Origin of the sequence: Maribacter sp. 1_2014MBL_MicDiv (assembly GCF_001865655.1) — a bacterium.
GTDB classification, from domain to species: domain Bacteria; phylum Bacteroidota; class Bacteroidia; order Flavobacteriales; family Flavobacteriaceae; genus Maribacter; species Maribacter dokdonensis.
The window spans coordinates 2,537,548-2,595,218 of record NZ_CP011318.1 but is presented as its reverse complement, the minus strand read 5'-3'; the positions used below and the strand labels follow the sequence as shown (position 1 = coordinate 2,595,218).

Below are 57,671 nucleotides of genomic sequence, written 5' to 3'. Positions count from 1 at the left end.
CCAGTCTTGAATCCATTTTACACGCTCTGGTTTTCGAATATACATATACTCAACACCAATAGCATCGCAATAGATACTTTGTAAATGTCTAACAATTTCTTTGAGGGCACTTGGACCTATACCAATTATATCACCTGCATTAAAAACGGTTTCAAGATCAGACGATGAAAGTCCGAAATTTTCTATTTCCAATGAAGGTTCATAATGTCTTCGCTCACGAACCGGGTTTGTTTTCGTAAATAAGTGACCTCTGCTTCTATAACCGTCAATAAGTCTGATTACCTGAAACTCTTTTTGCAAGGATTCTGGCATTTCACTCTTATTACCGTTTACTACAACAGTAGTTCTGTTCTCATCAATTTCAAGTTCATCTAATGAACTTTCCATCCCAAAGTCGAATCCTTGAAAAAAGGCTCTCCAACTTGGTTCTACACTATCCGGATTTACTAAATACTTATCGTATAACTCTGAAAAAAAAGAGGTATGAGCGGTATTCAAAAAGGAATATTTATCCATGAATTACTTTCTGTATCTTTAGAATAAATTTCTAACAAAAATACAACATTTACAATATCTAACGATAGAATGCCAAGTATTATTGAAAAAAATGAAACTTTAAAACAAAATCGCCCTATGAGCTTAAAAAAAATGATATTCATTGGTTTTATCACATTAAATATCACCTTTTCACTGGCCCAAACCACTAGGAACAATTCTGATTTCTGGAATAACGTAAGATTTGGTGGAAGTATTGGATTAGGATTTACAAATAACGGATTCAATGGCTCTATTTCCCCAAGTGCCATTTATCAATTCAATGAGCAATTTGCTTCTGGTGCCAGTTTAAGTTTCAACTATGCCAAATTTGATGAAGACAAATTTCTAGCATACGGCGGGAGTGTTCTTACTCTCTATAACCCTATTCCCCAACTTCAAATGTCCGCAGATTTTGAACAACTTAGGATCAACAGAACAATTGCAACCTCAACTATAGATATTGAAGATAACTACTGGCTACCTGCATTTTTCATAGGTGCGGGTTACAGCACCCGAAACGTTACAATGGGATTGCGATATGATTTATTGTATGACGACAACAAAAGCATATACGGAAATGCACTAATGCCATTTGTACGCGTGTACTTCTAAAAATTACTATCTTACCAATACCAAACCAACCAACATGAATACATTGAAAAAGAGGTATCTTTCATTAGATGTCTTTAGAGGCATGGATGTCGCTTTAATGATCATTGTGAATTCCCCCGGAAATGGCGATACCAGTTTTGGCATTTTAAAACATGCGGTTTGGAACGGATTTACGTTAACGGATCTAGTATTTCCTACTTTCTTATTCGTAGTAGGAAACGCTATGAGCTTTAGCATGAAAAAATACCAAAATGTGGCAAGTTCTGAATTCTTAAAAAAGGTTTTTAAACGTTTTAGCATTATTTTCCTATTAGGGTTTTTAATGTATTGGTTCCCATTTTTTGAGAATGGGAGTTTAAAACCAATAGCAGAAACCAGAATTTTTGGTGTACTGCAGCGCATTGCCCTCTGCTACCTATTTGCATCGATCTTATTACATTATTTCAAGACTAAAACTGTTTTGATCTTTAGCGCCATTGCTCTTATTGGTTATCATATTATCCTAATGGCATTCGGAGATTTATCATTAACCGGGAATGCCGTATTAAAACTTGACAAATTCATTATTGGAGCAGACCATATGTACCACGGAAATGGCGGTGTTGCTTTTGACCCAGAAGGATTATTAAGCACATTGCCTGCCATTGTAAATGTTATAGCCGGATTCTTTACTGGTAAATTCATTCAAAAGAACGGTCAGAATTTTGAGACCATTGCCAAATTGATTATGGTTAGCGGACTTCTCATAATAGCAGGATTTGCATGGGACCTCACATTCCCTTTCAATAAAAAACTATGGTCCAGTTCTTTTGTTTTGCTAACCATTGGAATAGATATTTTTATAATCTCCATTCTTATTTACCTATTAGATATGTCCAAACCTGGAAAATGGACTTATTTCTTTGAAGTATTTGGCAGAAATACACTGTTCATCTACCTATTATCTGAACTTTTTATCATCAGTTTGGCAGAAATATCAATGAAGGGCACAACCGCCTACAACTGGATTGCAGATAACATCTTTATACATATAGCAGGTGATTACTTTGGCTCGTTATTCTTTGCTTTATGGATAATGTTCACTTGCTGGCTAGTAGGTTATATCATGGATAAAAAAGGCATTTATATAAAGGTGTAATCTTGATATCATCTTATTGATACCTGTTACGGTACCACACTTTTTTATATTCCCGTTTTAAAATCAAAAAAGTAATTTGATCAGCTACATCTACAGTATCCGTAATTTGAATATGTTCAAACTCCTTTTCAGGAATATCTATGATATACATAAGATTGAGGTATTCTGCAAAATGCTACATCATTAAGTAATAGACCTTTTCACGAATAAGGGCAATGAAGCTAACGCCATCTATAGTTTTCGTGATTTTCAATGGATTATTGGCAAGAATGAAATCTTTCTCCACTTGTTTAACCAATTTTTCAAAAAGGAAGTCACCTAATGCTATTTGCACCAACTGCTTACTAGTATCAACATTGATTTTCATGCAAAGCTTATTTTCAAGAATTAGCCAAACCTTCTATACCATTATTGTTTATAAACGACCCCTTCTTTCATCACAAAAACTACATCTGTAAGGGTTTCCACATTATTTAAAGGATTTTCATTTACAGCAACAATATCAGCAATATACCCTTCTTTAATTTGTCCTAAATCAGCCTCGCCTAAAAGCATAGCATTGGTTATTGTAGCTGAACGTAATGTCTCAATAACGGGCATACCCGCCTTGTTCATATAAACAAATTCCTTAGCATTATCACCGTGGGGAGACACCCCTGAATCTGTACCAAAGGCTATACTTACCCCTTTCTTATAAGCTTTTGCAAAAGTTTCATTGAGTTTAGGTCCTATTTCCAAGGCTTTCTTAGCCACTACCGGCGGCAAATAGTTAGGTATTTTGGCTAACCTAGCAGCCTCTTGACCGGCAGAAATGGTAGGCACCATAAAAGTATTATGCTTGATCATAAGATCCATAGTTTCCTCAGACATTAATGTACCATGTTCAATAGTTTTAATTCCGCCTAAAATAGCTCTTTGCATACCTTCATCACCATGTGCATGTGCAGCGGTAAGCATACCATAATCTTTTGCAGTATCTGTAATCGCTTTTATTTCTTCAATAGTAAATTGTGGATTTTGACCACTTTTAGCTACACTTAAAACACCCCCGGTTGCGGTAATCTTAATAACATCTGCACCATCTTTATATCGTTGACGAACTGCTTTTCTGCCATCTTCCGGAGAATTGACCACCCCTTCTTTTGGTCCTGGATCACCCATTAATTCTTGACTTCTTCCGTTGGTAGGATCCGCATGTCCACCTGTAGAAGCAAGAGATTTTCCGGCGGTGAAAATTCTTGGACCAACTATTGTTCCTTTATTAATTGCTTTCTTGAGGGCAATGTTCACACCAGAACCACCTAAATCCCTAACTGTTGTAAAACCGGCCATTAAAGTCCGTTTAGCATACACCGTAGATTGAAATGCCACATCAGCTTCGTTCAAGGTAAATGCTTCTAAATATCTAGATGGGCTAGATTCGCTTTCTATATGCACATGCATATCTATAAAACCCGGTAATATGGTCTTGGATTTTAAATCTACCACCATATCCGTATCATTACCCGATACATAACCATTTTTAATCTCCTTGATCCTATTGCTCGATACTATAATTGTCTTTTCAGATAAAATTTTACCAGATTCAACGTCAACAATTTTACCGCATTGTAAGTAAGTGTCCTGTGCATTAGCCAGACCTATAACAAACAGGAACAATACAAATAGAGAATTTTTCATAAGAGGTGGTATTTAAATTAAATAAGGGGAAATATAACCATATTTCCCCTTATTTATATTGATAGTATCGAAAAATCAATCCCTAATTTTCTGCTCCCAGATCCAAGCGTAATTCATTGCCTCTTCTAAAGTATATTCAGCTTTCCAACCTAACACTTTATTTGCCTTGGTAGTATCTGCATATGCTGTTGTAATATCTCCAGGTCTTCTATCTACAATTTTATAATTTAACTTTTTACCTGAAACCTTTTCAAAACTTTTAATAGCCTCTAAAACCGAGCTACCTTTACCCGTACCTACATTAAATACTTCGTAGTTAGATGCATTGTCACCATTAAGCAAGCGCTCTAAAGCTACCACATGTGCCTTGGCTAAGTCCACTACGTAAATATAATCTCTAATACATGTGCCATCAGGTGTAGGGTAATCGTCTCCAAAAACAGATAACTCTTTTCTAAGTCCAATACCTGTTTGAGTAATGAAGGGCACCAAATTTTGTGGAACCCCTTTTGGCAATTCTCCAATTTTCGCACTTGGATGCGCTCCCATAGGATTAAAATATCGTAAGGCAATAGTATTAAGACCAGGAGTAACTTTACAGGTATCTGCAATAATTTCCTCACCCATTTGTTTGGTATTGCCATATGGAGATTCTGCCACCTTGACCGGTGCATCTTCGGTAATTGGCATTTTATCTGCCTGTCCGTATACCGTACAAGAAGAACTAAAAATAAAACTTGCCTTATTCTTTTTACAAAGCTCCTTTAATATGTATACTAAAGTACCAATGTTGTTTTCATAATACAATAATGGTTTCTCAACACTCTCTCCCACCGCCTTAGATGCGGCAAAGTGTATAACTCCAGTAACATCTTGGTATTTTTGAAAAAAGTCCTCGACTTTTTGTTTTTCCTTAAGGTCCAGTTTTTCATAAAGTGGCTTTTTACCGGTAATGGCCTCAATACCCTCTAGCACACTTTCATCAGAGTTAGAACAATCATCAATAATGACCACTTCAAACCCTTTATTCTGTAATTCTACTACAGTATGTGAGCCAATAAAACCTAAACCTCCTGTTACTAATACTTTCATCTATTATATTATTTGAACGTTGCCAAATTAAAAAAACTTTGCACTACCCATTAACAAACCCGATAACCAACTGCGTAATATGGTTAATCTGTTCTTCATCCAATTCCGTATGCATCGGTAAGGAAATTACTTCTATCACCAATTGATTGGTCACAGGAAAATCTGCCTCATTGTATCTATCATCCAAATATGCCTTTTGTTTATGCAACGGGATAGGATAATATACACCAAAAGGAACTTCATTCTTTGCTAAAAATTGTCCCAGCTCATCTCTTTTGCCATTTGTTATTCTCAACGTATATTGATGAAACACATGACAATCGCACACATCGCAAATTCCCTCACAATTATTCACGGTCACCGGGGTTATGATATGCTCTTGACCCTCAAATGCTTTGGAATATGCTCTTGCCGCATTTCTTCTTGCTTCGCAATAGCCATCTAATTTTGGCAATTTTGCCCTAAGTACCGCAGCCTGTATAGAATCTAGTCTAGAATTTACCCCAACCACATCATGATGGTAACGCTCATACATACCATGGTTAACAATACCACGAAGTGTATGTGCCAATTCATCATCATTAGTAAAAATAGCGCCGCCATCACCATAGCAGCCCAAATTTTTAGAAGGAAAAAAAGAAGTGGCACCAACATGCCCAATACTTCCGGCCATCTGCTTAGCACCATCTTTAGCATAATACCTGGCACCTATTGCCTGTGCATTATCTTCGATAACAAATAAATCATGCTTTTTTGCCAAATCTAGAATTGCATCCATATTAGCACATTGCCCAAAAAGATGTACCGGCACTAAAGCCTTTGTCTTAGGGGTAATGGCCTTTTCGATCGCTTCAATGTTAATATTAAAAGTATCTGGATATACATCTACCAAAACCGGCGTAAGTTGTAACAATGCAATTACCTCAACCGTAGCGGCAAAGGTAAAGTCGGCAGTAATCACCTCATCCCCAGGTTTTAGACCCAACCCCATCATTGCAATTTGCAAAGCGTCTGTACCATTTGCACAGGGAATGACATGCTTTACCTGTAAATACTCCTCCAGTTCCTTTTGAAATGCATGAACTTCTGGACCATTAATAAATGCTGATGTCTCTAATATCTGAGAAATTGAGTTATTTACCTGTTCTTTAATTTCTTGGTATTGACCTCCTAGGTCTACCATTTGTATCTTTTTCATCTGTTGTAATTACATGAAGTGCAACAAAAATACGAAACGGGCAACACTAATTTTATGGAAAGAAACGTAATTTAGCCCAAAAGCATCAGTTTGTATATTCTTTATAACTTCATAGCGGTAATTGCTTCTGTAATTTTAAAAGGCTTGGCATTGGTAAACACTAAGCTTTCCCTTTTTGTAAATGGCAGAAAAAATTCGCTTTCCATAATTGAAAAGTCCATTTCTAAAGAAGATAAAGTAATTTGGATCCATGCCGCCTCTTTAGGTGAATTTGAGCAAGGGTTACCAGTGTTGGAGCAATTAAAATTATCATATCCACATTACAAAACCCTACTTACTTTTTTCTCTCCATCAGGGTACGAAGTAAAGAAAAACAGCAAAGTTACCGATGTAATATGTTATCTACCATTAGACACTAAAAACAATGTAAAATCATTTATAAAAATGGCACACCCAGATATTGCCATTTTCATTAAATATGAAATTTGGCCTAATTATTTAGCCGCCCTTAAAAATTTGAATACCCCCACTTTTTTAATTTCTGCCTTATTCAAAAAGAAACAATCCTATTTCAAGTGGTACGGTCATTTTATGCGTAAAGCTTTAAAAAATTTCACTCATATTTTTGTTCAGAATTCCATGTCTTCAGACTTATTAAAATCTATTGGTTTAAAAAATGTGACCGTTGCAGGAGATACTCGTTTTGATAGGGTACTTGAAATAACAAAGCGCAATAACGACCTGGAATTTATGAAATTATTCAAAGATGAACAGTTCTGTTTTGTAACAGGTAGCACTTGGCCTGAGGATGAAAAACTACTAATTGATTATATCAACCAAAGTAAATATGCTATTAAATATGTGATCGCGCCGCACACTATGAAAGCTGATCATATAAAAAATATAGTTTCATCTATTGATAAATCTGTTATATGCTATTCTGATTTAAATGAAAAGGTAGTATTAAATGATTACGATGTTATAATTATCGATACCATTGGGTTATTGACCAAAATATACAGTTATGCAGACATTGCATATGTTGGCGGTGGTTTCGCTACAGGATTACACAACACATTAGAACCTGCTGTTTTTGAGATACCCGTAATTATTGGGAAAAAATACGAAGGTTTTGCAGAAGCGGAAGAACTAGTAACATTAGGTGGTATTATTTCTGTAAATAGCTTTTTAGAATTAAAAAAGCAAGTAGACGAATTCTTCAACGACAACGATAAACGGGAATTAACCGGACAAATCAATTCTAAATACATTAAAGAAAAAGCTGGGGCCACACCATGTATACTGAATGAATTAAATTCAGTTTTAGGGACAAAAAATTGAAGTATTCACACCAACCAAACTTATAAACTACCGAATATTTAGCTCAAAATTAGACTACCATAGACTCAATTTGGGTGCATTCCCCTGATTATATGATACGTTAATCGATTTTACATCACTATATTACAGCACTTTACACTTCTAATACTTATATTGAGAACAGAACAATATAAGTATGATTATGGAACAAGAACTAACTTCTGGAGTAAAAATGCTCAACGGATTTCTCAAATTAATGATTACATGTTTAATTCTAATTCTTCTAGCAGTACCACTTGCAGGTATAGCAGATTGGTTAGGACTGATCAAATAATTACAAGTAACATTTACATCAAAGCTTTTAAAAGTTGACTTCAAGAACATTACTGATAGTTCAACATCGATGAAACACCAATTTTACGGATAAAATGCATCTATCAAGAAGTATCAACCACAAATAAGTAAGGTTTTACGTTGTTTTTGTAAGTTTTTACAACAATTACTAGATAAAAGTTGCTCATTTCAACTAACTTTAGTAGAGTAACTTTAAAGTAGGTAATGTTATGAACAATTTATCATTTAAAACAGGGGTAGAAACTTATCTATCCGTACTTATTATAGCAATGAATGCTTTTTTGGCTGTTGTTGCGGTAGGTGCAATATTAACCCTTTTAGGGATTGTCTAATCTTTTAAATTAAAGCTTATTGCAAAAAATTACATTATAAAAGCCCCTTTGAAAGGGGCTTTTTTATATTTATCCGTCATTAGAGAAAAGCTTCTTCCAACTACATTTACTTTATAATACTTTTCATAAAATCCTCTTTATAGGCTCTACCAATAGGCACCCTCACATTCCTTTCCAATACCACATGATTTCCAATCACTTTTTTAATCTTGCTCATATTTACGATGTAAGATTTATGCACTCTTAAAAACTTAAGGCTATTTAGGTGCTCTTGCCAGTATTTTAAGGTTTCTTGCGACAGATATTTGTGTTTTACCAAATGAATCTCCGTATAGTCCGCATCGGACCTAATATGACTTATATCCATCACTTCAATCTTAACATGTTCATATCCAGATTTTACAAAAATCACATCAGGTAAAACATTATCATTTTGAACTGTACCAACCATTAAAAGATTTTCTTTGGTTGGCACTTTATGGACCGCTTGCACAAATCGCTTAAATGAAAACGGTTTTAAAAGGTAGTCCACCACCCCATACTCATAACTTTCCAAGGCATAATCTGAAAATGCCGTGGTCAATATTACGCTAGGTTTTTGCTTTAAAACATTCAAAAATTCAATTCCTGAAATCTTAGGCAAATGAATATCTAGAAAAATTAGGTCTACATGCTCCGTTTTTAGATACTCCATTGCCAAAATTGCATCGGCAAACGTAGCCTTTAACTGCAAGTTGCCTATGTCTGAAATATACTTCTTAAGCACTCTTTGCGCTGGCGGTTGATCTTCTATTATAACACACTGCATCATAAGCTTGCCTGTATCAATTGTAATTTTAAATGTACATAATAAATATGCTGTTCCTTTTGAATATGCAATTTATGCACTTTTGGGTATAGTAATTCGAGTCTTTTCTTCACATTTTGCAAACCTATACCATTTGAAATACTTTGGGTATTAGATAGTTTTAAGAATGAATTTCTACATTCAAAATTTAAAACTCCCTTCTCATCCAATGATACATTTACATCAATAAAAATACCATGAGACTGACTTGCCGTACTATGTTTAAAGGCATTCTCTATAAAAACAGATAGAATTAAAGGGGCTATTAGATAGCCGCTCTTTATATTTTCGGTTTTAAAGTTAACATTACCCCGTTCCTCTATCTGCATTTCATTTAATTGCGTAAAGTTCTTTAAATGTTCCATTTCTTTGGGTAAGGCTACATACTTTTCCTTACAATCATAAAGCATATATCTTAGCACTGCAGACAATTCAAGAATAATAGAAGGCGTTTTTGAGGATTCTTCTATGGCATATGAGTAAAGGTTATTTAAATTGTTGAATAAAAAATGTGGATTGATCTGTGACTTTAAAAACAACAACTCACTTTCCTTAACGGAAGTACGTAACTCTTCTACCTCCAATTGTTTTTTAGAGGCATCCCAAGCAAATTTGAACCCTACTAAAATTAATATTACCGGCATTACATCTAACAGGCTATAGACCACTCCCGGAAAATATACTGCACGTGTATTGGGATAAAAAATTTGCTCTAGAACCAACTCTTCAAAAGATATAATAGCACTAATTAGAATAATCAGAAAAAGAAAAAACTGCAAATATCTTTTCCTATAATAATATTTGGGCAACAATAGGTAATTGACCACAAAGGCACCTAAGGAGTAGTTTAAAAAAGCCAACACTTTAAAACCTTCAATTTCAGGTTCATTTCTATCAAACGTAAAAAAAAGAAAGACCACAATATGCAGTAGCACCTGAAAGATAATTTCTTTGGTTGTGCTATTATTAAATTTAGAATTCATGGTCATTATTTAAAAATACTACATAATTGGATTACGCTTTTTATTAAGGCTGTCATCGACATTATTTTACTGGTAAACGCCACGTCAAAAAGAAATGTCGTTTGCACTACAACAAATGTCGTTTGCAGAATTTAAGAATAAAACAAAATTAGTTATGCGCACTTTTACAGTTCAACTTATCAACCTTTAACATGTACAAACCAATTTACTACTCATTTATAATATTAGTTTCAATGCTTTTTAGCCAAACAGCATTGGCACAAAATACAATTACGATCACTGGTAAAATTATAGAGACAAATAATGGCGAACCTATAGAATTTGCCACAGTTTTGGTAGGCGATCCAATTAACCAAAAGCCAATTGTTGGTACAACTACCCTACAGGATGGCAGTTTTGTTCTTGAAACTACGGCTTCTGATTTTTATATTGAAGTCAGTTTTATAGGGTTTACCACCCAAAGATTTGATAACCCTACTATTACCAATAACAAAATTGAATTAGGCACTGTTTCCATTTCAGAAGATTCACAACAATTAGATGAAGTTGTTGTAGAAGGAGAAATTAGCCAAACCGTATTTAAACTGGACAAACGTGTTTTTAATGTTGGGGCAGACTTAAGCAGTACCGGCGCTAGTGCATTAGAGGTTTTAAACAACGTCCCATCTGTTAACGTTAATATAGAAGGAGCCGTAAGCTTACGTGGAAGTCAAGGTGTACAAATGTTGATCAACGGTAAACCTTCCGTAATTGCTAATGAGCAAGGGAACGCATTGGGAACCTTAACCGCAGATATGATAGAACGCATTGAGGTAATTACGAACCCATCTGCAAAATATGATGCAGAAGGCACATCGGGCATTATAAACATCGTCTTAAAAAAAGAGGAGAAAAAAGGACTTAACGGTGCGGTTACCCTTAATACAGGTGTACCCAACAACCACAGTTTGGGTCTAAGCCTTAATAGACGAACAGAAAAATTCAATTTATTCAGTCAAGTTGGTTTTGGTCGTAGAACTTTTCCAAGTGATGAGGAAACTGAAAACAGAAATTTAGAAGATGGTACCTACATTAGCAGTTTTGGAGAAAATGACAAAAACGAGACGTTTTTCAATCTCATCTTAGGAACCGATTATCATATAAACGATCTAAACGTCATTACCCTTTCAGGAAATTTTGCCTATGAATGGGAGAAAGAAAATGCAGATGCCATTTTTAGCACATTTGATGCAAGCAACTCGTTGACCGATGCTTTTAGAAGACAAGAATTAACCGAAGCAACCAATCCAAAATACTCGTATGAACTTCAATACAAAAAAGACTTTGAAAGTAATGAAGAACAATCTCTACTATTAAGCGCTACCGGAAATCTGTTTGCGAAAGATCAGACCAGTAATTTCACGAATACTACAACTTTTGGTAATGAAGATGACATGCTTCAAAAAAGTAGAACAGATTTTAGCCAGGCAGAATATACGTTCAAAGCAGATTATACACATCCTTGGTCAGAAAAATTTACATTGGAAACCGGTGCACAATATCAAATTAATGATGTAGAAAACGATTTTGCCATAAGTAATTATGACGGTACAAACTTTATAGAAGACCCAAACCTGACCAATATTTTTGAGTGGACTCAAAAGGTATTGGGCATTTATGGCACTACAGCTTACGAAGGCGATAAATGGGGGCTTAAAGTAGGGCTTCGCTTTGAAGATACCGATGTTGCCACACTATTGAGAAACACCAACGTTGCCAATGACAACAAGTATAACAACTTATTTCCTAGTGGGCACACTTCTTATAAGATCAATGATGACCTTTCATTACAAGCAGGGTATTCTAAACGTATATTTAGACCACGACTATGGGATCTGAATCCGTTTTTCAATATTAGGAATAACTTTAGTATCAGTACCGGTAATGCCGATTTACAAGCTGAATTCACGGACAGTTTTGAGGTAACCAGTATCTATAAAATTGGTAAAATGTCTATGAACCTGGGCGTGTTTTACAGACATACTGAAGATGTTGTGGAACGGATCGTAGAATTTGAGGACAATTTAAGTATATCCAGACCAGAAAATGTGGGCACAAGCAACACTACTGGTATTGAATTCAATGCTAAATACATACCTGCAAACTGGGTGTCGTTTACAAATGATTTTAATTATAGCCACTTTGCCCGTGAAGGGGATTTTGAAGGAAGCTCATTTGATTTTACAGGAGACCAATGGTCTACGCGACTTACAGGTAAATTTAAATTACCTGCAGATATTGACATTGAACTTATAGGTAATTACCGATCAAATTATAGAACCTTGCAACAAGAAGTATCTGAAAATTTATTTATGGATTTTGGGGCAAGAAAAAAGATTTTAAAAGGTAAAGCTATTGTAAACTTGAGTGTACGTGATGTATTTGCGTCGCGTATAAGTGAAAGTATAACCACACAACCTACCTACTACCTAAGAGATTATAGTAAGCGCGGAAGATTTATCACATTGGGTATTAGTTTTGGTTTCGGTAAAGGAGAGGCTATGGAGTTTTCTGGTCAAAAACATTTTTAAGTTAAAACATATAAAACACATGTTCAGCTATTTTTAAATAATCTAAATACATACTACTGAACTACAGCTATTTAAATTGCTTCTAAACGTATGTGAATGTAAATTTATTAGGAACTTAAAATAGAAGATTATGTCGATAAGATTTGGAAATAGTTGTGTTAATTGTGATAATTTGGTTGAAGGCAACACGTGTAAGGTGCATGGCGTAAAAGTAGGAAATAGTTATACGTGTGATAGTTTTGAAATGAAAGCAGCCTTAAAAGATGAGACTAATTGTGTAACCTGTGTAAAGTTTGAATCTAGCGATTGCGCTAACCCACAAAAAGCAGCTCCAGGTATGTCATGCAGTCACTGGGCACCACAGAATGCCACAGCATAGATAACAATACAAGCTTAAAACAAAAGGACCGGAATAACCGGTCCTTTTTATTTCACTTTACTTCTACCCCTTTCCAAAAAGCGATATACCCTTTAATACCTTTTGCCAATTCTGATACTTCTGGATAATACCATGCGGAATCTTTGTTGACATCACCATCAACCTCTATATCATAGTAAGATGCTACTCCTTTCCAGGGGCAACTTGTATGTGTATCCGTAGTTTTAAAGTATTCTTTTTTAATTGCTGAAGGTGGAAAGTAATGGTTGCCTTCAACCTGTACCGTAGCATCACTTTCTGCAATTACCGTATTATTCCATATAGCTTTTACCATATTATTTTAGTTTGTTTTATTTAAGTTTTGTTATTATAACCGATGTTGCGGACAAGGTTTTATGTACTGGACATTTATCTGCAATTTCCATTAACCTATTCTTTTGACTATCGTCTAAATCACCGAACAATTCTATACTTCGTTTAAAAGTATCGATCTTTTTAATAGTCGAGGTATTTTGAGAATCAGGAGCATGTTCTTTACCGTGATCAACATGTACTATAACCTTTTGTAAGTCCCACTTTTTTCTTGAAGCATACATTCTCAACGTCATGGCCGTACAAACACCTAATCCTGAAGAAACATAATCATAAGGAGACGGACCAAAGTCATTACCGCCAAAATCCTTTGGCTCATCAGCAATCAACAAATGATTACCGGCCACTATTTCAGAGGTGAAACCCTCATTACCAATACTTACTGCCACCTGGTGAGATGTTTTTAAAGGTGTACCTTTAGGAATATCCAAATACCGCTCTGCCCAACCTGCAATAACATTACCTACATAGGTAGAATCTACACTATCCATTAAAAGATGATCAGCCTTATCAATAGAAATAAAACTCTTTGGATGATGAGCATATTGGTACAATTCTTTTGCATTTTCAATCCCTACAACGGTATCTTGAGGAGAATGCAGCACCAAATACGGTTTTCTTAAATTCTTTAGGACCTCTTTCATGGGTTTAGATTCAATATCATCTATAAAATCCTTTTTAATGGTAAAATCGCGTCCTCCGATATTCACTTTTGCCTTACCTGTTGCATTTATTTCATCTACATTGGACTTAAATAAATGTTGTACATGAGCTGGTGAAGATGGCGCCCCAATGGTAGAAACTGCAGCAACAGAATCTAATTCAGACGCAGCAAATATTACGGCAGCACCACCTAAAGAATGACCAATTAATAAAGATGGAGCTTTATAATGCTGTTCTAAATATTTCGCAGCCTCAATAAGATCGGACACATTAGAGGAAAAGTTGGTCTCTTCAAATTCCCCTTCGCTCTCTCCAAGTCCGGTAAAATCAAATCTTAGCACGGCAATACCTTTACTCACCAATGCCCTTGATATATTACGAACCGCAGAAAAGTTCTTATTACAAGTAAAACAATGCGCAAAAATAGCATAGCTATGAGGTTCTTGGTTATCAGGTCTTTCTAGTCGTGCCGCTAATTTTTTTCCTTGAGAATTAATAAAAGATACTTTTTCAAAACCCATAACTATTGTTTTAATTACAATTCAACCAATATTATAGTATTAGAGGTGAATTCAACCAAAAACTTACAACACCTACTATACTTGTAAACCATATGATCTACACAAACCTACTCATAGTTATTATGAACCAACAGTTTATTTGGTACAGGTAATCATCCATAAATGCTGATTTAAAGCATTTTTCATACCCTTTACAGGCTCAATAATTTCTCTTACATTACTTATACCATAATCACTAAATTCCTTGTGAATAGAAGCGGTGTCATGAAAATATAATTCAATATGATGTTTGGATAAATAATGGTTATTGGAAATCTTGGTTCCTTTACCAAATTGATGATCATTAGTAGACAACGTAACAAAAACCATAGAACCTCCTATATTAAGCTGGTTATAACAATTATTTATTAAGTTACTTCTTTGTACACTATTTAAAAGGTGCAATAACGAGTAGGAAAAAATACCATCATACAACTTTTGATCAAATGGCATATCGGTTACATTACCATTATAAATTTTGAATTTATCAGGTGCCAAATTAGATGCAATAGCTATAGCTGTAGCCGAAACTTCTATTCCTGTAACATTCATTTCCATAGCAATAAAGGGCAAGGCATTTCTACCATAGCCACAGCCGGGTATTAAAATTTCATCGTAGCCTTTAACCTTAAAACTATTGGCTACCATAACCGCGGCATCGGCTGGTTCTTTTCCCCACATGACAGTGTTTCTCTTAAAACTAAGTTCCCAAAAATCATCCATAACAATCAGTTTTTAAGGCATACTCTATTACAGAAAATGACTTTGTTCACCACTAACCTCAATTATGATCTCATACATATTTTTTTGACCATTAGCAATAGCCTATAAAAGCAATCATTAAAATTGCTCATTGGCCAAATCTGCATTGACCTTGGCACCGGTAAAGTTTCCGCTATTGACCGCGTTTGCAACTGACCGTAACGTATTTGAATTATCTCCACAGGCATAAACACCTTTTATAGAAGTTTCTTGAAAAGGGGTAACATCAATATACCCGTCATCAGTAAAGGCACACCCTAGTTCTTGAGGTATCTGTGAATGCTGTTCAAATGGTAACGATGCGTATAGAGCTTCAAAAGAATGTTTTTCTCCATTGCTAAAACCTATACTTTTTAAATTACCCAAATCATGTTCAATTGAAGTAATATCAGCAACTATAAACTTAACTTGATTATTCTTTAATATTTGAATTTCATCTTCTTTTAAATCGGTCATATTTTTTATGATCAATGTTAGGTTACCAGTAAGATTCTTGATCAATGGAGCCAAATGTAAAGCTCTAGGTATACTAGCGTAAATAGCCGTTTTTTTACCTTTATTTTCAAAACCATGGCAATAAGGACAATGAATGATAGAGATACCCCAACAATCAAAAAAACCCGGTATATCTGGCATAATATCTTTTATGCCGCTACTAAATATCAATTTATGGGCATTGAAAACTGTACCAGATAACGTCGTAAAATTAAAACCTGACTCAGTTTTTTTGGCATTAAGGGCAAAATCTTCAATGAACTCAACGGTATCATAGTTAAGCACTTGATCTTTTGCCAGTTCATTAATACGGCTCGGCTCTACACCGTCTTGTGTAATAAAATTATGTGAGTGTGGTGTTTGCCTATTGCAGGGCTTACCACCATCAATAATTAATACGCTTCTCAATGACCTACCTAAGGACATTGCAGCTGATAAACCTGCATAACTACCTCCAATAATAATAACATCAAAAATTTTACTATCTACCATATAAGTGTATTTTGAATATTAATTTAAAACAAAACATTTTCATTAATGCGATTATGTCGCTTTAATACAATGCAAATGTAATGAAATTTTAGTATATTGCAACATAGTCGCATTAAAACTATGAAGAGAAGAAAAACAGCATCTAAAACCGAAATTTTGCAAGTACTTAAATCTTCGGGGAATGCCTTAAGCCATGATATGATACAAGCCAATATTGAATCTGATATTGATAGAGCTACCATTTATAGAGTTCTAAACAGATTCTGTGAAGACGGTAAAGTACACAAAATTGTTGGCGACGATGGTAAACAATACTTTGCCCTATGTTCCAATTGTGGAGAAGAAAAGCAGCTACATTCTCACAGCCACATGCATTTTAGATGTTTAGAATGTGGAAAAGTGGAATGTTTAGAACGAGATATATCTGTACCATTGCCTGATGGTTACGTGGCAAAAGTCCACAATCTAATTATATCCGGGTTTTGCAATAATTGCTCACAAATTTAATCTCTTGTTGTAGTAACCTGATAGAATTCACCTGATGAAGTATCAGAAAGAAAACATTCAAAGTATCAATAAAAAAAGCCTCTCAGTTTCCTGAAAGGCTTACGTTGTACAGGCGGAGAGACTCGAACTCTCACACCTCGCGGCACTAGATCCTAAGTCTAGCGTGTCTACCAATTCCACCACGCCTGCATACTTTCCAAAATCACGATATGTGATTATCGGGGTGCAAATATAATGCAAAAAATCAATTCTCTAAATTTTAGCTATTTAAAAATTACGCTTTTTGTACTTTTATCAAAAGTCAGATAAAAAATTGCATGAAAAACGTAAAGAATTATATCTCCGAAAACAAGGACCGATTTCTAAATGAAATCATAGAACTACTTAAAATACCGTCTGTTAGCGCAGATCCTGCCTTCTCTCAAGATGTTTTAAACGCTGCGGAAATGGTAAAATCAAAACTAGAAGATGCAGGTTGCGATATTGTTGAAATTCATGAAACAGCCGGTTACCCTATAGTATATGGTGAAAAAATCATAAACAAAGACCTACCAACGGTTCTAGTATATGGCCATTATGATGTACAACCGGCCGAACCATTGGAATTATGGACTTCCCCACCTTATGAACCGGTAATCAAAAAAACCGATTTACACCCAGAAGGAGCCATTTTTGCACGTGGTGCTTGCGATGACAAAGGGCAAATGTACATGCATGTAAAGGCATTGGAATTGATGGTAAAAACCGATCAGCTGCCATGTAATGTAAAATTCATGATCGAAGGCGAAGAGGAAGTTGGGAGTAATAACTTAAGTATTTATGTTGCCGAGAATAAAGAAAAATTGGCAAACGATGTTATTTTAATATCGGACACGGGCATGATTGCCAATGATGTGCCGTCAATTACCACGGGTTTACGCGGACTTAGCTATGTTGAAGTGGAAGTTACGGGTCCTAATCGCGATTTACATTCTGGTTTATACGGTGGTGCCGTTGCAAATCCGATCAACATTTTAACAAAAATGATCGCTAGTTTACATGACGAAAATAACCATATTACCATTCCAGGGTTTTATGACAAGGTAGAGGAACTTTCCGCCGAAGAACGCGCAGAAATGGCAAAAGCACCATTTAGCATAGAAAAATATCAAAAAGCTTTGGATATTGATTCGGTGTATGGTGAAGCAGGTTATTCTACAAACGAACGTAACTCCATTAGACCTACCTTAGATGTCAATGGCATTTGGGGCGGTTATATTGGGGAAGGAGCCAAAACGGTTATAGCAAGTAAAGCATATGCTAAAATATCCATGAGATTGGTACCCAACCAAGATTGGAGAGAAATTACCGAGCTATTTAAAACTCATTTTGAATCTATTGCACCTAAAGGTGTTACCGTAGTAGTAAAACCTCATCATGGTGGTCAAGGTTATGTAACACCAATAGATACTGATGCATACCAAGCAGCATCAAAAGCATACGAAACCACTTTTGGAAAAAAACCGATACCGCAACGTAGTGGTGGTAGTATTCCTATAGTCTCTCTATTTGAAAAAGAATTAAAGAGTAAAACTATTCTTATGGGCTTTGGTTTAGATAGTGATGCCATACACTCCCCTAACGAACATTTTGGGGTATGGAACTACTTAAAAGGCATTGAAACCATCCCTTATTTCTATCAATATTTCACTGAAATGACCAAGAAGTAGTTGACAGTTGACAGTTGACAGTAAATTAAAAAACGTCTTTGCTTACAAAGACGTTTTTTATTGTAGAAGTATATTTTGTTGATGATAAATTGATTCCGAGAACCAATAATGAACAACTATATTTTTTTCACGTATTTAGTGATGATTACGGTAAGGGTAGGTCCCACTTTACCTTCAATATATTCAGCATTTTCCCTATCTAACGAAATTCGCCTTACTGCAGTACCTTGTTTGGCTACTTGACTAGAACCTTTAATCTTTAGGTCTTTCACCAATACAACACTATCACCATTTTGTAAGATTACACCATTGACATCACGGTGAATTATCTTCTCACTTTCTGCCAAACCTTCTCCCGTAGCCTTTGCCCAATCTAAAACTTCAGGTTCTAAATACATCATATCCAGCAAATCTTTGGGCCAACCTTCAGATTTTAATCTAGATAACATTCTCCACGCCACAACTTTTACAGAATCGTACTCGCTCCACATACTGTCATTTAGACAACGCCAGTGATTAGCATCCATTTGTTCCGGGTCTTCAATTTGAGTACGACATGTTTCACACGCCAAAATACTAGAATCAACTCCACTTATAGAAACCGGTTCAACTTCAAAAACCTCTAAGTTATTGGTTGCGGTACATAATTCACATGTGGAACCACTACGTGCTTCTAAATCATCTTTTACGCTCATTCTAGGTTGCTTTTAAGCTGCAAATTTACACTTATTATAAGCAAGAGCCATAAGTACTTTCACTAATTACCCATTATACCAAGACCAATTCGATAATGTAAAATAACTTTTTCCTTTGCATGAACCAATCATCATCAACTCTACATTTGTAGAATCAAATTATTTATTCTATGTTTGTAGAACAAATTCTAAACTTGTAGAAAATGCAGTTATCCAAATCGGAAGAAGAATTAATGAATATACTTTGGAAGCAAAAGAAAGCTTTCATGAAAGACCTATTGGATGCTTACCCAGAACCAAAACCCGCTACCACTACTGTAGCCACCTTATTGAAAAGGATGACCGACAAAAAGTTTATTGACTATAAAAGTTATGGCAGAAGCAGAGAATATTATCCGCTAGTTAAGAAAAAAGACTATTTCTCTAAACATGTAAACGGACTCATTAAAAACTTTTTCAACGATAGTGCCAGTCAGTTTGCATCATTTTTTACGCAAGAAACCAATTTAAGCAAAGCTGAATTGGAAGAATTGAAGAAATTAATAGATGTTGAAATAGAAAAGAAGTAATTATGGAAATCTATCTTTTAAAATCTACGGCATGCATGGGCATTTTTTTAGTGTTCTATAAACTTTTGCTTGAAAGGGAAAGTATGCACCATTTTAAAAGATTCTTTCTATTAACTGCGCTTATTATTTCTCTAATAATTCCACAAATTGTTTTTACCGTATATATAGAAGCAGAACCAACCCCTGCTGTCACTCAAGTTTTGACCATAAATGAACAACCAGAAATAACACCAATAGTTCATGAGATGGAAGAATCGCCCATGAATTGGACCTTGATTCTTTATACTCTTTATGGTTTGGGAGTTGCAATTTTTGGATTTCGTTTTCTTTATAACATTGCCAAACTATGGATCCGTGTTAGGCGCAATACCCAAATTAAATTTAATTCCTTGGTAAAAGTCTTGTTAAAAGAAGAACTACCGCCACATACATTTCTTCGCTATATATTTCTCAACAAGCAAAAATTTGAATCTAAGAGTATACCAGCTGCTGTACTATTACATGAAGAAACCCATGCTAAGGAGTGGCATAGTTTTGATGTTCTTTTTATTGAATTGCTACAAGTTTTATTCTGGTTTAATCCGCTGATTTATGTATTTAAAAGAAGTATCAAACTCAATCATGAATTTCTAGCTGATAGTGCCGTAATTAAAGGGCAAGAAAATCAATTACACTATCAAAACACTTTACTGTCGTACTTATCAAATGACAACTCTCACACGCATCAATCCGTTGGCATTGCAAATGCCATAAATTATTCATCAATCAAAAAACGATTCATCATCATGAAAAAACAAACATCAAAAAGAGGTATTTTAATTCGAAGCGTTCTTGTATTCCCTTTAATGGTCCTTCTACTAGTTAGTTTTAGTAGTAGATCAACAGAATATATAAATGGGAATTCAACAACTAATTTTAGTATTGATAAAACAGAAAAGAAAATTCAAAAAAGAACTGTAAAACTCGCTGGTTTAGTAATTGATTCTGAAACTTTAGAACCTATAATAAATGCAGAAATCAAAAACTATAATGGAACTGTACTCACCACAACAGACAACAAAGGCTATTATTCACTTGAGTTTGTCAATGCACAACAAGGTGAAATTGACTTTAATCTCATAGTCAAAAAAGAAGGTTACAAACCGTTAGTTCAAAAAGAGCATTGGGGAAATCTTAGTGGTGAAATAAAAACTTCAATGTACTTTGGACTTCAAAAAAATAATGGACCTACACCAGAGTTCTCCAAACTATTCACAAAGAACATCAATTTAGATTATGCATCAATTGCCCAAAATATTTCTGTAATTGAAAATGAAAAATTTTTCACTTCAAAGTTAGAAGATGTAAAGAAGGGTAATACCAATTGTATTGTTGAGGTTAATAAAACACCCTATTTGGTTAGTGCTACCTCAGGGATAAAATTAAATTCTTTTAATGATGTAATAGCCATAAACGATGAAACGAATTTACCTGCATCGAAATTAAATACTTACATAAATAGAAACAACATAAAAGCAATGTCTCCATTAGAAAGCTATGACACTGCACAGTACGCTATATATACAATCTCAGGAGATATAAATACGAACTTAGACAAAAGAGCTTTTGGTTTGTATAACCGTTTAGCCAAAAAATATAACGCTATTCCCATTGCTAAAAGAACAATTCCTTTAAATGATTTAAAAGTATTGGAATCTATTTACAGAAACATGAGTGATGCCGAAAAAAAGTTGGCAGATCCATTTCCGGAATGCTTACCTAAACAAAATCAAGATGGCGCAAGTAAAGAGCAATTAGTCTACTATAATGAGCTTGCAAAAAAATACAACAGTATGATAGCTGATGGTGGCAATATCCGCATCTTGAAATCTGATATTGATCAATTAAAACATATTTACGGATTTATGTCTAAAGAGCAAAAAGAGCATGCTGAACCATTTCCTGATTTTCCAGAACCACCACCAGCACCCAAAGCTCCAAAAGCACCAAATTCTTCAGATTATGCAGATAATCAAATTAAAGAAATCATTGAAAATCAAGACCCCTATGACCATTTGAACTTAGACATCAATGGAATAAAAGGAACATCCTCAAAAACGACTATGGAACTTACTAGTACCACGGCACCCACTCCTCCTACTCCACCCTCTCCTCTTGACTACGCTATAGACATGGCAAAAAAAGGAGCAATATTTTATTTTGAAGGCGAAAAAATAACGTCTGATAAAGCGATCGACTTACTTAAAAAGATCAAAGAATTGAATATGGAATCTCGTAAGAAACTTGGAAAGACCGAAGTAAGAATCACTACCGCACCTGTAACAATACGATAGACACAACGTCAAACATATGTTAAAGCCCTCTTTTCGAGGGCTTTTTACGTACCAAAAACAAAATAGTTACGTTCACCCAGTATACATCATCATCAACTTGCCAGCCGTATGGATGGTCAAAAAACGAATTTTCATCATGATTCAAAATTTCTTCATTCTTTGTTCTGGCGCCGACTCAGAACTTTTAAAAACATGCTCTAAAGGCGAACAAAACAAATATGCAGGTATTGGTGCTACAGTTTTCTTTACTGCGGTAATGGCATTTATAGCAAGTAGCTATGCTCTGTATACCGTATTTAACAATGTCTATACCGCCGTATTTTTCGGACTCATTTGGGGACTCCTAATTTTTAACTTGGACCGTTTTATAGTATCGACCATAAAAAAACGAGGCAATTTTGGGCAAGAGTTTTTACAGGCAGTACCACGAATAGTTCTTGCCGTTATCATTGCTATCGTAATTTCAAAACCTTTGGAAATGAAGATTTTTGAAAAAGAGATCAATCAGGTTTTATTAGAGCAAAAGAATGACCTTACCCTTGCTAATAAAGATCAACTTGCCTTACAGTACACACCTAAGATAACGCAGTTAAATAACGACATCACCAACTTAAAATCTGAAATAGCAGAAAAAGAAAAAGAAACCAATGCGCTTTATGATATTTATATCAATGAAGCAGAAGGCACGGCCGGTACAAAGCTATTGGGCAAAGGACCTGTATATGCGGAGAAGCGGGAAAAACATGATGCCGCACTTGCTGAACTACAGGCATTAAAGACCACTAATGCAGAAAAAATTACAGATTTAGAAGCCCAAATAACGGCATTGAATTCAGATTATGCAGACGTGGTGAAAAATTCACAACCTATTATTGATGGTTTCGACGGATTAATGGCAAGAATTACGGCTCTAAATGAATTGCCATGGATGCCATCATTTTTCATATTTCTACTGTTCTTAGCTATTGAAACTTCGCCCATAATTGCGAAATTACTTGCTCCAAAAGGTGAGTACGACATTAAATTGGAAGAAGAAGAAAGTGTTTTAGCTACATGGGTTGCCCAAAAATTAGCGCAACGTAAATTAATAGTTGCTACAGATGGTGAAATCAATCAAAAAATTTATGAAGATTTAAAGGGCGAAGAAGAGCTATACGGATACAAAAAGAAAAAAGCGGAAGAATTGTTACGCTTACAGGCAGATAGTTTCCATAATGTTCAAACCAAAGGATTAAAATAGAAAAAGACCAATATTTCTATTGGCCTTCTTCGGTTTGGGGGAACTACCTTGAACAACTTCTTTACACAGTCATAGCCTCTAAGATCAATTCTGAATTTGTAACGTTATAGGTACATATTTCATAAATTTCCTCTTGGTTGGCAGTTTCAAAATAACCTAAGCATCTATTTGTGTTAATTACTGTTTTCATATTTTATAGTATTGGTGATTTTTTGAGTTAGTCATTAATTACACTCCAAAGGTACCTCATCAATTCAGCTTAGATCTTTGATTTCTGACCGGGGCAATCTAAGTATAGGCCAATGGACCATAAGTGTAGATGAACCTATTTTTCTTAAGCTATCCTTTAATAAATCAAAAACAGTAATGGACTCTCAACATGTTCTATACCGATAATCTTCTTAGTAAATAAGCTAATTTTATATATTGGTAATCTTAACTTTGCATTTTAATGGCATCACTGAAAGAAACCAAGAAAAAGAAGAGAAGGTTTTATAACCTTATGATCATCATAGTTCTACTAATTATAATTGCTACAGGTTTTATGGCACAGCTGGGATCGTAACAGGTTTAAGCTTAAAAATTGAATGACTGTATTCAATATTATATTGTTTTCCTTATGGCCAACGAAAATCTGAAATTCAAAAAATACCTAAAGCGCATTGGAAAAATTCTCCTTGGGCTAATTTTGCTATTTTTTGTTTTAGTCCTGTTAGTACGGACACCTTGGGCACAAAATGCCATTGTATCTAAGGTTACCAATTATATTTCTAGCAAAACACATACTAAAGTAGAAGTTGGCAAATTGTACATTACCTTTTCTGGTGATATACAAATAGAAGGTGTTTATCTGGAAGATGTTAAGGGAGATACCCTATTCTATTCAAAATCGTTACAAGCGGACATTCCAATATACCCTGCCATTTTTAAAAATGAAATTTCAATTGATGATGTTATATCTAAAGGTGTTGTTGCCAAAATAAATAGGGAGAACAACCCAGATGTTTTCAACTTTACGTTCTTAATAGATGCACTGACTACTACGACAGATACGACTGCTACAACTAGTGCCCCCATGAATATAAATGTTGGCAGCTTAGATATCACTGATTGGAAATTGAATTATTCCGATGCCTATCTTGGAACAGATATCAACCTTATACTTGGTCAATTAGATATTGACGTATCGGAATTCGACTTGAATTCCATGAAATTCTCTTTGGATGATTTTAAGTTGAGCAATACCCAACTCCAGTACGTTCAATCTCATGAATTCCCAATAACCGAAGACACCACAAGTACAGCTCTACCACATATTGAGGTGGAAGATTTTAATGTAAATAACGTAAATATCACCTACAACAGTCAGCCAGGCGGTTTACAGACCCAGTTAAAACTTGGTACCATTGAACTTACAGAAATACTGGCAGATGTATCCAAAAATAGATATGAGACAGATGACCTTGTTCTTCATGATTCAGAAATAGATGTAAAACTAAGGAGTGAAGAAACTAAAATAACTACCACCAATACAGCTGAATTTGAATGGCCGGAATTCATCATTGCAGCTAACGATATAGACCTTGCCCAGAACACATTCAGTTATTCCATAAATGGCAAACAGCAAAGCACGGAAAGCTTCAACCCCAATGCATTTAAAATTGAGCAGTTACAACTACTGGCCAAAAATTTAGAATATCGCCCAGAGCAGTTCAATTTAGATGTTTCTAAATTCTCCTTCTCAGAACCTAGCGGTATACATTTAAATCAATTGGCCTTTAAAGCTGGCTTAAACAATACCAAGGCATCACTGTCAGATGTCGTTTTTCAAATAAACAATAGTTCTGCAAATGCAGATCTTAACGTTCAGTTCAATTCGTTGAAAGATGCATTGGAAAATCCTGAAAAAAGCACCCTAACCGCAAACATTGCCGATCTAAATTTAGAGCTTGGCGACCTCTTAAAAATTCAACCGGAACTTGCCCAAAATCAATATCTAGATTCCTTATCAAAACATCCTTTTACCGGTCATTTAAAAGCAAGAGGAAACCTAAGAAAAGTTGATGATTTCAGTACAGAAATACAATGGGGGCCAGACACACATCTTGTGGCAAAAGGCAGTATTGAAAATCTTACCCAAACAGATTCACTTTTTTATAATTTGAACAATATTAGCTTTAAAAGCAATAAAACAGCTATAGACAAATTAATATCCTCCAAGGAATTAGGGATTTCTGTACCTAAAACCATTGTAGCCGAAGGTAGCTTATCTGGCGGAACTAGCTGGGTAAAACCAAACATGGCCCTTAAAATTCCAGAAGGGAATGCAAGTATAAATGCCCTTGTTGACTTTGGGGAAATCATGAAATTTGATGGTATCTTTTCTATAGACAGTCTTCAACTAGGGCAACTGTTACAGAACGATCAGTTAGGTGAAATTTCATTGCAAATAAATGCTAATGGCTCTGGTAACGAAACAAGCAATTTAGATGCCAACATAACCGGTAACATTTCGCAATTTCAATACGGCGGTTACAGTTATAAAGCGATTGATATTGACGGTATTCTAAATAATGGCAAGGGTAACATATCCGCAAATATCAACGACCCCAATTTGAATATGAATGCAGGTGCAACTTTACTTCTTACATCTAATGACAATGATATTCAATTCACTTCAAATATCATTGGGGCAGATTTAAAAGAGCTTGGACTTACAAAGGAAAACATTAAAGTTGCCGCTAATATAAATGGTGATTATACCGGCACGCCATCCAATTTTACGATTAACACCGTTATTGATGATGGTATTGCCGTAGCGGATAACGAGCAATATCAAGTGTCAACCATCATTCTAAAGGCACATGTTGAAGATACCATAACCGACGTTTCCGTACAAAGTAATTTCTTGAACGGGCAGTTGGCATCCAATGCATCGCCTAATCGTATTACCAACGCATTAAAAAAACAATTGGAACACTATTTCTCAACAGACGACACCGTCTATGAGGTCGAAGATACTATTGAAGCAAAATTGGCGATTGCCATAATACCAACACCGGTATTGTCTAAAGTATTTTTTAACGTAGTAGAAGATTTAGATTCCTTGAATATAGATGCCAGTTTTGATTCTAAAAAGAGAAAAATTTCCGCTCAAGTGAAAGTACCGCACATATCGTATGCCGGTAGTTCTGTAGATAGTTTAAATGCCTATGTAAAAGGAGATTCTGTAGACCTAAAATTCTCTGCAGGCCTTGCAGATTTAATTTACGAACCCATTCATCTTAAACAAACCTATTTAGAAGGTAGTTTAAAGAATAAAGAATTATTACTTGATTTCAATTCAAAAAATGACACGGTACAGGTCATGCACATAGCATCTGGTCTAGTATTCCAGAAAGACACTTTAAAACTCCATATTGATCCAGAAGATTTAATCCTTAATAAAAAGCAATGGGAAATTCCAGAGGATAATTCTATAGTGATCAGTGAATCATTTTCAGATTTTGAAAAAGTAATCTTTACTCGAAATTCTCAAAAGATGGAAATATCCAATACGTTTCCAAAGATGGATACGGAACATATTGGAATCCTGTTCGAGAATTTTCAGTTACAGACATTTCTCAGTTTTTTCAATCCTGATGAAGCCTTGGCAAAAGGTAAGGTAGAAGGCGATTTTGTAATCATCAATCCCTACACCGCGTCTGGGCTTGTTGCCAATTTAGATATCAAAGATTTTCAGGTACTTCAAAATCCGTTAGGCACCCTTACCCTAGATGCAACTTCCAAATCGTTATCAGAATATGACTTTGACCTTGCCCTAAAAGACGGTGGTGCAAAGCTTAATTTAACCGGAGATTATACCGCAAAACAAAATACCGCCTACCTGAATTTGGAACTGGATATTCAAAAGCTGGAAGCCAGTATAATAGAAGGATTCTCTAACGAACAATTAACGAATGCCAAGGGTTATCTAGACGGAAGCTTATTGGTAAAGGGTACCCTGGCAGAACCAAAATACTCGGGCAGAATAAACTTTAATGATTTTAGCTTAGCATTGGCGGCCTATAAGTCTACGTTTACCATAGATGATCAATTCATAGATATTGATCAAGACGAAGTAAGTTTTAATTCCTTTGCCATAGAGGACATTAATCAAGGTACATTGACTATAGACGGTACGGTTTACACAGAGAGTTTTGTCAACCCAAGTTTTGACCTAACGGTGAAAACAGATCAATTTAGAGTGTTAGATTCCAAAAAAGGAGATGATGAATTGGTCTATGGAATTGCAAGTATAAAAGCAGATGTAAAAGTACAGGGAGATTTAGAACTACCCGTTATAGATGGCAGGTTACGCATTCGCGATATTACCGATCTAACTTATGTTGTACCTCAAGACCAATTGGACATTCAGGAGCGAGACGGTGTTGTTATTTTTGTAAACAGGGAAAACCCTGATGCCATACTTACCAGATCAGATGAAGAAACTACGAATTCTTTTTTTGCCGGCATGGATATCAATACGGTTCTAGAAATTGGGAACGAGGCTAAATTTACCATTGTACTTGATGAAAAAACCCAAGACAAGTTGCAGGCATCCGGTAACGCTACATTGAATTTGAACATAGATCCAAATCAAGACATAAGACTATCGGGCAGGCTAGAATTGAACTCGGGCTATTACAGAACCAGTTTATACAACTTGGTAAGTCGCGAATTTCAATTACAAAAAGGTAGCAGTATTGTATGGAGCGGTGACCCATTCGATGCCAAAATGGACGTAACCGCTATTTATGAAATAGAGACATCTGCTTCTTCATTAATGTCTTCCATTAGTTACGGAACGGACAGCAGTGTTTCTGGCTCCTATGCACAGTCTACACCATTCTTGGTATATTTAAACATAGACGGGCAGCTTATGCAGCCAGAACTCTCCTTTGCCCTGGACATGCCAGAAAATGCGCAAGGTAACTTTGGTGGTGCCGTGTACAGTCGTATTCAACAATTGAACGAGCAAGAATCCGAATTGAACAAACAGGTATTCTCGCTCTTGGCACTGAACCGTTTTTATCCTACCACAGGAAGTGATGGTAGTAGTGGTGGCGCTGTAACTATTGCCAGAAACAACGTAAACAAAGTACTGTCTAACGAACTTACTTCCATTTCCAATAAATTACTGGGCAATACCGGTTTTGAGCTCGGTTTTGACTTGGACAGTTTTGAGGATTACGAAAGCGGAAGCGCCCAAAGTCGTACACAATTGAATATCAATGCCAGCAAAAGACTATTTAACGATCGGTTGATCGTTACCGCAGGTAGCGCAGTAGATGTTGAAGGAAGTGCATATTCCAGCGAAAGTGAAACACCATTGATCGGTAACGTAACCTTGGAGTACCTATTGAGTGAAGAAGGCACGTACAGACTAAAGGGGTTTAGAAAACAAGAGTATCAAAATATTATTGACGGTCAACTTATAGTAACGGGTTTAGCTTTTATCTTTAATCGCGAGTTCAATAAATTCAGTCAATTGTTCAGTCCGCTGAAAAAAGAGAATAAATCGTCTAAAAAAGACGCGAACAAAAAAGAAGAATAACGGTACATTGAAAACGAACAACTGCACATATAGAACTTTAATTTGTTTGGCATTTTTGCTGATATATTCATGCGGCATTGAAAAATATATTCCCGAAGGAGAGCAACTGTACACCGGTGCCGAGCTTGAGTTATTTTCCGAAGGTGAGATACATGACAGTAAAGAGGTAAAGGCCGAATTATTAAACCTTATTGAACCTAACCCGAATACCACATTTTTAGGCATGAAGCCTGCCCTATTTTTTCATTACAAGGCGCAGCGAGAAAAACCTGGATTTCTATATAAATTTTTGAATAAATCTTTTGGGGAAGAACCGGTATATTTTTCTGAAGTAAATACAGACCGTGTAGAAGAATTGATTTTAAATCGCTTGGACAATAATGGATTCTTCTATAGCAAATCATCTTCTGAAGTAGTCAACAACGACAAATTCGCTTCAGTCAATTATACGGCCAGTATGCCGCAGCCCTATGTTTTGGAAAACTATCATCTTGAATCTGACTCATTGCCCATTTATAAAGAAATAGAAAAAATGCTCTCGGAAACCTCTTTGGCAAAGGGAGATAGATTTGATTTAGATTTACTGAAGGCCGAAAGAGCAAGATTAAACAATGGATTAAAACAAAAAGGGTTTTACAACAGTCAAGAAGATCTACTCATTTTTGAGGCAGATACCAATCAATATAAAAACAGAAAATTTGACCTTTTTCTTAGACTAAAAAAAAATGTTCCCGCGCGGGCATCAATTCCGTACACTATTGATTCCATTACCGTTTACCCCAATTACACCATTGAAGGTGACACACTGCCCTTAACTGAAGAAAATGTAACCCAAATAGACAGTATTGATTTTGTACAGAATGAGCTATACTTTAAACCAAAGCTTTTAGAATCCTATCTATTATTCAATGAGGGTGACCTATACAATGCCAATATTTCTAAACAAACAAGCAATAGATTATCTGCATTGGGCAGTTACAAATATGTAAACATACAATACACGGAACTGGATACTACGGCTACCGATGGTAATGGCGGTTCATTGGCAGCAAGCATTTATTTGGCACCATTGACCAAACGCTCCATTAGGGCAGAAATACAGGCCGTATCAAAATCTAACGGCTTTACCGGTCCCGGCATTCTTCTGAGCCACACCAACAGAAATGTGTTCAACGGTGGTGAGACCTTTAGTGTTTCCGCCAATTTTAGTTATGAATCGCAATTATCAAGCGGCAGTAATTCCAGTTTAAGCAGTATAGCAGGTGGTATAAGTGCCGATCTAGTAATACCCAGGTCCATACCGTTTTCACCCAGTAGGTTTCAGTATGCCGTACCAAAAACAAAAATATCTTTAGGTTACGATTTTTTACAGCGTAGCCAATTATTTACCTTAAGTTCTGTAAATGCATCTTTTGGCTATACCTGGCAAGAAAACCAATATGTATACCACACCCTAGACCCCATCAGTATAAACTACTCAAGGCTATCAAATGTAACCGATGAGTTTCAGGCAATTTTAGACGACAATGAATATTTGAGTCAAAGTTTTGAGCAGCGTTTTATAGCAGGATTGCTCTATAGTTTCACCTATGACGAAGTATCCAAACTTAGTAAAGAGGCTCCTATTTACTTTTCAACCAACTTTGATATTGCCGGTAATATGCTAAATCTTATTAGCGGTGGTTCAGAAACTATTTTTGGCTCTACATACGCCCAATATGCAAAAGCCGATGCAGATTTAAGATTGTACCTACGTTGGAAAAAGGAGCGCACCTTGGTATCCCGTATTTATGCAGGTTGGGGCGTTCCATACGGCAATAGTTCAACATTACCCTTTGTTAAACAGTTTTATTCCGGCGGTCCATATAGTGTTAGGGCGTTTAACATCCGTTCTTTAGGACCCGGTAATTTTAATGCGGAAACTGAAAATGCCACTACCGATTATTTTGACCAATCCGGTAACCTTAAGCTAGAAGCTAATTTAGAATATCGTTTTCCACTTTTTTCCTATTTAAAAGGCGCTTTTTTTGTTGATGCAGGTAATGTGTGGCTGACCGGTGACTACTCTGAACTAGAAGAAAACCAACTGAACAGCAGTTTTTCCGAAACACTTTTTACAGATGGTAAATTTGAAAAAGACTGGCTTACTGAGGTTGCTGCGGGAGTAGGGTTTGGTTTACGATTAGATGTTCAAAATTTTGTTATCCGTCTTGACCTTGCGTCTCCATTAAGAATTCCGTACGAAGCTAAAAACGAACGATGGAACGTACCTTTCTTTGGAAATGCCGATAATAACATGACCTTAAACTTTGCTATTGGCTATCCTTTTTAACACCTAATTTCCCCACATACGCTTCCAAAGGGCAGTCATCAGTCGTTTTGCATCCCGTTTAAATTTAGGTCTTTCTTCCACAATGAGATCTTCCCCATTGGGCACCAGTTTATAACTGAAGGCAAATTGGGTTTCGTTTTCATCCAAACTTATAAGTCCAAATCTTAAATCATTTAAATAAAGGTCCCCTTCTCTTTCTGTAATGGTATACCAGCCTTCTGTTATTTTAATAAGTCGTACTATCTTATCATTATCCGCCCATTTACCCAACAGTTCATGATTCTTTGGAAATGCAGAAAATGAAACATCCTTAGTATCAAAAAAAGAATACTCTCCCATCAAATACGCATCTTCAGTATCTATATTCGCCATCCATAATACCGTATTCAATGGCGCCGGGCGTGTATTCATATCACTGTAAACAATACCTTGTTCCATTAAGGCATTCTCAAATCTTTGAAAAGCGATTCCTTTTAAAACAAGGGTAAATAGCAAATATGCTGTACTAATGGCAAGCCCTAAATGAACATATTTTTGACGTTTAACGGAAGTTCTTTTTTTGAAAATTGCCATAATCAAAAAAATGATAAAAGGAATAGTGTATAAAGGGTCTATTACGAAAATGCTTTGAAATGCCAACCGCGTATTAAAGGGCCAGAACAATTGTGTTCCCCAAGTGGTAAAAGCATCTAATAACGGGTGAGTGAACAATCCCCAGAACATTAACCATGACCATTCTCTCCAAGTTGCAGATTCTTTCCTATTTATCTTCCAGACCAACCACCCGAACACAGGAGCAAAAAGCACTGAAAAGAATATGGAGTGACTAAAACCCCTATGCCATTCCGTTGCCGTAACCGTATCAAGGAAATAACGCGTAATAACATCTAAATCTGGTATGGTACCGGCAATAGCTCCATACAACATTGCCTTATTACCCACTTTTTTACCAAGCACGGCTTCACCAACGGCTGCCCCTAGTACTATTTGTGTTAATGAATCCATTTAGTATATCATTCAATTATGAGATTTCTCTCAGCAGAAATTAATTGACCTTCCGTCCCCATACCCTCAATAAAAAAAGTGACATTAGATTGAAACGTATTTAAAATTTTAAGGGTCGCAATACCGTTTTCATTAGTAATTAACTCAGGAACCCAGTGTATGGTTCCAAAATTTTCAAATTCATTGGAAAAGTATGACGTGTATTTAGGAGTATAAAACTTCTTTACTTTTTCAAACCCTTCTTTAAACTCATACTTAAAAATAGTATTATCTGAACTACCTTTATCCGTATACCCCCTTGGTAACCTGCGCGTGTATATTCTTATAACACCTCCAGAACCCCTTACTCCTTCACCAGCTCCTGTTTTATCAATTAAAAAACTTTCCACTTCGTTAGTTGGCATTCTATATAAAAGGTCAAAAGTATTTAACCGTACATTATTCAAATAAATAGCAGGTACAGGCATTGCCCTTTTAGATTCAAACGACTGCACGGTACGTATTCTAATAATGACACGATCTGTACTACCAAAACTTAGCTCTTCTCTTACATAGTAACCTCTAGACCTAATTATATCACTTACTAACGGAAAATTTACTTCTATATCTTCTGTTACTTCGGTCATTTTGCCTTTTAGGTATTTAGGGATAAAAACATTGTTTTCTACCGTTGTTTTCATCCTTTCTTCAACCACGGTAACCTCATTTAAATTAATTGTATTATCGGCAGAAATTAATCCGGACATCTTAATATTTTCGTTAAAATCTTCAGGTTTAGGAATAACTTTCTCATTCCAAATTTGATTTAATTTTTCAGGCAGTTCGGCCGTAACCATATTTATCCCAACAGTGGGCTTTCTTAATGTTTTGTTATTTATTAAAGTGAATTCCAACATGTCTCCTTTCTCAGGAAAATATTTTGGAATAAGAAATTTATTATCTAAAATATCCAAATACCTACTTCTATTATCAGGATAACTAACCAACAGTTTATCATTAGAAGAAACTTCTTGTCCATAAAGAGTACCTTCCAAATCAATTCCATTTTCAAATTCATAAAATTGATTTGGAGGTCCTCTAAAAATATCATTCCAATCGTACCGAGACCAACCTTGTGTCATTAACAAAAGGTCTAGCTCATTCTGTTTTTTTGTAGTTATATCTTCAAAGTAATATTTAGGATTTTCTATAAAACCTTTTATATAGGGTTTTAAATAAAAGGTGCTATAAATAGAGTTTTTTTGATTGTGAGAAATTGTGTTACCCGGTAAAACAGAGACACTTAAGTTTTGCTGAAATACATCAGTATCAAGCAGTTTCACTTGTATTTTCAATGAATCGGTTTCTAAAGCCAATTTGCGTACTTCTAATTTAGCATCAAAAAGATCTGCATAATTAAAAATTAATCGTTCAGCTATGGGCTTACCGTCAGAATTAAACAAGGTCAAGATATTCATTCCCTTATTAAGCACTTCCTTGTTTAAAACTTTAGATACAAACAGACTATTTTTAGGAAAAGCTAGCGGTATTCTGTTTGCGTGGCAATCTTTATGCACCAACAAATAAAACTGTTTTTCATTAATAATCTCTTTTGTTGCAACGTTTGTAGTAAGACTTATAATGAACTGATCATTATTAAAACTCTTTACGGTAAAAGAAATACCAACCTTAGAAGGCTTTTGTATTTTGGTCGTTTTTGTACTACCATCGTCAAATTTTATTTTAGCCACATATTCAATACCCTCCTTTGGATTAAAATTAAATTTCCCTAAACCAAAAATTGATGTATAAAATCTAGCAACTTGCGTATCATTAGTATCGAATACCGACCCTTCTACTATTTTTACACCATAGCCATTAGCATCAGTCACCTTTACACCCATAACACCGGGTGCATCTTCAATTAAATTACCGCCCTCAGGCAGAAATTGAATATCATATTCCCTAACTGATTTAGCCTTTTCAATTAGCTTCTCATTTAATATGGTAATCTTCTGAACAAATGAATCATCTTCTATAAAATTCTTCATCCAATTGGTACTTGAACGAAGATAATACTCGCCACTCGCAAGCATTGAATCTACAGCGATATTACCTTTAAAATAACCATTGCTTGCTTTAAAATGATAGTCATCAAATTTCTTGCCGTCAACATTATACAACCCTACGTGAACCGTTGTAGTTTCACTGAACGGTTTACCATTATGCCTATCATACACATAACCTTTTAACCAAACTTCTTCATTGACTATGTACGTTGTTTTATTAGTATGTAGAAATACGGACTCTCGTGGTAATTCAAAATACTTTAAGAATTTATCCTTGACCAATTTGTTACCAATTTCATTTTGGGCCAACAGAATATTTGAAATCAGAATAAGAAATAAAAGCGTTATTCTATGCATAAAAAGACGGAAAAATATTACACCGTTAAATCTATGAATAAAATATTCTTACTCAATAATCCCCATCTTTTTTAACAGAAAAGAAGCGTTCATATTTTGGCATATACCATCTTTGAACGTATAATCAAAATGCAATTCGTTATCTATGATTTCAGCATCAAAATAATGGTTTTTAACCGCATTATATTCATTGGCGACTTCACATAGACTAAGGTCGTGAGTGGCTATAATCCCTGTAGAGTTACTTTTCACCAAGCGTTCCACAAACTTTCGAGATCCTAATGCCTTATCAGTACTATTTGTTCCTTTTAAGATTTCATCCAGTACAATAAAGTAACGGTCAACTTGTATTTCATCTACTATATAACGTAAGCGTTTTAACTCAGAAAAGAAGTAAGACTCATCATCTGTCAATGAATCTGTAGTACGCATGCTCGTTATTAATTTTATAGGGGAATAACTAATCGTTTCTGCGCAAACTGGCAAACCAACATTCGCCATCATAATCTGCAAGGATACCGTTCTTAAAAACGTACTTTTACCTGCCATGTTCGCTCCTGTGATAATAAAGAACTGTCCGCCCTCTATAGTAATATCATTCAAGATACTTTTCTTGGGATCCAATAAGGGGTGACCTGCATTTTTGGATTTCAACACCACCTCATCATCAGTAATTGTAGGATACGTAAAATTTGGATGGTTAAAAGCAAAGTTCCCTAAACTGTTATAAGCATCAAAAAATGCAATAGTATTGAACCAGGTTTCCACACTTTTACCGTGTTCTTCGATCCATTTTTCTACTGCAAGACAATCGGTTAACGATCGAAGAAAAAATCCGTTAGCAAATATTAAATACAATAGATTATTATTTCGGTCTAGATTGCTCAATAACGAAGCAAATTTCTTTAAGACCTTAGAATTTTGCTCCCCATTACTTAGAATATTCGCCTTCTGCCTCTTTAATAAATTTGAAGTGAATTCAGTCTCTTCAATCATAGCCAATAGCTGATTATACTGATCAAACGTAGACTTCATTTTTGAGGCACTTTGACCTAAATTGGTCACTTTTTTAGTAAACAAACCAACAATGACCATTCCTAAAACCAGCCATGTAATCAACACTGATTCTGGTAGATAATCCAAAAAGTACGCTATGAATATAGTTACTGAAATAATAGAAAATACGGAAGGAATAAATTTCATCGCCTTTGGCACAAAGGACTTATAGTTCTTTAACCAAGTAGTGATAGTACGTGTAGAAGTTTCTGTTTTCGTCAATGCTGCCATGGCTGAAAACTCTTGCCTCCAATCTACTTTCTCCGCTATCTCGGCAATAGCTTCTTGTTTTTCCTTTATCTCATTTATGGAATTTTCCTTATAGATATCTGCCAACAATAAGCTACCCTCGGCAAGTTTTGTTCTATTGGAAACTTGATAAAAAGAACCTTCGCCAAAAAGATCAATATCTTGACTGAAATAATGAATATCGTCAGCATATTCCTTTCCGTTGGGAAGGTTAGAATAATCCCTATTCAACACCTGTAACTCTACCGCATTAATTTCCTTTAATGCCTCTAATTTTGATTTTTGATGTTTAAGATTCGTGTATTTGCTCACCAGATACAAGAACAACGGTATACCCACACACAATACACCAATGACATATTTAGCATCTACAGATGCGAAATATATGGCAACAATGGTCCCAAGAAATATTAGCAAACGAAGTATACTGAACGTAAATAACTGTTTGTTCAGTGCCTCGATCTGTTTTTCAAAACCGTTTACTTTAGTGGTATAAAACTCTTGTAAATTATTCATTCAAATAAACCTATTATAAAAGGTAAAGATAACCTTAGAAAATGGTTTCTATAAATGGAAAGTAGTTTTAAAGTGCTTCAAGCTCCGCCTTAAGCTTTTTGGTCAGTTTAGAAACTACCAAATCGTACGAATGGTCAATAAGCTCTTTTGTTAAGTCTTTAGAGATGCTATCAAGGTAGACCGTATTCCAATGTTTTTTGCTCATGTGCCAGCCTTCTATAATACCATCATGTTCTTCACGAAGTTCTATAGCCCTATCAGGATCACATTTTAGGTTAATACGCAAAGGCACATGATCCAAACCACATAAGGCGAACATCTTGCCCATTACTTTGAATACCAGGGTAACCTCATCAAAAGGAAAGGATTCTGTAACACCCTTTTTCGCTATGCAGTACTCCCGGTATTCTTCAACATTCATTTTATGATTTTTTGGATTTTACCTTTTCTAAAAACGCTGAGGCATTTTGCCAATAATATCTGATTTTTAAAAAAGTCTTATCTCCAATATCATTAGACTCAACAGTTTCCATAGCAACGCCACCTATTTTTTCATAATAGGAAATCGCAGCGGCGTTGGTATCTAAAACCCATAGGTAAAAACCATTTTCACTATTCCGCGTTAGGATTTCTTCCGCTAAAGCGGCCATTAATTTTGTACCTACACCTTTTCCTTGAGTATGTAAGCCTACATGTAAATTATCCAGTAATGTACCGTATTGGGCATCATGATTGAAATAGGCACACATAAAACCCAAAAACTCGCCATCTTCCTCCGCTATAACAACAAATTGATCATCTGACGGATTTTCAAAGCGCTTTTTCCATTCAATTAATCTATTATCGAATGCCTGATGATCTAAAAAATGATCACTAAAGGAGTCTCTATAATTTTGCTGCCAGCTTACGGAATGTAAAGTTGCAATGTTCTCAACATCAACTTTAGCAGCCTTTCTAAAAACCATAATATCGATCTTAGATTCCTGTGGAATCGTAAACGATTACCTTAGACCATAGCTTTTCCGACTCTTCTATAAACAGTTTATGAGGAGCCTCATCTTGATAGGCTTGTTGAGATTCCGCAGAATCAAAACTTACGATCAATGAATAGGTAAAAGAACCATCTACTACATCTCTACTAGCCTTTGGAGGAGTGCCAATAAATTTTGTCTTCGCATAACCAGAGTTATCTAAAAATTTACGCAAAGAAGTTTCAAAAGCGGTTCTGTCTGCTTGATTATCAGGATTTTTCAACCAAAAAAATACAGTATGGGAAAAATTAGCATCAAATTCTGTCATTTTATCATCATTTTGACCAAAAGTTACAGTGGTCATTAGTGTTATTACAAGGATACAAATTAAGTTTTTCATTTTAAAATTCATTTTTAATTACTGTTTTTCTTCTAATAGTTCTATTTGTTTTTGTGGAATTTTTAGGGCAGTATAATCAAGTGTCCACCCAATAGTTTCCACAATTTTTTCCATAATCAAAACGGTTTGCAAGGCTTCTTTTCTGGCCGTATCCATCAATCCGCTTTCCGGTATTTTCTCTCTAATGTGACTCTTGGCTTCTGCGTTCAACTTTGTAAGATCATCAGGAGCAAAGAAGTTGAAAAATCCGCTTTTAATATCATAAAACTCCAATTCTGGTTCAATACTCAATACTTCTGGTTGAGGAAAATTATCAAGAACAATTGTTTTTTTACTCTCATCTGCATGCATTAGTATTTTACTTAGATCATAACCAATATGGGCCTTCGCTTTTATAACAACAAGTGCTTTCTTTTTACTGCTTACCAAACTCATGAAATCCTTTACATTTTCATATTTGTAGATTTCGGCAAATTCCCCTTCTACAGAGATCAATTTGCAAACGCTTTTCATTTTTTCCAACAACACGGTAGATTGGTGTGTGGTTATCTCTTTACTTTTCTTGCCCTTAAAAAAATTAAAGAGCCAATACATACCAATGGCCCCTAAAACCAGACCTAGAATCGTATCAAAAATATTATCCATTTTTATTTCCTATTTCGCCTAAATGCGTAAACTTAAACCCTTTATCGTATTTAAGTCCGTAACCAAAGATACGGTCCATAGCCGTATGTATAAAAAGAATTGTACCTATTAATTGAACAATGGGCAGCATAAAGTAAATACCCACAAAATACAAAAGCACGGCAAAACCCCTGTGATGAAATAGGTTAAAGGACATTGCCCCAATTTTAGCACCCAATAAATAACCTAACATAGAAACATCTGGAGTAAGTATCAAAACCGGCAACCACCACCATTGATAACCTAATAGACCAAACATAAAAATACCAAGAACCATTAAGGCGAGTTCCTCTAATTTCAGTAGATTTTTCATAATCATTCAATTTTATAAAGCACAGGTCTGCTTGGGCTGGCATCATTTTCAAAAGGTGCCACCTGTAGATTTAAAAAGTACGAACCGTCAACAATCGATTCCGGAACATAAATAAATTCTGTAATCGTTGCATTTAATCTTACTTCCCCATTAAAATTCCAAAAGGCCTTGTGTGCCAAAAGAGCACCGTTGTCCTTTTCTTTATCTACAGAAGGTAAATCTATTAGTAAATGTTCAACACCAAGTTCTCTCAAAAACACCATGGCATCTTCTATAATGTATGGCGGATTACTATTGGAGTACTGTCGGTTTAATTTCATAGCTGTATTGGGCAAAGTTCTTATCACCAATGCGCCAGGAGTTGTTCCACCTAAGGCTTTTTGTAACTGTTCTTTAGTAATGACCAAATCTTGGTTTTCTTTTGAAGGTGAAATAGTAATGACCTCCGCTAGAAAGAAAAACTGTTGTAAATATTTGTTTACAGATTGATGTTCAGCTGATATATGCCCTACACATTCAGTATGCGTACCATGCGAATGCGGATTAAACCAAATATCATAAAAGTTAGTACTGGCACCTGCAGGAATACTACCAACAAAATCCTTATCCCGATGCGGTTCTATTTTGGGAGCATCAATATACCATGCGTTGACATTATCCTTTTTATTGGTTATGGCAATAGAAATATCCAATGGTTTAGACAGGTCAATTTGATACTGGTTAGCATTGTGGGTAATGATAGTTTTCATTTTAATTATGCTCAAATTACAAGGTTGTTTTGAGATAAGAAATTTACGACTTTTTGTGCGGTTATGATTAAAGCATATAGATCAGATAAGTATTCGCGTTCCGGACCCGTTCTCGATACAATTTTTCATTTCCGTTTTACTCCAATAAAAAATCACTCGAACTGACAGTACCTTTTACTTTTACCTTTACAAACGGATTATTTCAAGCACCAATGTCACTTCGAATAAATTTACGAGGCACAAGGAAATTTGTATCGAGAAGCTAGCGTGTTCGAATATCCGTTGTCGATACAATTTTATTTTCCCGTTTTACTCTAATAAAAAATCACTCGAACTGACGGTACGTTAGACTTCAACCTTTACAAACAGTTTATTTCAAGCACCAATGTCTCTTCGAGTGAATTTACGAGGCACGAGGAAATTTGTATCGAGAACTTTTTTGTTACTATCTAAATCGTATATTGAAAATGTGATTACTTACTATGTTTATATATTAGAATGTGCTGACAACAGCTTTTATACCGGAATAACATCTAACCTAATTCAAAGATTAGAATCTCATCAATCTGGAAAATATAAGAATAGTTACACAAGCAAAAGACGACCTGTAATACTCGCTTTTTATTGTGAATTTACTGATCCTAACTTGGCTATAGAGACCGAAAAACGAATAAAAAAATGGTCTCAAGCGAAGAAGAATGCCTTGATAGCTGGGGAATATGAAAAATTACCGAATCTTGCGAAAAAGAAATTTCGGTAAATCGAGAAACTTTCATGTTCCAAACCTGTTCTCGATACAATTTTTCATTTCCGTTTCACTCCAATAAAAAACCACTCGAACTGACAGCATATTTTGTACTATTTCAAATTCACCATAAACAGATCTGCCGCAATACCATCGGCTAAAAACATGCCTTTTTTAGTGGTTTTCAAGATGTCACCATCCACGAACAGCAAATGTTCTTCTATAAATTTATCAGCTTGCAATAAAACGTACTCTTTGTATTTAGGTCCGAATTCGGTTGAAATTCTAGATAAGGAAACTCCCCATATAGTACGCAAGCCCGTCATCACATACTCGTTATACTTATCGGTCGAAGAAAGTACCTCAACCTCCATGGGTACTATGTTCTGTGCTATGGATTTTATGTATTTGGGATTGTTATCGATATTCCATCCACGTTGCACACCGTCAAAAGAATGTGCGGACGGACCAACACCTATATACTTTTTCTGTTGCCAGTAGGCAGAATTGTTTTGGGAGTAATAACCGGGTTTCCCAAAGTTGGAGATTTCGTAGCAATCAAATCCTTCTGACAATAAGGTTTCATTCAATACGTTGAAATGCTCTTGAGTTTCTTCGTCGGTAGCGGGAGTAATCAATCCGTCTTCAACAAATTTCGCCAATGCCGTTTTTGGCTCAACCGTTAAGGCATAACTTGAAATATGAGGAATACCGAAACCTAATGCTTTATCAATATTTTGTTTCCACCGAACTAAGGTCATATTAGGCATACCGTAAATAAGGTCAATTGAAATATTATCGAAATGTTCGCTTGCCAATTGCAAACACTTTTCAGCTTCCAGAGCGTTATGTGCACGGTTCATCAACTTTAAATCCTCCTCAAAAAAAGATTGAATGCCAATACTCAATCTATTAATTGGGCTAGCTGCCAGTTGCAAAATTTTCTCTTCGGATAAATCATCAGGATTCGCTTCTAAGGTAATTTCCGGACGGTCCACAACATTATAATGTTCACGAACCGCCGCAATCAGTTGTTCAATCTCTTCCGTCTCTAAGACCGAAGGTGTACCACCACCAAAATAAATAGTAGCTACCTGTTCACCTAAAAATTCGGCTTTGCGCAATTCCAGCTCTTTACACAATGCCTTCACCATTGCTTCTTTCTTCCCCATTGTAGTAGAAAAATGAAAATCGCAATAATGGCAAGCCTGCTTGCAAAATGGGATGTGGATGTAGATTCCGCTCATTTGTTCAATTAACAATTAGCAATAAGCAATTATCAGTTTGCAATAAAAAATTACATATTAGCTGTTTTCTAATAATCATCTAATTCTCACTTATTTTTAATTCTTGTAGATTTAAGTATAGCGAACATAATTTTAGAAAGCTCATCATCTTTTTCAATTAACCCATTCGCAATTGACAATTCAATATATTCTGAATCCTTTAAAAGGCTTAACCAATATTTAGTCTCTAGGCTTTCTTTATAAGCTATTGAAATCTTAGAAGAAAAATCTGCTTTTGAAATTGCTCCGTTAGCTTCTGCAATATTAGCTCCAATAGATGTCCCTGCTCTTAAAAGTTGTTTAGATAAAACATATTCCCTCTTTTTCTTAGTAAGTTCTTGATATCGTTTGACAATTTTTAAAGCAAAATCATAAGACTTACTCAAAAGAGGATTTTCATTATTCATTGCTAATTGTTAATTGAAGATTACTTCTTAACACGTTTCTCATTCTGCTTCACGAATGCATCCCAGCCAGAGTAGCTTTTACCCACAACATCAATTCTGCTTTCATTATAAAAATGACAAACGGCAGCAGCTAGTCCGTCCGTGCTATCTAGGTTTTTAGGGAGTGTTTTAAGTCCTAATACACTTTGCAGCATTCTTGCCACTTGTTCTTTACTTGCGTTACCATTACCGGTAATGGCCATTTTTATTTTTTTGGGAAGATATTCCGTAATAGGAATTTGACGTGAGAGTCCGGCTGCCATGGCAACACCTTGTGCTCTACCAAGCTTTAACATAGACTGTACGTTCTTACCAAAGAAAGGAGCTTCGATCGCAATTTCGTCTGGGTGATAGGTATCTATAAGTTCTATTGTTCGTTCAAAAATCAGCTTCAATTTGGTATATGGGTCGTTATACTTTTGTAGAAGCAATTCGTTCATTTGAACAAACTCCATTTTTTTACCCACCACTTTTATGAGTCCAAAACCCATAATAGTAGTACCAGGGTCAATACCCAAAATTATTTTTTCGTTCGCCAAAATGCTTAGTTTGTTTTTAATTGAATGGGTATACGGTATTTGGTATTTACCGGAATTCCTCTTTTTATAGCGGGTGCAAGTTTAGGAAGATTCTTTAAGCTTTGGGTAACCACACCGTCAAATTCTGGCATTTGATCTAGCACCAATACATTCTTTTCTATGTTGGACACTCTTATCCTTCCCAAAGTATCTATTACAAAGATGACATCAACGGTTTCACTTTCCTTATCCGTTAAGGTAAATTCAAAATCATTTAATGTTTCTTGAAAATGGGAAATCAAGATTTCTTCAAAGCAAATTTTCTGTTGGTCTTTGGTTACTGCCTCATCACAGCTATAGAAAAAAGGATAAGAATCTACACTGTTCCAATCTATATGGCGTAATTCTTCATTAATAAGTTCTTGCGTTCTTTTTTGTTTAGAATCAAAGAACGAACAAGAACTTATAAGAATTAACACAAGAAAATAGATAACTCGTTTCATTACACCTGTTCTACGGGTGAAATTACGATTTTTTTGAGGAGTTATTTCAACTATTAAAACCTACTATAAAATATTATCTTTATACTCACTGCAACTTAAACTGTACAGGAATTGAAAAAGGAACATTAACTGCTTTACCAAGGTGCTTTCCCGGAGTCATTTGTGGCAACCTTTTTATGATACGTTCTACCTCATCTTCTAATAATTTATCAGGACCGCGCATTTTTATGTTCTCTATAGTTCCCTCTGAAGAAATCATAAACATAGAACTTACCCTACCCTCAATATTAGCATCTATAGCTGCTTTGGGATAGTTAAAATGCTTACTGATGTGTTTTTGAATTTTCTCATTTAAACAAGCACGCTTATCGTCTGCATCTTCACAGCCAGGAAAGATTGGCACCTCTTCTACAGTAGCGAAGGCAACATCAATGTTATCTGAATTTTTAAATTCTTCTTCGCTTACAATCTTAACATTTTGGGACTCAATATTTACCCTGAAACCTTTTACATCTGTCTTTATCAAAAATATATTTGTATCATCAGAAAGTATGATATTCGTTAAATAATCAGGTTCATTTTCTAACCTAACTAACAATTCATTGAATTTTTGCAATTCATTTGAACTAAGCTTCGATGTATTACTTACTTTATATTCAAGAAAATCTGATGGATAAGCCCCTAAACCGTTATCATAAAAAGCAATATCCTTTCCAAATGCTTTAACCGATGATTTTAAGTCATTATCTATTAATTTATATGCTTTTCTTTGACTTACAAAATTATTATACCGTTCTGTAGATGGTAACATAAAAGCAATATTAAGAGCTTCCTCTTCCGGATGATCTTTTGCCCATCCTTCCTGAACGTTTTTTAACATTGTACTTTGCAATATCCCATATTGAAAAAATTCATATTTAGATATGGTTGTTTCTGGGTCATTGTATTTTTCTAATAACCCAGAGGTAGTTATATAATTTATATCCAAATTATTCTTTTCTATCTCCGCCTTTACCTCTGCCATTAACAGTTCATCACTTTTAGTTAAATCTTGACCATCCGTTGTGGTCTTATCCATTTCGCAACTAGTATATAGAAGCATTCCAAACACCATTGGTACTAGCAGCAAATACTTCAACTGCCATACTTTCTTTGATTTTGATTTTTGTAACATGACGATTCGTTTTTTGATTAATGATTTAGTAAAAAATTGATTGATGAATGAGATATGTTCGGTTTGAAAAACCTGAGCCAATAACTGCTCATAATGTTTTGATTGGTGCACTTTTGATACTTGAGCATCGGCAATAAATTCATGTAATTCTGAAATACGATTTTGATACACGTACACTAGCGGATTAAACCAGCCTACCACTCTCATAAACTCAAAGAACAATAAATCATATGTATGTCCTTGTTTTATGTGTACCAATTCATGGGCAATTATGGTATCGTGTTTCATTTTCAACACCTTGTCTCCAATAAAAATCGATGTAAAGAATGAAAATGCAATGTTGCTATTTGTTATTACTATTTGTGTAAACAAGGGATATGTAACCTTTTCCCCACTCTTTCTCAATAGATATAATTGTCTAATTTTTAACCAGAATAGGAACAAAGCCACTAACATTCCGCCATAAAGAATACCTTCTTGCCAAGTAATATTCCAGCCCGATGATTCTTGAACCTGCGCTACAACAGCTTCATTTTGCAATTTCCATAAATACTCAGGATATGGAGCAAAGGTTTGTGGCACTTGTTGCTTAAAAGCTTCTATTTTTACCCAAGGCAGAACCAAAGACAATACAAACGTTCCTAACAGATATAATCTGTTCCATTGAAAAAAGGTTTCCTTTTTCAAGTAAAAATCATAAACAACCAAGAAAAGAAGCTGAAAGGCAATGCTCTCTAAAATGTATTGTATCATGGTTTTTCCTTTTTAATTTCATTTAGTACCGATTCTAATTCAGACAGGCTCATATCATTCTTCTTCATAAAAAATGACACCATACTTTTAAAAGAACCTTGAAAATAGCCGTCTACCAATTTGTTGATGGACTGATTACTATAGTCCGATTTCTTAACCAAAGGAAAATACAAATAGCCTTTACCCAGTTGTTCATGATCAACAAAACCCTTGCTTTCCAGTATTCTTACAATGGTAGAAACGGTATTGTAAGCGGGTTTTGGTTCCGGTAATTTTTCAATAATCGATGCTACGTTACATTTCTGCAATTCCCACAATACGATCATTACTTCCTCCTCTGCTTTCGTCAATTGTTTCATTCAACTAATCTTTTAGTTCTATGATCAAATATAACTAAATATTTAGTTTAAACTAATTTTATAGTTGAAAAATTTTATTATGATTACCACACATGTAACAAATGCACCCTATATTAGTCTTATAGGCAACACTAATTATATGCAATGGATATTTTTTTATTAGTTCTTGGGTTTGTTTTAATGCTCGTAGGCATTCTGGGCAGTTTTTTACCTGTACTACCAGGACCACCAATTAGTTGGGTAGGTCTACTTTTACTCTACTCTACTAGCGCTATAGCCATCAACTGGACCTTCTTGGGCATTACCTTGGCGATTGCATTGATCGTTTTTGGGTTAGATTATGTAATACCAGCCATGGGCACCAAAAAATTTGGTGGCACAAAAGCCGGAGTTATTGGTACGACCATAGGTTTATTGGTTGCCTTATTTTTCCCAGTTCTAGGACCTTTTGGAATTATTATCTGGCCCTTTGTAGGTGCCTTGGTAGGTGAATTATTAAATAAGGCGGATAAAAAAACCGCTACGAAAGCGGCTTTTGGTTCTTTTCTAGGTTTTTTAACGGGGACATTTTTGAAATTCATGGTCGCCATAGTTTATTTGGGACTCTTCATTTCAAAAGCATGGGAGCATAGTAATGCGTTGTTTCCTTTCTTCAACTAAAGAAAGGAATTACTCGGTAATCCACTCGGTTTTTGCTTTAATAGACCCCCGTTTACCCTCACTTAACTCTCCATCAAAATTACCCATATAGAAAAATCCTAGACATTTTTCACCATTGGCCAGGTTTAAAAACTCGCCCATGTGTTTTATCAGCCCTGGTGAAGACCAATAGGAACCAATGCCTATTTCCGTGCACTGCAACCACATATTTTGTACGGCCATAGCCACTGCTGCAACCTCTTCCCATTCAGGTAATGATTCTTTAGGATCTCTTTGCATGCAAATAGCAATAATAGCAGCTGCCTTTTTTGGGTTCTCCTGTAATTTTTTAATCTTGGATGTCTTTGGCTTTGGGTCTAACTCCTCATACTTTTTTGCCAAAAACGCACCAAGTCTGCCCTTGGCATCACCCTGAATGACTTTAAGTCGCCAAGGCTCTGTACATTTATGGTTTGGCGCCCAGTTTGCAGCTTCTAACACCTTCTCTATATCTGCTTTCTCAATGGGCGTACCATTATATTGTACCGGAAATACCGATCGTCTCTTCTTTATTATATCTAATATCATAATGTTCGTTGTTCGTTTGTTCGTCAAGCGCAGCACGCTCTATTTTCTCTATTCTATTTTCTAATCTCTTTTATTAATCAAAGTAAAATTAAGATTTGAAAACCTCATTCTATGTTAGATTAGTATTAAAACTTATCCTTCTAATAGCAACTCCATACAATTCTTAAGAACAGGATTGGTATGTTCCTTTTTCCAAATGACGGACAAATTAGCTCTTTGGGGTATCTCCTTCAACTCAATAAACTTTACCCGCATTTGAAAGCCATTTTGTAAAGATGTGGGCACAATAGCTATGCCCATATGATTCTCTACCAATTTAAATATGGTATGCGCGTGAACCGATTTATGAGAAATTTTTGGAGCAAATCCCGCATCTTTACATATACTGATAATAGTATCATAATACAGCGGACTATAAGCCTGACTAAATAATATAAAATCTTCATTCGCAAATCGATTCATACCATCAAACTCCCTGGTCAACATAGGATATCTTTCTGGCAATACCAGAGAAAAAGTATCGGTAAATACCGTTTTCATTTCCAATGTACTAGGCACCCTACTTACACGGACAAAACCCATATCTAACTTATCCTTTAAAACCGCATCTACCTGGGCAAAATTAGAAAGCTCTTCTAAAGATGTTTTTACTTTAGGATACTTGTCTTTTATCTGTAATAACATTTTTGGAATTACCTGTTGCATAGCAGATCCCAAAAAACCTATCCGTAACTCGCCACTATCACCATCTCCTACCAATTTCAATTGACGCTCTACTTTTTCCATGTGGCTGAATATGTATTCAACCTCTTTTTTTAAATAGTGCCCCGCAGGTGTTAAACCCACTTTTTTCTTGTTTCTTTCAAACAATTGGGTTTCAATAATTTCTTCCATTTGCTTTATTTGCCTGCTGAGACCGGGTTGGGAAATAAATAATTTTTCCGCGGCCTTTCTAAAGTGTAGTTCTTGGGCTACCGCTAAGAAATACGATAGGTGCCGCAATTCTATTTGATTACTCATAGTTATGAATTGATGATAAAATTGATATTACCAAGTATTAAAAATAGATATTAATTTTAATAAAATTCTTGAAAAGCAAAAGCTATGGGTAAACAGACCTTTAAATTAGGAGAAGATTGGCTTACGGCGGGCAAAGCCATGCAGATCGTAAACAATGAATACGCGGTAACACTTTCCAGAACTACAGAACAAAAAATAGCCGATAGCTGGAAAATAGTTCAAAACATTGTAGATAAAGGTCATCCAGTTTACGGCATAAATACTGGCTTTGGCCCGCTCTGTACGACCAAAATATCAAAGTCCGAAACCAATATTCTACAGACCAACATACTTAAAAGTCATAGCGTTGGTGTTGGTGAACCCGTAGACAATGACATCGCTAAACTAATGCTGATCCTTAAAGCCCAGTCACTGGCCAAGGGATATTCGGGAATAGCCATTGAAACCTTAAACCGTATAATCTGGCACATTGAAAACAATGCCACACCTGTGGTCCCCTCCCAAGGTTCTGTTGGTGCTTCTGGGGATCTAGCTCCGTTATCCCATTTATTTTTACCATTAATTGGTTTAGGTAAAGTGCAATACCAAGGTGAAATAATTTCAACAGCATCACTTTTCAAAAAAACAGGGTTAGCACCTATTGCCTTAGGACCAAAAGAAGGGTTGGCACTTATAAACGGCACTCAATTTATAGCGGCACATGCCGTAAAAGCAGTAGTACAATTACATGCTATTTTAGCTCAGGCAGATGTTATTGGCGCTATGATGATAGAAGGTCTACAAGGGTCAGTAAAACCATTTTACAATGAACTACATGCCTTACGCCCCTTTAAAGGAAATGTTCATGTTGCAAAAAGGGTTAAAAAATTACTGAAGGGTTCAGAAATTATGGAAGCCCATGTGGATTGCGAAAAAGTACAAGACCCCTACTCCATTCGCTGTATACCACAAGTTCACGGTGCCTCAAGAACAGCATGGTTACATCTTAAAGAATTATTGGAAGTAGAATTAAATTCGGTTACGGACAACCCTGTTATCATCAATGAAGAATTGACCATAAGCGGTGGTAATTTTCATGGTCAGCCTCTAGCAATGGCATTGGATTATGCATGTTTGGCAGCATCGGAAATCGGTAATATTTCAGACCGTCGAATTTATCTTTCACTGGAAGGAAATAGTACCGGTGTACCTAAATTACTCATGAACGATACAGGTATCAATTCCGGATATATGATCTTACAATACACCACTGCGGCTTTGGCAAGTGAAAACAAAGGACTATGTTTTCCGTCCAGCGCGGATAGTATTCCTACTTCACTTGGTCAAGAAGACCATGTTAGTATGGGCTCCATTGGCGGTAGAAAAGCATTGCAGGTAATTGGCAATGTTGAAAAAATATTGGCTATTGAGTTGTTGACAGCCGCCCAAGCTTTTGAATTTAGAAAACCATTGAAATCGGGTATTTATTTAGAAGAGGTTCATAATGCCGTTCGTGAGCGTGTTGCCTTTGCCAGTAAAGACCGTGTATTTGCAGATGATATTGAAAAGGGTATTGCAATGATCAAGGATTGGACAATACTAAACGTTATAGACCGCGTACAAGCAGAACATAACATATCTTTAAAAACAAAACACTCAGAAGAGTTCGAAAATTACTAGTTGCATGACACAGAGAACACTCATAGGTCCGTTTAAACAGATTATTCCCATGACGGGGCTAAAACTAAAAGGCGCCATTTTAGACAATGAACTAAAGATTATTGATGATGGCGGTATGGTAATAGAAAATGAACAGATTTTGGCAATAGGCAATTTTGAAGATTTAAAATTGAAATTCCCAGAAATAGCTATTCACCAACTAAAAGGAAATCATGTTTGCTTACCCGGTTTTATAGATGCTCATACCCACATCTGCTTTGGCGGATCACGCGCTAAAGATTATGCCATGCGAAATGCCGGAAAATCTTACCTAGAAATTGCACATGCAGGAGGTGGTATTTGGGATACCGTTACCCAAACCAGAAAAGCGAGTATGGAAGAATTGACCAAAAATACCATAAAAAGAGCCAATCGTCATTTAAAAAACGGTACCACAACGCTAGAAGTTAAAAGTGGCTACGGATTAACAGTTGATGAGGAACTGAAAATGCTCCGCGCTATTAAAGAAGCCGATAAAGTGGCATTGCCTGAATTGATAACTACATGTCTTGCCGCACATATGTTACCCAAAGATTTTGAGGGATCCGAAACTGCGTACTTAAAAATGATCAGCGAAGAGTTATTCCCAGTTCTCAAAAAAGAAAATCTAACAAATAGAATTGACGCTTTTATAGAACAGAGCGCTTTTTCTTCGGAAGATATAAAAGCATATTTCTTGAAAGCGAAGGACCTGAATTTTGACATCACCGTACATGCAGACCAGTTTTCAACAAGTGGAAGCAAGGTTGCGGTGGATTACAATGCCATTAGCGCGGATCATCTTGAAGCTAGTACGGACATAGAAATTGAACTTTTAGCAAACAGTGATACCATAGCCGTAGCCTTACCAGGTGCTTCAATAGGACTTGGGTGCAATTTTACGCCCGCAAGAAAATTATTAGATGCCGGTGCAGCACTTGCCATAGCCAGTGACCACAACCCAGGTTCTGCCCCTATGGGCGATTTATTAACCCAAGCCAGTATATTGGGAACTTTTGAAAAATTGACCAATGCCGAAGTATTGGCAGGAATCACTTTTAGAGCTGCAGCCGCTTTAAAATTAGAAGACCGCGGTAAATTGGAAGCGGGACATTTAGCTGACCTGGCCGTTTTTCATTCGGATAATTATCAAGATATTCTTTATAACCAAGGAAATTTAAAGCCCTGTATGATATGGAAAAATGGGGTGTTGGTTTTTGATAGGCATAAGTAGTTGTTGTTGGTTGTTGGTTGTTGGTTGTTGGTTGTTGGAAAATAAACTTCTATATCCAAAATCAAATTAATTTATTTAAAAATTAAAAATGGATTTTAAAGCACAGATTCAAATGGGAATACCTACTGAATTACCTCCAAAAAAGGAGCGTTCTTCAACGGTAAGCCATGCACCTAACCGAAAGCAAATACTCTCAAAAGAAGAGAAAAAATTGGCGATCAGAAATGCGCTACGCTATTTTCCGGCAAACTGGCATGCCGTTCTCGCACCTGAATTTGCCGAGGAATTACAAAAATATGGTAGAATATACATGTATCGTTTTCAGCCAGATTATGATATGCATGCAAAAGCTATTTCAGCATATCCGGCACGGACTAGTCATGCTGCAGCGATCATGTTAATGATTCAGAATAATTTAGATCCAGCGGTAGCCCAGCACCCACAAGAACTCATTACCTACGGCGGCAATGGTGCCGTTTTTCAGAATTGGGCGCAATACCTTTTGACCATGCAGTACCTGTCAGAAATGACCAATGAGCAAACCTTGCATATCTATTCTGGTCATCCTATGGGTTTGTTTCCTTCATCAGCAGATGCCCCAAGAGTTGTCGTTACTAACGGAATGATGATTCCTAATTACTCTAAACAAGACGATTGGGAAAAATACAATGCGCTTGGTGTAACCCAATATGGTCAAATGACCGCGGGTTCATATATGTACATTGGTCCGCAAGGCATAGTGCACGGTACGGCAATCACCGTTATGAATGCATTTAGAAAAGTACTGAAGGTCGATGAAAATGCCAACGGAAAAATATTCTTAACTGCAGGTTTAGGCGGAATGAGCGGCGCACAACCAAAAGCCGGTAACATTGCCGGATGCATCACCATTTGTGCAGAAGTGAATGCGCTTGCCGCAAAGAAAAGACACGAACAAGGCTGGGTAGACGAATTAATAGACAACCTTGATGATTTAGTAAAAAGAACCAAAGAAGCCCAAAACAAACAAGAAATAGTATCATTGGCTTTTATTGGCAATGTTGTAGACGTATGGGAACGTTTTTTTACAGAAGAATTATTCATTCACCTAGGATCTGACCAAACCTCTTTACATAACCCATGGGCAGGAGGGTACTACCCAGTTGGGTTAACTTTTGAGGCGTCTAACGAAATGATGAACAAGCAACCTGAGGTATTTAAAACGAAAGTGCAAGAATCGTTACGTAGACATGCCAACGCTATAAACCTACACACCAAAAAAGGCACATACTTTTTTGATTATGGAAATGCCTTTTTACTCGAAGCCTCAAGAGCAGGTGCAGAAGTAATGGCAGAGAACAATATAGATTTTAAGTATCCGTCATACGTTCAGGATATATTAGGCCCCATGTGTTTTGATTATGGTTTTGGACCGTTCAGATGGGTTTGTTCCTCTGGTACATTGGAAGACTTAAGAAAAACAGATGCCATTGCCTTACAAGTTCTAAAAGAGATTAAAAAAGACGCTCCATCAGAAATACAACAACAATTAGAAGATAATATTAAATGGATTTCAGAAGCTGAGCAAAACCGGTTAGTGGTAGGTTCCAAAGCTCGAATTTTATATGCCGATGCCGAAGGAAGGGCAAAAATAGCCTTGGCATTCAACAAGGCAATTGAAGACAAAAAGTTAAGTGCTCCGGTAATTTTAGGACGCGACCACCATGATGTAAGCGGCACCGATTCTCCATACCGAGAAACTAGTAATATTAACGACGGCAGTAAATTCACAGCAGATATGGCCATACACAATGTCATTGGCGATAGCTTTAGAGGTGCAACCTGGGTGTCTATACACAACGGTGGTGGCGTAGGATGGGGCGAAGTTACCAATGGCGGATTCGGTATGGTACTAGATGGCTCTACAGATGCAGAGCGCAAATTGAAAAACATGTTGTTTTATGATGTCAACAATGGTATTGCTAGACGAAGCTGGGCAAGAAACAAAGAAGCAATGTTTGCATTACAACGAGAAATGGAAAGAACGAAATTATTTAAAGTAACATTCCCTACCTTAGTAGAAGACCAACTTATTGATAAATTATTCTAACAATATATGTCACATTATACTAAAGCAAATAAAGAAAATTGGTTTGGTCGAGTATCTGGTGAAGAACTCTATTTACATGAGAAAATTAGATTCTCAAGTATAAAAGATCCTATCAATATACCAGAGCACACAACCATTGCCATACTAGGCTATAGTAGTGATGAAGGTGTTAAACGTAATTTAGGAAGAATTGGTGCTGCATTTGGACCCAACGCTATTCGGAAACAGTTGGGTAAAATGACCAATCATTTAAAAGAAAACTCACAGTTATTAGATTTTGGAAATTTAGAATGTGAAGAAGATGACCTTGAGGCTTTACAAGAAGATTTATCCAATACGATCACCACTTTGCTTGACAAAGGTGCTAAACCAATAGTACTTGGTGGCAGCCATGATCTTGCCTATAGTCATTACAACGGACTAAAAAATTATCTAAAGCCAGATAAGAAATTAGGTATTATCAATTTTGATGCACATTTTGATTTGAGAGCCAACTCTGACGGTAACAATTCTGGCACTCCATTCTATCAAATTGCGATAGAACAGGAAGCTAAGAACGAATCTATAAAATATATGGCCTTAGGTATTCGAAAAGATGCGAATACCAGAGTCCTTTTTGATTTTGCAGAATCGCGCAATGTCAACTATCTACTTCAAGAGCATTTTAACATTAATTATTTAGAACATGTTCAACTAAGGCTTATTCAGTTCATGGAGGATGTAGATTATATCTATACTACCATTGATCTTGATGGATTCTCTTCTGCCTACGCACCAGGTGTAAGCGCGGCATCACCTATGGGCTTTTCTCCAGACATTGTGCTAGAAAGCTTAAAGTTGATTATTGAATCTGGCAAACTATTGGGATTGGATGTTGTAGAGCTAAACCCCAATTACGATATAGACGACCAAACTGCAAAACTTGCTGCGTCTTTAGTACACTATGTTATTCATAAAATTTAGGGTAAAAACAAAAAAAGCCTCCCTAAATGGAAAGCCTTTCATTGGGTTCTATCGGTTAAATCCGATAAACACAATTGCCTCAAATATTCTTTGAGACACAACACAACGCTGTAAAGGTAATAAAGCTTTTTAAATAAAAATAACGGTCTGTACAATTCTTGTAAAAACTAAGATCCATACACCTATTGTTGATCTTCATCACCCTTAAAAAGCTTATAAATATATTGCTTCTCTTTCAAGGTAAATTGTTTGTTTTCAAACCAGTCATGCACCTTGATCTTTTCATTTTCTATCTGGGCATTTCTAATGGCTTTTAAAGACACAATGTGCCAATGAGTACCCTTGTTACGAGAAACGGAATACCCAACATCTTCCATAATATAAGACTGTTTAGGTCTATTTATTAATCGGACGCCGTTTTTTAGAACGGCTAATGTTTCTGTTAACCGTACAACTTCAGAAAAAGAATATCTGGCAAAATCGTTGAAACCATTCTGCTCTACATTATATAATTTATCTCCAATTTTAAGGGTATCCATAACTTAAAAAAGGTACAAATTTAAAATACCTGTTAGGGTAATGGAATATTTAACGAGTATAGTTATCCACAAAATAAATGAATAAAAAACATAACCAAGTAAATGTTACGCCATACCCTTCATGGTCAACAGGGTAGTTGCCCAAACGATAACCGAAGATAAAAAGATGCCTATGGTATTCGCTAAAAAAGCTTTCTTTCTTTCAATTTTAAATAAGTAACTAGCAATGCTACCTGCATAAACACCTGTACCCGGCACTGGTAGCATTACAAAGAATATAAGTCCGTAAAAACCATACTTTTTAATTTTATCACCAGATCCCGTTTTTGCCCGTCTTGCCACAAACAACGCATTCTTTTTATAAAAATGCCATCTTAATAAATATCGATTAACAGTATTTAAAAAGAACATCATGATAGGAAATACCAGAACATTCGCTATAAAACAAACTGCCAATACCACGTAAATATTTACTCCATGAAGTAGACCATAGGGTATACCAACTTTAGCCTCTCCTAAAGGGGAGATACTCCAAAGTGCTGCTATAAGTATATCTTTCAACAAAACGTTCTTTTTAAGCGAATGCAAAATTACGTTGTTCTTGAAAAATTGTTTGCCATTTATATCATAAATGTTGTCAATTACCAATTTATATAGATAAACTACTTAAGTTGAAAAATTGTTAGCGCTTAAAATCATGTAATCTCAAATTATCCAATCATGATAACCTAGCAACATCATTTATTTGGTATTTTTAATAGCTAACAACAACTAATATCAACACAAAACAACATGGATCAAAAGAATTCCAGAAGATCATTTTTAAGACAAGCATCTTTAACCACTGCTGCACTTGGCACCGCCCCCTATTTGTTATCCGCATCAACAAATAAAGTACAACTACTACATAGAGAATATTCGTTTGATCAGTATGGTAGTAACGACCATATAAATATTGCACTAATTGGCACAGGAATTCAAGGCATATATGATACACAAGCCGCCTTAATGGTAGATTGTGTAAAAATTGTAGCTGCTTGTGACCTGTATACGGGCAGGCTTGATCGCGCCAAAGAATTATGGGGCAATGATATTTTTGTAACAAGAGATTATCGAGAAATATTAAGTAGAAAAGATGTTGATGTCGTGTTGATTGCCACACCAGACCATTGGCACCAAACCATTACAGTAGCAGCATTGAAAGCTGGAAAACATGTGTATTGTGAAAAACCAATGGTTCAAAATTTCAACCAAGGCCAAGAAATTATAAAGGCGCAAAAAGATTCAGGTAAAATCTGTCAAATAGGTAGCCAAGGCATGGCTTCCCTTGGTAATGAAAAGGCAAAAGAACTATATGAAGATGGTGCCATTGGTGATATTGTAATGCTAGATATGTACAATGATAGATATTCAGCCGAAGGTGCTTGGCAATATCCCATACCAACGGATGCCAATAACAACACCGTAGATTTTGACACTTTTTTAGGAAACGCACCAAAGGTACCTTTTGACAATAACCGCTTTTTTAGATGGAGAAATTATCAAGATTATGGGACCGGAGTAGCCGGTGATTTATTTGTTCATGCCTTCTCTACCTTAAATTATGTAATTAGCTCAGATGGTCCTAACAGAGCCATGGCTACAGGCGGGCTACGCTATTGGAAAGACGGCAGGGATGTTCCAGATGTTTCCATTACATTATATGACTACCCAAAAACAGAAACACATTCGCCTTTTAATGCGGCATTTCGCATCAACTTTATTGCTGGCAGTGGAGGCGGTGGCGGTTTTAAATTAATTGGCACTGAAGGAGAAATGGAAATTGGTCAAAATTCGGTAACCGTAAACCGTTCTAATCTAGGCTTAGAACCCAGTGGTTATTCAATGATTTCATTTACTGAAGGCATGCAAGCGGAAATAAGAAAGGAATATGCCGCTAAAAAATTAAATACTAGAGCAAGTAAATTGGCTACGGGATCAACAACTTGGCAAGCACCACGTGATTATAAAGGAGCGCATTATGACCATTTTTATAATTTTTTTACCAGCATAAGAGAAAATGGAAAAGTAATACAAGACCCAAAATTTGGACTTAGGGCAGCAGGAGCAGCTTTGTTGGCAAATGAAAGTTATACTAGAAAACAACCGGTAAATTGGGATCCTACTAAAATGAAATTGATCTAGTTAATTTTCTTCTGTTTCAACAAATTGGATATGGCGTTCCAAGTTTTCTTCAATTGAAATAAAAGATTCTATACCACGTATTCCAGAAATACTCAGAATTTCGTCTTGATATACCTGCTTATAATGAAAGCTATCCCTTGCATGCATTTTTATAAAGACGTCATACTTTCCGGTTACGTGGTGTATTTTGACCACCTCTTCAATTTCGTTCAATCTTTCCATTACCTTTTTAAATAAACTGATCTCACTTAAAAAGATTCCCAAAAATATGGTCATCTTCCACCCCATTTTTGCATAATCAAGACTTAAGGTTGCCCCGGTAATAAGACCCATTTCTCTCATTTTACGCATTCGCATGTGCACCGTACCTGGAGAAACAATTAATTTTTTGGCAACATCTGTATACGGGGTCTGGGCATTTTCTGCCAAAATATTTAAAATACTGAAATCTACATGATCAAGTTTATTCCTCATTTTTCATAATCATTTGAAATATTCATTGAATTATTACAAGGTTTTAATCCATTTTAACAAATTTAATTTATAATTAGTTAAATTTTAGTAATTATATGACAATAAAAAGGCTTAAAAATGAGGTTTTCTTTATAATTCTCTAATCAAATTGACAAATGCATAAAAAGAGGGTTTTAGAATAATTATGCCGTATCCGTAAATTTTCAACAGCGGACAAATCACTTCTTACATTATCGGTATAATTTTAAATAAAATCTAACTATTATTCAATAAAACAAGCGATACAACCTTTATTTACAAGCCGTTGTAAGCATAGGCTATTTCCATAATCCTTGAACATTCAATAATATTGTTTAGCACTAAACATGAACATTTACCATAGTAGCGAACATGTTTATATCGATAAATAAAATCGATGTTTGGTTACTTTATTTATAAGGAACAAACAACCCATTACCAACATTTCAAACTTGAACAAAGATGAAAACAACAGTAAACAGAAGAGATTGGCTTAAAAAAGGAGTTCTTTCAGCTGCAGGAGTTATGGCAGCACCTTATTTGACCTACGGGGCTTTTCCGTCACAACCTATTGCGTTAGATGCCAACGGTAATATTCCCTACACTCCTTTTTTTAAGGAGTATTTACCACAAGCACCAATGCAACCTTTAGCCTTGGCGGCTAAGCTAAATGCAAATGAAAACCCTTATGGACCATCACCAATGGCTGTTTCTGCCATGCAGGAGTACGCACCAAAAGGAAATCGT

At 35.7% G+C, this 57,671-nt stretch carries 56 protein-coding genes and 1 tRNA gene (2 of these 57 only partly in view); 22 read left to right on the top strand and 35 right to left on the bottom strand.

Annotation, left to right across the window (positions count from 1 at the left end; genetic code table 11):
* Positions 1–516 carry the beginning of a 2-oxoglutarate dehydrogenase E1 component gene (locus YQ22_RS10855; protein WP_071341230.1) on the bottom strand. The gene continues 2,280 nt to the left of window position 1, outside the view, so only the first 516 of its 2,796 coding nucleotides appear in the window; the start codon lies at positions 514–516; its stop codon lies off the left edge, out of view.
* A gap of 117 nt (positions 517–633) precedes the next feature.
* Between YQ22_RS10855 and YQ22_RS10850 the strand changes: the two genes are divergently transcribed.
* Both YQ22_RS10850 and YQ22_RS10845 read left to right on the top strand, forming a co-directional pair.
* Entirely contained in the window at positions 634–1,149 is a 516-nt protein-coding gene (locus YQ22_RS10850) for an alpha-ketoglutarate decarboxylase (RefSeq protein WP_071342565.1), read from the top strand.
* 34 nt (positions 1,150–1,183) lie between these two features.
* Positions 1,184–2,287, top strand: a complete 1,104-nt coding sequence (locus tag YQ22_RS10845; RefSeq protein WP_071341229.1) for an acyltransferase family protein — start codon at positions 1,184–1,186, stop codon at positions 2,285–2,287.
* A gap of 13 nt (positions 2,288–2,300) precedes the next feature.
* Here YQ22_RS10845 and YQ22_RS19110 read toward each other — a convergent pair whose 3' ends face one another.
* The 5 genes from YQ22_RS19110 to YQ22_RS10825 all read right to left on the bottom strand — a co-directional run bounded on the left by YQ22_RS19110 (position 2,301) and on the right by YQ22_RS10825 (position 6,257).
* Complete coding sequence (locus YQ22_RS19110) at positions 2,301–2,438, bottom strand: hypothetical protein (RefSeq protein WP_156894560.1); 138 nt, start codon at positions 2,436–2,438, stop codon at positions 2,301–2,303.
* Positions 2,439–2,462: 24 nt separating this feature from the next.
* On the bottom strand, positions 2,463–2,654 hold the full coding sequence (locus YQ22_RS18945; RefSeq protein WP_083414237.1) for a hypothetical protein: 192 nt from the start codon (positions 2,652–2,654) through the stop codon (positions 2,463–2,465).
* Between the two features lie 41 nt (positions 2,655–2,695).
* On the bottom strand, positions 2,696–3,967 hold the full coding sequence (locus YQ22_RS10835) for a metal-dependent hydrolase family protein (RefSeq protein WP_071341228.1): 1,272 nt from the start codon (positions 3,965–3,967) through the stop codon (positions 2,696–2,698).
* A 75-nt stretch (positions 3,968–4,042) separates the two neighbouring features.
* Entirely contained in the window at positions 4,043–5,059 is a 1,017-nt protein-coding gene (gene galE / locus YQ22_RS10830) for a UDP-glucose 4-epimerase GalE (RefSeq protein ID WP_071341227.1), read from the bottom strand.
* A gap of 43 nt (positions 5,060–5,102) precedes the next feature.
* Entirely contained in the window at positions 5,103–6,257 is a 1,155-nt protein-coding gene (locus YQ22_RS10825) for a DegT/DnrJ/EryC1/StrS family aminotransferase (protein WP_071341226.1), read from the bottom strand.
* Positions 6,258–6,347: 90 nt separating this feature from the next.
* Between YQ22_RS10825 and YQ22_RS10820 the strand changes: the two genes are divergently transcribed.
* The 3 genes from YQ22_RS10820 to YQ22_RS19390 all read left to right on the top strand — a co-directional run bounded on the left by YQ22_RS10820 (position 6,348) and on the right by YQ22_RS19390 (position 8,263).
* A complete protein-coding gene (locus YQ22_RS10820) occupies positions 6,348–7,598 on the top strand; it encodes a 3-deoxy-D-manno-octulosonic acid transferase (RefSeq protein ID WP_071341225.1) in 1,251 nt (416 codons plus the stop codon).
* Positions 7,599–7,779: 181 nt separating this feature from the next.
* Complete coding sequence (locus tag YQ22_RS19395; RefSeq protein ID WP_257786203.1) at positions 7,780–7,911, top strand: hypothetical protein; 132 nt, start codon at positions 7,780–7,782, stop codon at positions 7,909–7,911.
* A 229-nt stretch (positions 7,912–8,140) separates the two neighbouring features.
* A complete protein-coding gene (locus tag YQ22_RS19390; RefSeq protein ID WP_257786202.1) occupies positions 8,141–8,263 on the top strand; it encodes a hypothetical protein in 123 nt (40 codons plus the stop codon).
* A 106-nt stretch (positions 8,264–8,369) separates the two neighbouring features.
* Here YQ22_RS19390 and YQ22_RS10815 read toward each other — a convergent pair whose 3' ends face one another.
* Both YQ22_RS10815 and YQ22_RS10810 read right to left on the bottom strand, forming a co-directional pair.
* On the bottom strand, positions 8,370–9,074 hold the full coding sequence (locus YQ22_RS10815; protein ID WP_071341224.1) for a LytR/AlgR family response regulator transcription factor: 705 nt from the start codon (positions 9,072–9,074) through the stop codon (positions 8,370–8,372).
* Positions 9,071–10,093, bottom strand: coding sequence for a sensor histidine kinase (locus tag YQ22_RS10810; RefSeq protein ID WP_156894559.1), 1,023 nt, complete (start codon positions 10,091–10,093; stop codon positions 9,071–9,073). The genes YQ22_RS10815 and YQ22_RS10810 overlap by 4 nt, the downstream gene beginning before the upstream one ends.
* Positions 10,094–10,326: 233 nt before the next feature.
* On the opposite strand from YQ22_RS10810, the gene YQ22_RS10805 reads away from it, so the two are divergent.
* Together YQ22_RS10805 and YQ22_RS10800 are read left to right on the top strand one after the other, a co-directional pair.
* On the top strand, positions 10,327–12,663 hold the full coding sequence (locus YQ22_RS10805; protein WP_232231169.1) for an outer membrane beta-barrel family protein: 2,337 nt from the start codon (positions 10,327–10,329) through the stop codon (positions 12,661–12,663).
* Positions 12,664–12,793: 130 nt separating this feature from the next.
* Positions 12,794–13,042, top strand: a complete 249-nt coding sequence (locus YQ22_RS10800; protein ID WP_058103995.1) for a hypothetical protein — start codon at positions 12,794–12,796, stop codon at positions 13,040–13,042.
* Positions 13,043–13,094: 52 nt separating this feature from the next.
* Here the strand turns inward: YQ22_RS10800 and YQ22_RS10795 are convergent, their stop codons facing one another.
* The 4 genes from YQ22_RS10795 to YQ22_RS10780 form a co-directional block, all read right to left on the bottom strand.
* Positions 13,095–13,376 carry a DUF427 domain-containing protein gene (locus tag YQ22_RS10795; RefSeq protein ID WP_071341221.1) on the bottom strand — a complete coding sequence of 94 codons (282 nt, stop codon included), beginning with the start codon at positions 13,374–13,376 and terminating at the stop codon, positions 13,095–13,097.
* Between the two features lie 16 nt (positions 13,377–13,392).
* Positions 13,393–14,598, bottom strand: coding sequence for a bifunctional alpha/beta hydrolase/OsmC family protein (locus YQ22_RS10790; RefSeq protein ID WP_071341220.1), 1,206 nt, complete (start codon positions 14,596–14,598; stop codon positions 13,393–13,395).
* A 135-nt stretch (positions 14,599–14,733) separates the two neighbouring features.
* Positions 14,734–15,360, bottom strand: coding sequence for a class I SAM-dependent methyltransferase (locus YQ22_RS10785; protein WP_071341219.1), 627 nt, complete (start codon positions 15,358–15,360; stop codon positions 14,734–14,736).
* Between the two features lie 117 nt (positions 15,361–15,477).
* Entirely contained in the window at positions 15,478–16,386 is a 909-nt protein-coding gene (locus YQ22_RS10780) for an NAD(P)/FAD-dependent oxidoreductase (RefSeq protein WP_071341218.1), read from the bottom strand.
* A 120-nt stretch (positions 16,387–16,506) separates the two neighbouring features.
* Here YQ22_RS10780 and YQ22_RS10775 point away from each other — a divergent pair, with 120 nt between their 5' ends.
* Entirely contained in the window at positions 16,507–16,893 is a 387-nt protein-coding gene (locus tag YQ22_RS10775; RefSeq protein ID WP_071341217.1) for a Fur family transcriptional regulator, read from the top strand.
* 107 nt (positions 16,894–17,000) lie between these two features.
* On the opposite strand, the gene YQ22_RS10770 is transcribed toward YQ22_RS10775, so the two are convergent.
* A tRNA-Leu gene (locus YQ22_RS10770) sits at positions 17,001–17,082 on the bottom strand.
* Positions 17,083–17,210: 128 nt separating this feature from the next.
* On the opposite strand from YQ22_RS10770, the gene YQ22_RS10765 reads away from it, so the two are divergent.
* Positions 17,211–18,602, top strand: a complete 1,392-nt coding sequence (locus YQ22_RS10765; RefSeq protein WP_058104001.1) for a dipeptidase — start codon at positions 17,211–17,213, stop codon at positions 18,600–18,602.
* Between the two features lie 116 nt (positions 18,603–18,718).
* Here YQ22_RS10765 and YQ22_RS10760 read toward each other — a convergent pair whose 3' ends face one another.
* Positions 18,719–19,297: a PhnA domain-containing protein gene (locus YQ22_RS10760; protein ID WP_071341216.1), complete on the bottom strand. Its 579-nt coding sequence runs from the start codon at positions 19,295–19,297 to the stop codon at positions 18,719–18,721.
* Between the two features lie 203 nt (positions 19,298–19,500).
* Between YQ22_RS10760 and YQ22_RS10755 the strand changes: the two genes are divergently transcribed.
* The 3 genes from YQ22_RS10755 to YQ22_RS10745 all read left to right on the top strand — a co-directional run bounded on the left by YQ22_RS10755 (position 19,501) and on the right by YQ22_RS10745 (position 23,439).
* A complete protein-coding gene (locus YQ22_RS10755; protein ID WP_058104004.1) occupies positions 19,501–19,866 on the top strand; it encodes a BlaI/MecI/CopY family transcriptional regulator in 366 nt (121 codons plus the stop codon).
* 2 nt (positions 19,867–19,868) lie between these two features.
* Positions 19,869–22,199: a M56 family metallopeptidase gene (locus tag YQ22_RS10750; protein ID WP_071341215.1), complete on the top strand. Its 2,331-nt coding sequence runs from the start codon at positions 19,869–19,871 to the stop codon at positions 22,197–22,199.
* 136 nt (positions 22,200–22,335) lie between these two features.
* Positions 22,336–23,439 (top strand): DUF4407 domain-containing protein, encoded by a 1,104-nt coding sequence (locus YQ22_RS10745; protein ID WP_071341214.1) that lies wholly within the window; start codon positions 22,336–22,338, stop codon positions 23,437–23,439.
* 61 nt (positions 23,440–23,500) lie between these two features.
* Here the strand turns inward: YQ22_RS10745 and YQ22_RS19385 are convergent, their stop codons facing one another.
* Positions 23,501–23,629 (bottom strand): hypothetical protein, encoded by a 129-nt coding sequence (locus tag YQ22_RS19385; RefSeq protein ID WP_257786201.1) that lies wholly within the window; start codon positions 23,627–23,629, stop codon positions 23,501–23,503.
* A gap of 429 nt (positions 23,630–24,058) precedes the next feature.
* Between YQ22_RS19385 and YQ22_RS10740 the strand changes: the two genes are divergently transcribed.
* Together YQ22_RS10740 and tamL are read left to right on the top strand one after the other, a co-directional pair.
* Positions 24,059–29,035, top strand: coding sequence for a translocation/assembly module TamB domain-containing protein (locus YQ22_RS10740; protein WP_071341213.1), 4,977 nt, complete (start codon positions 24,059–24,061; stop codon positions 29,033–29,035).
* A gap of 46 nt (positions 29,036–29,081) precedes the next feature.
* Complete coding sequence (gene tamL, locus YQ22_RS10735) at positions 29,082–31,367, top strand: translocation and assembly module lipoprotein TamL (protein ID WP_071341212.1); 2,286 nt, start codon at positions 29,082–29,084, stop codon at positions 31,365–31,367.
* A gap of 3 nt (positions 31,368–31,370) precedes the next feature.
* Here the strand turns inward: tamL and YQ22_RS10730 are convergent, their stop codons facing one another.
* The 9 genes from YQ22_RS10730 to YQ22_RS10690 all read right to left on the bottom strand — a co-directional run bounded on the left by YQ22_RS10730 (position 31,371) and on the right by YQ22_RS10690 (position 39,715).
* Entirely contained in the window at positions 31,371–32,372 is a 1,002-nt protein-coding gene (locus YQ22_RS10730) for a metal-dependent hydrolase (RefSeq protein ID WP_071341211.1), read from the bottom strand.
* Positions 32,373–32,380: 8 nt separating this feature from the next.
* Entirely contained in the window at positions 32,381–34,777 is a 2,397-nt protein-coding gene (locus tag YQ22_RS10725; RefSeq protein WP_071341210.1) for a hypothetical protein, read from the bottom strand.
* 48 nt (positions 34,778–34,825) lie between these two features.
* Positions 34,826–36,598 carry a MutS-related protein gene (locus YQ22_RS10720; protein ID WP_071341209.1) on the bottom strand — a complete coding sequence of 591 codons (1,773 nt, stop codon included), beginning with the start codon at positions 36,596–36,598 and terminating at the stop codon, positions 34,826–34,828.
* Between the two features lie 67 nt (positions 36,599–36,665).
* Positions 36,666–37,019 (bottom strand): MmcQ/YjbR family DNA-binding protein, encoded by a 354-nt coding sequence (locus tag YQ22_RS10715; RefSeq protein WP_071341208.1) that lies wholly within the window; start codon positions 37,017–37,019, stop codon positions 36,666–36,668.
* A 1-nt stretch (position 37,020) separates the two neighbouring features.
* The gene (locus YQ22_RS10710) at positions 37,021–37,563 is read right to left on the bottom strand and encodes a GNAT family N-acetyltransferase (RefSeq protein ID WP_071341207.1); all 543 of its coding nucleotides are present in this window, start codon (positions 37,561–37,563) and stop codon (positions 37,021–37,023) included.
* A 10-nt stretch (positions 37,564–37,573) separates the two neighbouring features.
* A complete protein-coding gene (locus tag YQ22_RS10705; protein ID WP_071341206.1) occupies positions 37,574–37,969 on the bottom strand; it encodes a Dabb family protein in 396 nt (131 codons plus the stop codon).
* A gap of 18 nt (positions 37,970–37,987) precedes the next feature.
* Entirely contained in the window at positions 37,988–38,614 is a 627-nt protein-coding gene (locus tag YQ22_RS10700; protein ID WP_071341205.1) for a DUF4230 domain-containing protein, read from the bottom strand.
* Complete coding sequence (locus tag YQ22_RS10695; protein ID WP_071341204.1) at positions 38,607–38,966, bottom strand: DUF4260 domain-containing protein; 360 nt, start codon at positions 38,964–38,966, stop codon at positions 38,607–38,609. The genes YQ22_RS10700 and YQ22_RS10695 overlap by 8 nt, the downstream gene beginning before the upstream one ends.
* A 2-nt stretch (positions 38,967–38,968) precedes the next feature.
* Positions 38,969–39,715, bottom strand: coding sequence for a cyclase family protein (locus tag YQ22_RS10690; protein ID WP_071341203.1), 747 nt, complete (start codon positions 39,713–39,715; stop codon positions 38,969–38,971).
* Positions 39,716–40,184: 469 nt separating this feature from the next.
* On the opposite strand from YQ22_RS10690, the gene YQ22_RS10685 reads away from it, so the two are divergent.
* The gene (locus tag YQ22_RS10685; protein ID WP_071342564.1) at positions 40,185–40,475 is read left to right on the top strand and encodes a GIY-YIG nuclease family protein; all 291 of its coding nucleotides are present in this window, start codon (positions 40,185–40,187) and stop codon (positions 40,473–40,475) included.
* A 98-nt stretch (positions 40,476–40,573) separates the two neighbouring features.
* Here the strand turns inward: YQ22_RS10685 and hemW are convergent, their stop codons facing one another.
* From hemW to YQ22_RS10655, 6 genes are all read right to left on the bottom strand, one after another.
* On the bottom strand, positions 40,574–41,707 hold the full coding sequence (gene hemW / locus YQ22_RS10680) for a radical SAM family heme chaperone HemW (RefSeq protein ID WP_071341202.1): 1,134 nt from the start codon (positions 41,705–41,707) through the stop codon (positions 40,574–40,576).
* Between the two features lie 86 nt (positions 41,708–41,793).
* Entirely contained in the window at positions 41,794–42,153 is a 360-nt protein-coding gene (locus YQ22_RS10675) for a four helix bundle protein (RefSeq protein WP_071341201.1), read from the bottom strand.
* Positions 42,154–42,173: 20 nt separating this feature from the next.
* Positions 42,174–42,731: a crossover junction endodeoxyribonuclease RuvC gene (gene ruvC, locus YQ22_RS10670; protein WP_058104024.1), complete on the bottom strand. Its 558-nt coding sequence runs from the start codon at positions 42,729–42,731 to the stop codon at positions 42,174–42,176.
* Between the two features lie 5 nt (positions 42,732–42,736).
* Entirely contained in the window at positions 42,737–43,213 is a 477-nt protein-coding gene (locus YQ22_RS10665; RefSeq protein ID WP_071341200.1) for a hypothetical protein, read from the bottom strand.
* A gap of 85 nt (positions 43,214–43,298) precedes the next feature.
* On the bottom strand, positions 43,299–45,140 hold the full coding sequence (locus YQ22_RS19330) for a M56 family metallopeptidase (protein ID WP_071341199.1): 1,842 nt from the start codon (positions 45,138–45,140) through the stop codon (positions 43,299–43,301).
* Positions 45,137–45,499 (bottom strand): BlaI/MecI/CopY family transcriptional regulator, encoded by a 363-nt coding sequence (locus YQ22_RS10655; RefSeq protein ID WP_071341198.1) that lies wholly within the window; start codon positions 45,497–45,499, stop codon positions 45,137–45,139. The genes YQ22_RS19330 and YQ22_RS10655 overlap by 4 nt, the downstream gene beginning before the upstream one ends.
* 144 nt (positions 45,500–45,643) lie before the next feature.
* Between YQ22_RS10655 and YQ22_RS10650 the strand changes: the two genes are divergently transcribed.
* Positions 45,644–46,159 carry a DUF456 domain-containing protein gene (locus tag YQ22_RS10650; RefSeq protein ID WP_071341197.1) on the top strand — a complete coding sequence of 172 codons (516 nt, stop codon included), beginning with the start codon at positions 45,644–45,646 and terminating at the stop codon, positions 46,157–46,159.
* 9 nt (positions 46,160–46,168) lie between these two features.
* Here the strand turns inward: YQ22_RS10650 and YQ22_RS10645 are convergent, their stop codons facing one another.
* Entirely contained in the window at positions 46,169–46,726 is a 558-nt protein-coding gene (locus tag YQ22_RS10645; protein ID WP_071341196.1) for a nitroreductase family protein, read from the bottom strand.
* 132 nt (positions 46,727–46,858) lie between these two features.
* Positions 46,859–47,746 (bottom strand): LysR family transcriptional regulator, encoded by an 888-nt coding sequence (locus YQ22_RS10640; RefSeq protein WP_071341195.1) that lies wholly within the window; start codon positions 47,744–47,746, stop codon positions 46,859–46,861.
* Positions 47,747–47,830: 84 nt separating this feature from the next.
* Here YQ22_RS10640 and hutH point away from each other — a divergent pair, with 84 nt between their 5' ends.
* From hutH to hutG, 4 genes are all read left to right on the top strand, one after another.
* Complete coding sequence (hutH, locus tag YQ22_RS10635; protein ID WP_071341194.1) at positions 47,831–49,405, top strand: histidine ammonia-lyase; 1,575 nt, start codon at positions 47,831–47,833, stop codon at positions 49,403–49,405.
* Between the two features lie 4 nt (positions 49,406–49,409).
* Positions 49,410–50,657 carry an imidazolonepropionase gene (hutI, locus tag YQ22_RS10630; RefSeq protein ID WP_071341193.1) on the top strand — a complete coding sequence of 416 codons (1,248 nt, stop codon included), beginning with the start codon at positions 49,410–49,412 and terminating at the stop codon, positions 50,655–50,657.
* Between the two features lie 88 nt (positions 50,658–50,745).
* Positions 50,746–52,746: a urocanate hydratase gene (locus YQ22_RS10625; RefSeq protein ID WP_071341192.1), complete on the top strand. Its 2,001-nt coding sequence runs from the start codon at positions 50,746–50,748 to the stop codon at positions 52,744–52,746.
* Positions 52,747–52,752: 6 nt separating this feature from the next.
* On the top strand, positions 52,753–53,709 hold the full coding sequence (hutG, locus tag YQ22_RS10620) for a formimidoylglutamase (protein ID WP_071341191.1): 957 nt from the start codon (positions 52,753–52,755) through the stop codon (positions 53,707–53,709).
* A gap of 182 nt (positions 53,710–53,891) precedes the next feature.
* On the opposite strand, the gene YQ22_RS10615 is transcribed toward hutG, so the two are convergent.
* A complete protein-coding gene (locus YQ22_RS10615; RefSeq protein ID WP_071341190.1) occupies positions 53,892–54,248 on the bottom strand; it encodes a pyruvate kinase in 357 nt (118 codons plus the stop codon).
* 105 nt (positions 54,249–54,353) lie between these two features.
* Positions 54,354–54,812, bottom strand: a complete 459-nt coding sequence (locus tag YQ22_RS10610; RefSeq protein WP_071342563.1) for a COG2426 family protein — start codon at positions 54,810–54,812, stop codon at positions 54,354–54,356.
* Positions 54,813–55,040: 228 nt separating this feature from the next.
* On the opposite strand from YQ22_RS10610, the gene YQ22_RS10605 reads away from it, so the two are divergent.
* Complete coding sequence (locus YQ22_RS10605; RefSeq protein WP_071341189.1) at positions 55,041–56,432, top strand: Gfo/Idh/MocA family protein; 1,392 nt, start codon at positions 55,041–55,043, stop codon at positions 56,430–56,432.
* Here the strand turns inward: YQ22_RS10605 and YQ22_RS10600 are convergent, their stop codons facing one another.
* Positions 56,433–56,906, bottom strand: coding sequence for an Lrp/AsnC family transcriptional regulator (locus YQ22_RS10600; RefSeq protein WP_058104038.1), 474 nt, complete (start codon positions 56,904–56,906; stop codon positions 56,433–56,435). It lies immediately after the preceding gene.
* A gap of 480 nt (positions 56,907–57,386) precedes the next feature.
* On the opposite strand from YQ22_RS10600, the gene YQ22_RS10595 reads away from it, so the two are divergent.
* Positions 57,387–57,671, top strand: partial view of a pyridoxal phosphate-dependent aminotransferase gene (locus YQ22_RS10595; protein WP_058104039.1) — the start only. 906 nt of this gene lie beyond the right edge of the window; the window shows 285 of its 1,191 coding nt (coding positions 1–285); the start codon lies at positions 57,387–57,389; its stop codon lies off the right edge, out of view.

Excerpts from the sequence above, each read along its gene's own strand:
- YQ22_RS10850 (WP_071342565.1), top strand. The coding sequence starts at position 634 with ATGAGCTTAAAAAAAATGATATTCATTGGTTTTATCACATTAAATATC.
- YQ22_RS10845 (WP_071341229.1), top strand. The coding sequence starts at position 1,184 with ATGAATACATTGAAAAAGAGGTATCTTTCATTAGATGTCTTTAGAGGC.
- YQ22_RS19110 (WP_156894560.1), bottom strand. The coding sequence starts at position 2,438 with ATGTATATCATAGATATTCCTGAAAAGGAGTTTGAACATATTCAAATT.
- YQ22_RS18945 (WP_083414237.1), bottom strand. The coding sequence starts at position 2,654 with ATGAAAATCAATGTTGATACTAGTAAGCAGTTGGTGCAAATAGCATTA.
- YQ22_RS10835 (WP_071341228.1), bottom strand. The coding sequence starts at position 3,967 with ATGAAAAATTCTCTATTTGTATTGTTCCTGTTTGTTATAGGTCTGGCT.
- galE (WP_071341227.1), bottom strand. The coding sequence starts at position 5,059 with ATGAAAGTATTAGTAACAGGAGGTTTAGGTTTTATTGGCTCACATACT.
- YQ22_RS10825 (WP_071341226.1), bottom strand. The coding sequence starts at position 6,257 with ATGAAAAAGATACAAATGGTAGACCTAGGAGGTCAATACCAAGAAATT.
- YQ22_RS19395 (WP_257786203.1), top strand. The coding sequence starts at position 7,780 with ATGGAACAAGAACTAACTTCTGGAGTAAAAATGCTCAACGGATTTCTC.
- YQ22_RS19390 (WP_257786202.1), top strand. The coding sequence starts at position 8,141 with ATGAACAATTTATCATTTAAAACAGGGGTAGAAACTTATCTATCCGTA.
- YQ22_RS10815 (WP_071341224.1), bottom strand. The coding sequence starts at position 9,074 with ATGATGCAGTGTGTTATAATAGAAGATCAACCGCCAGCGCAAAGAGTG.
- YQ22_RS10810 (WP_156894559.1), bottom strand. The coding sequence starts at position 10,093 with ATGAATTCTAAATTTAATAATAGCACAACCAAAGAAATTATCTTTCAG.
- YQ22_RS10805 (WP_232231169.1), top strand. The coding sequence starts at position 10,327 with ATGCTTTTTAGCCAAACAGCATTGGCACAAAATACAATTACGATCACT.
- YQ22_RS10800 (WP_058103995.1), top strand. The coding sequence starts at position 12,794 with ATGTCGATAAGATTTGGAAATAGTTGTGTTAATTGTGATAATTTGGTT.
- YQ22_RS10795 (WP_071341221.1), bottom strand. The coding sequence starts at position 13,376 with ATGGTAAAAGCTATATGGAATAATACGGTAATTGCAGAAAGTGATGCT.
- YQ22_RS10790 (WP_071341220.1), bottom strand. The coding sequence starts at position 14,598 with ATGGGTTTTGAAAAAGTATCTTTTATTAATTCTCAAGGAAAAAAATTA.
- YQ22_RS10785 (WP_071341219.1), bottom strand. The coding sequence starts at position 15,360 with ATGGATGATTTTTGGGAACTTAGTTTTAAGAGAAACACTGTCATGTGG.
- YQ22_RS10780 (WP_071341218.1), bottom strand. The coding sequence starts at position 16,386 with ATGGTAGATAGTAAAATTTTTGATGTTATTATTATTGGAGGTAGTTAT.
- YQ22_RS10775 (WP_071341217.1), top strand. The coding sequence starts at position 16,507 with ATGAAGAGAAGAAAAACAGCATCTAAAACCGAAATTTTGCAAGTACTT.
- YQ22_RS10765 (WP_058104001.1), top strand. The coding sequence starts at position 17,211 with ATGAAAAACGTAAAGAATTATATCTCCGAAAACAAGGACCGATTTCTA.
- YQ22_RS10760 (WP_071341216.1), bottom strand. The coding sequence starts at position 19,297 with ATGAGCGTAAAAGATGATTTAGAAGCACGTAGTGGTTCCACATGTGAA.
- YQ22_RS10755 (WP_058104004.1), top strand. The coding sequence starts at position 19,501 with ATGCAGTTATCCAAATCGGAAGAAGAATTAATGAATATACTTTGGAAG.
- YQ22_RS10750 (WP_071341215.1), top strand. The coding sequence starts at position 19,869 with ATGGAAATCTATCTTTTAAAATCTACGGCATGCATGGGCATTTTTTTA.
- YQ22_RS10745 (WP_071341214.1), top strand. The coding sequence starts at position 22,336 with ATGATTCAAAATTTCTTCATTCTTTGTTCTGGCGCCGACTCAGAACTT.
- YQ22_RS19385 (WP_257786201.1), bottom strand. The coding sequence starts at position 23,629 with ATGAAAACAGTAATTAACACAAATAGATGCTTAGGTTATTTTGAAACT.
- YQ22_RS10740 (WP_071341213.1), top strand. The coding sequence starts at position 24,059 with ATGGCCAACGAAAATCTGAAATTCAAAAAATACCTAAAGCGCATTGGA.
- YQ22_RS10730 (WP_071341211.1), bottom strand. The coding sequence starts at position 32,372 with ATGGATTCATTAACACAAATAGTACTAGGGGCAGCCGTTGGTGAAGCC.
- YQ22_RS10725 (WP_071341210.1), bottom strand. The coding sequence starts at position 34,777 with ATGCATAGAATAACGCTTTTATTTCTTATTCTGATTTCAAATATTCTG.
- YQ22_RS10720 (WP_071341209.1), bottom strand. The coding sequence starts at position 36,598 with ATGAATAATTTACAAGAGTTTTATACCACTAAAGTAAACGGTTTTGAA.
- YQ22_RS10715 (WP_071341208.1), bottom strand. The coding sequence starts at position 37,019 with ATGAATGTTGAAGAATACCGGGAGTACTGCATAGCGAAAAAGGGTGTT.
- YQ22_RS10710 (WP_071341207.1), bottom strand. The coding sequence starts at position 37,563 with ATGGTTTTTAGAAAGGCTGCTAAAGTTGATGTTGAGAACATTGCAACT.
- YQ22_RS10705 (WP_071341206.1), bottom strand. The coding sequence starts at position 37,969 with ATGAAAAACTTAATTTGTATCCTTGTAATAACACTAATGACCACTGTA.
- YQ22_RS10700 (WP_071341205.1), bottom strand. The coding sequence starts at position 38,614 with ATGGATAATATTTTTGATACGATTCTAGGTCTGGTTTTAGGGGCCATT.
- YQ22_RS10695 (WP_071341204.1), bottom strand. The coding sequence starts at position 38,966 with ATGAAAAATCTACTGAAATTAGAGGAACTCGCCTTAATGGTTCTTGGT.
- YQ22_RS10690 (WP_071341203.1), bottom strand. The coding sequence starts at position 39,715 with ATGAAAACTATCATTACCCACAATGCTAACCAGTATCAAATTGACCTG.
- hemW (WP_071341202.1), bottom strand. The coding sequence starts at position 41,707 with ATGAGCGGAATCTACATCCACATCCCATTTTGCAAGCAGGCTTGCCAT.
- YQ22_RS10675 (WP_071341201.1), bottom strand. The coding sequence starts at position 42,153 with ATGAATAATGAAAATCCTCTTTTGAGTAAGTCTTATGATTTTGCTTTA.
- YQ22_RS10665 (WP_071341200.1), bottom strand. The coding sequence starts at position 43,213 with ATGAAACGAGTTATCTATTTTCTTGTGTTAATTCTTATAAGTTCTTGT.
- YQ22_RS19330 (WP_071341199.1), bottom strand. The coding sequence starts at position 45,140 with ATGATACAATACATTTTAGAGAGCATTGCCTTTCAGCTTCTTTTCTTG.
- YQ22_RS10655 (WP_071341198.1), bottom strand. The coding sequence starts at position 45,499 with ATGAAACAATTGACGAAAGCAGAGGAGGAAGTAATGATCGTATTGTGG.
- YQ22_RS10650 (WP_071341197.1), top strand. The coding sequence starts at position 45,644 with ATGGATATTTTTTTATTAGTTCTTGGGTTTGTTTTAATGCTCGTAGGC.
- YQ22_RS10645 (WP_071341196.1), bottom strand. The coding sequence starts at position 46,726 with ATGATATTAGATATAATAAAGAAGAGACGATCGGTATTTCCGGTACAA.
- YQ22_RS10640 (WP_071341195.1), bottom strand. The coding sequence starts at position 47,746 with ATGAGTAATCAAATAGAATTGCGGCACCTATCGTATTTCTTAGCGGTA.
- hutH (WP_071341194.1), top strand. The coding sequence starts at position 47,831 with ATGGGTAAACAGACCTTTAAATTAGGAGAAGATTGGCTTACGGCGGGC.
- hutI (WP_071341193.1), top strand. The coding sequence starts at position 49,410 with ATGACACAGAGAACACTCATAGGTCCGTTTAAACAGATTATTCCCATG.
- YQ22_RS10625 (WP_071341192.1), top strand. The coding sequence starts at position 50,746 with ATGGATTTTAAAGCACAGATTCAAATGGGAATACCTACTGAATTACCT.
- hutG (WP_071341191.1), top strand. The coding sequence starts at position 52,753 with ATGTCACATTATACTAAAGCAAATAAAGAAAATTGGTTTGGTCGAGTA.
- YQ22_RS10615 (WP_071341190.1), bottom strand. The coding sequence starts at position 54,248 with ATGGATACCCTTAAAATTGGAGATAAATTATATAATGTAGAGCAGAAT.
- YQ22_RS10605 (WP_071341189.1), top strand. The coding sequence starts at position 55,041 with ATGGATCAAAAGAATTCCAGAAGATCATTTTTAAGACAAGCATCTTTA.
- YQ22_RS10600 (WP_058104038.1), bottom strand. The coding sequence starts at position 56,906 with ATGAGGAATAAACTTGATCATGTAGATTTCAGTATTTTAAATATTTTG.